48 protein-coding genes and 1 pseudogene (1 of these 49 only partly in view) are annotated in these 55853 nt (G+C 70.0%); 26 read left to right on the forward strand and 23 right to left on the reverse strand.

Features of this window, described 5'->3' with window-relative positions:
• From ACWCOV_RS15520 to ACWCOV_RS15530, 3 genes are all read left to right on the forward strand, one after another.
• Positions 1–383 carry the end of an extracellular solute-binding protein gene (locus tag ACWCOV_RS15520; RefSeq protein WP_449829906.1) on the forward strand. The gene continues 964 nt to the left of window position 1, outside the view, so 383 of the gene's 1347 nt are visible here — the last part of the coding sequence; its start codon lies beyond the left edge, outside the window; its stop codon occupies positions 381–383.
• 83 nt (positions 384–466) lie between these two features.
• Positions 467–1309, forward strand: coding sequence for a carbohydrate ABC transporter permease (locus tag ACWCOV_RS15525; RefSeq protein WP_449829907.1), 843 nt, complete (start codon positions 467–469; stop codon positions 1307–1309).
• 1 nt (position 1310) lies between these two features.
• A complete protein-coding gene (locus ACWCOV_RS15530) occupies positions 1311–2201 on the forward strand; it encodes a carbohydrate ABC transporter permease (protein ID WP_449829908.1) in 891 nt (296 codons plus the stop codon).
• Here the strand turns inward: ACWCOV_RS15530 and ACWCOV_RS15535 are convergent, their stop codons facing one another.
• Together ACWCOV_RS15535 and ACWCOV_RS15540 are read right to left on the reverse strand one after the other, a co-directional pair.
• Positions 2202–2333 (reverse strand): hypothetical protein, encoded by a 132-nt coding sequence (locus ACWCOV_RS15535; protein ID WP_449829909.1) that lies wholly within the window; start codon positions 2331–2333, stop codon positions 2202–2204.
• Complete coding sequence (locus tag ACWCOV_RS15540) at positions 2333–3592, reverse strand: hypothetical protein (RefSeq protein ID WP_449829910.1); 1260 nt, start codon at positions 3590–3592, stop codon at positions 2333–2335. Before ACWCOV_RS15540 ends, ACWCOV_RS15535 begins: the two co-directional genes overlap by 1 nt.
• A gap of 59 nt (positions 3593–3651) precedes the next feature.
• On the opposite strand from ACWCOV_RS15540, the gene ACWCOV_RS15545 reads away from it, so the two are divergent.
• A complete protein-coding gene (locus tag ACWCOV_RS15545; protein ID WP_449829911.1) occupies positions 3652–4620 on the forward strand; it encodes an ArsR/SmtB family transcription factor in 969 nt (322 codons plus the stop codon).
• An 80-nt stretch (positions 4621–4700) separates the two neighbouring features.
• On the opposite strand, the gene ACWCOV_RS15550 is transcribed toward ACWCOV_RS15545, so the two are convergent.
• Positions 4701–5723: a DUF4331 family protein gene (locus tag ACWCOV_RS15550; protein WP_449829912.1), complete on the reverse strand. Its 1023-nt coding sequence runs from the start codon at positions 5721–5723 to the stop codon at positions 4701–4703.
• Between the two features lie 112 nt (positions 5724–5835).
• On the opposite strand from ACWCOV_RS15550, the gene ACWCOV_RS15555 reads away from it, so the two are divergent.
• Positions 5836–6762: a LysR family transcriptional regulator gene (locus ACWCOV_RS15555; RefSeq protein WP_449829913.1), complete on the forward strand. Its 927-nt coding sequence runs from the start codon at positions 5836–5838 to the stop codon at positions 6760–6762.
• On the opposite strand, the gene ACWCOV_RS15560 is transcribed toward ACWCOV_RS15555, so the two are convergent.
• A complete protein-coding gene (locus ACWCOV_RS15560) occupies positions 6722–9130 on the reverse strand; it encodes a glycoside hydrolase family 3 protein (RefSeq protein ID WP_449829914.1) in 2409 nt (802 codons plus the stop codon). The genes ACWCOV_RS15555 and ACWCOV_RS15560 overlap by 41 nt on opposite strands.
• 47 nt (positions 9131–9177) lie before the next feature.
• Here ACWCOV_RS15560 and ACWCOV_RS15565 point away from each other — a divergent pair, with 47 nt between their 5' ends.
• A complete protein-coding gene (locus ACWCOV_RS15565; RefSeq protein ID WP_449829915.1) occupies positions 9178–9762 on the forward strand; it encodes a TetR/AcrR family transcriptional regulator in 585 nt (194 codons plus the stop codon).
• Here the strand turns inward: ACWCOV_RS15565 and ACWCOV_RS15570 are convergent.
• The 3 genes from ACWCOV_RS15570 to ACWCOV_RS15580 are packed head-to-tail and all read right to left on the reverse strand — an operon-like array spanning position 9746 to position 15880.
• Complete coding sequence (locus tag ACWCOV_RS15570; protein ID WP_449829916.1) at positions 9746–10939, reverse strand: alginate lyase family protein; 1194 nt, start codon at positions 10937–10939, stop codon at positions 9746–9748. The two genes, ACWCOV_RS15565 and ACWCOV_RS15570, sit on opposite strands and share 17 nt — an antisense overlap.
• Before the next feature lie 26 nt (positions 10940–10965).
• A complete protein-coding gene (locus ACWCOV_RS15575) occupies positions 10966–12729 on the reverse strand; it encodes a putative Ig domain-containing protein (RefSeq protein WP_449829917.1) in 1764 nt (587 codons plus the stop codon).
• 13 nt (positions 12730–12742) lie between these two features.
• The gene (locus ACWCOV_RS15580; RefSeq protein WP_449829918.1) at positions 12743–15880 is read right to left on the reverse strand and encodes an alginate lyase family protein; all 3138 of its coding nucleotides are present in this window, start codon (positions 15878–15880) and stop codon (positions 12743–12745) included.
• A gap of 118 nt (positions 15881–15998) precedes the next feature.
• Between ACWCOV_RS15580 and ACWCOV_RS15585 the strand changes: the two genes are divergently transcribed.
• Positions 15999–16793: a CPBP family intramembrane glutamic endopeptidase gene (locus ACWCOV_RS15585; protein WP_449829919.1), complete on the forward strand. Its 795-nt coding sequence runs from the start codon at positions 15999–16001 to the stop codon at positions 16791–16793.
• Positions 16794–16858: 65 nt separating this feature from the next.
• On the forward strand, positions 16859–17131 hold the full coding sequence (locus ACWCOV_RS15590; RefSeq protein WP_449829920.1) for a hypothetical protein: 273 nt from the start codon (positions 16859–16861) through the stop codon (positions 17129–17131).
• On the opposite strand, the gene ACWCOV_RS15595 is transcribed toward ACWCOV_RS15590, so the two are convergent.
• Positions 17128–17916, reverse strand: a complete 789-nt coding sequence (locus ACWCOV_RS15595) for a phytanoyl-CoA dioxygenase family protein (RefSeq protein ID WP_449829921.1) — start codon at positions 17914–17916, stop codon at positions 17128–17130. The genes ACWCOV_RS15590 and ACWCOV_RS15595 overlap by 4 nt on opposite strands.
• Positions 17917–17966: 50 nt before the next feature.
• On the opposite strand from ACWCOV_RS15595, the gene ACWCOV_RS15600 reads away from it, so the two are divergent.
• Entirely contained in the window at positions 17967–18794 is an 828-nt protein-coding gene (locus ACWCOV_RS15600; RefSeq protein ID WP_449829922.1) for a helix-turn-helix domain-containing protein, read from the forward strand.
• 3 nt (positions 18795–18797) lie between these two features.
• On the opposite strand, the gene ACWCOV_RS15605 is transcribed toward ACWCOV_RS15600, so the two are convergent.
• Positions 18798–19589, reverse strand: coding sequence for an SDR family NAD(P)-dependent oxidoreductase (locus ACWCOV_RS15605; protein WP_449829923.1), 792 nt, complete (start codon positions 19587–19589; stop codon positions 18798–18800).
• An 86-nt stretch (positions 19590–19675) separates the two neighbouring features.
• Between ACWCOV_RS15605 and ACWCOV_RS15610 the strand changes: the two genes are divergently transcribed.
• Complete coding sequence (locus ACWCOV_RS15610; protein WP_449829924.1) at positions 19676–20668, forward strand: BtrH N-terminal domain-containing protein; 993 nt, start codon at positions 19676–19678, stop codon at positions 20666–20668.
• Here ACWCOV_RS15610 and ACWCOV_RS15615 read toward each other — a convergent pair.
• The 3 genes from ACWCOV_RS15615 to ACWCOV_RS15625 form a co-directional block, all read right to left on the reverse strand.
• Complete coding sequence (locus tag ACWCOV_RS15615; RefSeq protein ID WP_449829925.1) at positions 20665–21432, reverse strand: helix-turn-helix transcriptional regulator; 768 nt, start codon at positions 21430–21432, stop codon at positions 20665–20667. The genes ACWCOV_RS15610 and ACWCOV_RS15615 overlap by 4 nt on opposite strands.
• Before the next feature lie 81 nt (positions 21433–21513).
• On the reverse strand, positions 21514–25158 hold the full coding sequence (locus ACWCOV_RS15620) for an outer membrane protein assembly factor BamB family protein (RefSeq protein ID WP_449829926.1): 3645 nt from the start codon (positions 25156–25158) through the stop codon (positions 21514–21516).
• A complete protein-coding gene (locus tag ACWCOV_RS15625) occupies positions 25155–26234 on the reverse strand; it encodes a HupE/UreJ family protein (protein ID WP_449829927.1) in 1080 nt (359 codons plus the stop codon). Before ACWCOV_RS15625 ends, ACWCOV_RS15620 begins: the two co-directional genes overlap by 4 nt.
• A 118-nt stretch (positions 26235–26352) precedes the next feature.
• Between ACWCOV_RS15625 and ACWCOV_RS15630 the strand changes: the two genes are divergently transcribed.
• Positions 26353–26877, forward strand: a complete 525-nt coding sequence (locus ACWCOV_RS15630; RefSeq protein ID WP_449829928.1) for a GNAT family N-acetyltransferase — start codon at positions 26353–26355, stop codon at positions 26875–26877.
• Here the strand turns inward: ACWCOV_RS15630 and ACWCOV_RS15635 are convergent.
• The 6 genes from ACWCOV_RS15635 to ACWCOV_RS15660 form a co-directional block, all read right to left on the reverse strand.
• A complete protein-coding gene (locus ACWCOV_RS15635) occupies positions 26874–27605 on the reverse strand; it encodes an amidohydrolase family protein (protein WP_449829929.1) in 732 nt (243 codons plus the stop codon). The two genes, ACWCOV_RS15630 and ACWCOV_RS15635, sit on opposite strands and share 4 nt — an antisense overlap.
• Positions 27606–27666: 61 nt before the next feature.
• A complete protein-coding gene (locus tag ACWCOV_RS15640) occupies positions 27667–28392 on the reverse strand; it encodes a hypothetical protein (protein WP_449829930.1) in 726 nt (241 codons plus the stop codon).
• Positions 28389–29657: a DegT/DnrJ/EryC1/StrS family aminotransferase gene (locus ACWCOV_RS15645; RefSeq protein ID WP_449829931.1), complete on the reverse strand. Its 1269-nt coding sequence runs from the start codon at positions 29655–29657 to the stop codon at positions 28389–28391. The genes ACWCOV_RS15640 and ACWCOV_RS15645 overlap by 4 nt, the downstream gene beginning before the upstream one ends.
• Entirely contained in the window at positions 29654–31609 is a 1956-nt protein-coding gene (locus tag ACWCOV_RS15650) for a hypothetical protein (RefSeq protein WP_449829932.1), read from the reverse strand. Before ACWCOV_RS15650 ends, ACWCOV_RS15645 begins: the two co-directional genes overlap by 4 nt.
• A 9-nt stretch (positions 31610–31618) precedes the next feature.
• The gene (locus ACWCOV_RS15655) at positions 31619–33562 is read right to left on the reverse strand and encodes an outer membrane protein assembly factor BamB family protein (RefSeq protein WP_449829933.1); all 1944 of its coding nucleotides are present in this window, start codon (positions 33560–33562) and stop codon (positions 31619–31621) included.
• Between the two features lie 123 nt (positions 33563–33685).
• A complete protein-coding gene (locus tag ACWCOV_RS15660; protein WP_449829934.1) occupies positions 33686–34897 on the reverse strand; it encodes a helix-turn-helix domain-containing protein in 1212 nt (403 codons plus the stop codon).
• Between the two features lie 83 nt (positions 34898–34980).
• Here ACWCOV_RS15660 and ACWCOV_RS15665 point away from each other — a divergent pair, with 83 nt between their 5' ends.
• The 6 genes from ACWCOV_RS15665 (at position 34981) to ACWCOV_RS15690 (ending at position 43396) form a co-directional block, all read left to right on the forward strand.
• Positions 34981–35844, forward strand: coding sequence for a hypothetical protein (locus ACWCOV_RS15665; RefSeq protein ID WP_449829935.1), 864 nt, complete (start codon positions 34981–34983; stop codon positions 35842–35844).
• Between the two features lie 50 nt (positions 35845–35894).
• Positions 35895–36305, forward strand: coding sequence for a PRC-barrel domain-containing protein (locus tag ACWCOV_RS15670; RefSeq protein ID WP_449829936.1), 411 nt, complete (start codon positions 35895–35897; stop codon positions 36303–36305).
• A 71-nt stretch (positions 36306–36376) separates the two neighbouring features.
• Positions 36377–39496: a BTAD domain-containing putative transcriptional regulator gene (locus tag ACWCOV_RS15675; protein ID WP_449829937.1), complete on the forward strand. Its 3120-nt coding sequence runs from the start codon at positions 36377–36379 to the stop codon at positions 39494–39496.
• Between the two features lie 40 nt (positions 39497–39536).
• Positions 39537–40694 (forward strand): MFS transporter, encoded by a 1158-nt coding sequence (locus tag ACWCOV_RS15680; RefSeq protein ID WP_449829938.1) that lies wholly within the window; start codon positions 39537–39539, stop codon positions 40692–40694.
• On the forward strand, positions 40691–42571 hold the full coding sequence (locus tag ACWCOV_RS15685) for an FAD-dependent monooxygenase (RefSeq protein ID WP_449829939.1): 1881 nt from the start codon (positions 40691–40693) through the stop codon (positions 42569–42571). Before ACWCOV_RS15680 ends, ACWCOV_RS15685 begins: the two co-directional genes overlap by 4 nt.
• 15 nt (positions 42572–42586) lie before the next feature.
• Positions 42587–43396, forward strand: coding sequence for a class I SAM-dependent methyltransferase (locus ACWCOV_RS15690; protein WP_449829940.1), 810 nt, complete (start codon positions 42587–42589; stop codon positions 43394–43396).
• A 20-nt stretch (positions 43397–43416) separates the two neighbouring features.
• Here ACWCOV_RS15690 and ACWCOV_RS15695 read toward each other — a convergent pair whose 3' ends face one another.
• Entirely contained in the window at positions 43417–44157 is a 741-nt protein-coding gene (locus tag ACWCOV_RS15695; protein WP_449829941.1) for an IclR family transcriptional regulator, read from the reverse strand.
• A 63-nt stretch (positions 44158–44220) separates the two neighbouring features.
• Between ACWCOV_RS15695 and ACWCOV_RS15700 the strand changes: the two genes are divergently transcribed.
• The 7 genes from ACWCOV_RS15700 to ACWCOV_RS15730 all read left to right on the forward strand — a co-directional run bounded on the left by ACWCOV_RS15700 (position 44221) and on the right by ACWCOV_RS15730 (position 50570).
• Complete coding sequence (locus ACWCOV_RS15700; RefSeq protein ID WP_449829942.1) at positions 44221–45351, forward strand: cupin domain-containing protein; 1131 nt, start codon at positions 44221–44223, stop codon at positions 45349–45351.
• The gene (locus ACWCOV_RS15705) at positions 45348–46157 is read left to right on the forward strand and encodes a fumarylacetoacetate hydrolase family protein (RefSeq protein ID WP_449829943.1); all 810 of its coding nucleotides are present in this window, start codon (positions 45348–45350) and stop codon (positions 46155–46157) included. Before ACWCOV_RS15700 ends, ACWCOV_RS15705 begins: the two co-directional genes overlap by 4 nt.
• Positions 46157–46759, forward strand: coding sequence for a maleylpyruvate isomerase family mycothiol-dependent enzyme (locus ACWCOV_RS15710; RefSeq protein ID WP_449829944.1), 603 nt, complete (start codon positions 46157–46159; stop codon positions 46757–46759). The genes ACWCOV_RS15705 and ACWCOV_RS15710 overlap by 1 nt, the downstream gene beginning before the upstream one ends.
• 51 nt (positions 46760–46810) lie before the next feature.
• Positions 46811–48079, forward strand: a complete 1269-nt coding sequence (locus ACWCOV_RS15715; protein ID WP_449829945.1) for an MFS transporter — start codon at positions 46811–46813, stop codon at positions 48077–48079.
• Positions 48028–48714 carry a GAF and ANTAR domain-containing protein gene (locus ACWCOV_RS15720; protein WP_449829946.1) on the forward strand — a complete coding sequence of 229 codons (687 nt, stop codon included), beginning with the start codon at positions 48028–48030 and terminating at the stop codon, positions 48712–48714. Before ACWCOV_RS15715 ends, ACWCOV_RS15720 begins: the two co-directional genes overlap by 52 nt.
• A gap of 45 nt (positions 48715–48759) precedes the next feature.
• On the forward strand, positions 48760–49290 hold the full coding sequence (gene cpt / locus ACWCOV_RS15725) for a chloramphenicol phosphotransferase CPT (RefSeq protein WP_449829947.1): 531 nt from the start codon (positions 48760–48762) through the stop codon (positions 49288–49290).
• Positions 49291–49415: 125 nt separating this feature from the next.
• Positions 49416–50570 (forward strand): alkaline phosphatase PhoX, encoded by a 1155-nt coding sequence (locus tag ACWCOV_RS15730; RefSeq protein ID WP_449829948.1) that lies wholly within the window; start codon positions 49416–49418, stop codon positions 50568–50570.
• Here ACWCOV_RS15730 and ACWCOV_RS15735 read toward each other — a convergent pair.
• Complete coding sequence (locus tag ACWCOV_RS15735) at positions 50567–51526, reverse strand: TIGR03885 family FMN-dependent LLM class oxidoreductase (protein ID WP_449829949.1); 960 nt, start codon at positions 51524–51526, stop codon at positions 50567–50569. The two genes, ACWCOV_RS15730 and ACWCOV_RS15735, sit on opposite strands and share 4 nt — an antisense overlap.
• 101 nt (positions 51527–51627) lie before the next feature.
• On the opposite strand from ACWCOV_RS15735, the gene ACWCOV_RS15740 reads away from it, so the two are divergent.
• On the forward strand, positions 51628–52218 hold the full coding sequence (locus tag ACWCOV_RS15740; RefSeq protein ID WP_449829950.1) for a TetR/AcrR family transcriptional regulator: 591 nt from the start codon (positions 51628–51630) through the stop codon (positions 52216–52218).
• Here ACWCOV_RS15740 and ACWCOV_RS15745 read toward each other — a convergent pair.
• The 3 genes and pseudogenes from ACWCOV_RS15745 to ACWCOV_RS15755 all read right to left on the reverse strand — a co-directional run.
• Positions 52205–53299 (reverse strand): aldo/keto reductase, encoded by a 1095-nt coding sequence (locus tag ACWCOV_RS15745; RefSeq protein ID WP_449829951.1) that lies wholly within the window; start codon positions 53297–53299, stop codon positions 52205–52207. The genes ACWCOV_RS15740 and ACWCOV_RS15745 overlap by 14 nt on opposite strands.
• A 45-nt stretch (positions 53300–53344) precedes the next feature.
• A complete protein-coding gene (locus ACWCOV_RS15750; RefSeq protein ID WP_449829952.1) occupies positions 53345–53605 on the reverse strand; it encodes an SDR family oxidoreductase in 261 nt (86 codons plus the stop codon).
• Positions 53533–53703, reverse strand: a pseudogene (locus tag ACWCOV_RS15755) (SDR family NAD(P)-dependent oxidoreductase); the annotation flags it as partial. The gene ACWCOV_RS15750 and the pseudogene ACWCOV_RS15755, both read right to left, overlap by 73 nt.
• 71 nt (positions 53704–53774) lie before the next feature.
• Here ACWCOV_RS15755 and ACWCOV_RS15760 point away from each other — a divergent pair.
• Entirely contained in the window at positions 53775–55787 is a 2013-nt protein-coding gene (locus ACWCOV_RS15760; protein WP_449829953.1) for a GMC oxidoreductase, read from the forward strand.
• Positions 55788–55853 lie beyond the last annotated feature (66 nt).

A 55853-nucleotide genomic window follows, 5' to 3' on the forward strand; every position in this document is an offset into this window, starting at 1 on the left:
CGAGCAACACGGTCGGCAACCCCGGTCAGTACCTGTCCATCTCCTCCAAGGCCAGCGCGGGCGAGAAGGAGACCGCGAAGAAGTTCCTGGCCAACAACACCCTCGACGACGCCTCGGTCGAGGCCTGGGTGAAGTCCGGCAACATCCCGGTGGTGACCAGCGCCAAGGACAAGCTGTCCTCGGTGACGGACCAGAACGACTCCGAGTGGCTGAACTTCGTCTACGACACCTCGGCCAACGCGAAGAGCTTCCAGCAGTCCTGGGACCAGGCGCTCAGCCCGACCCAGGCCGAGACGCTGCTCGACAACATCGCCAAGCTGTTCCAGCTGTCGATCTCCCCCCAGCAGTTCGCCGACAGCATGAACGCGGTGATCGGCCAGTGACCGTAACCGCTCCGCCCGTCCTGCCGGGCGCTGCTCGCAAAGCTCCGTCCGGTGGTGCCGGGCGGAGCGGTTCCGTCGCGTGGATGGCGCTGCCCGCGCTGATCATGTTCATCGCCTTCGGTGTCGTGCCGTTGTTCGGCGTGCTGTTCCTCAGCTTCACCCAGTGGGACGGTCTCGGCGCCATCCACCCGGCCGGGTTCGACAGCTGGCGCTCGGTGCTCGACGATCCCGCGCTGCCACACACCATCTGGGTGACGTTCGAGATCATGATCCTGTCCTGGGTGGTGCAGACGCCGATCAGCATGCTGATCGGCACCTTCCTGGCCGGCCGGCAGCGTTACCGCGGTTTCCTGGCAGTGCTGTTCTTCATCCCGCTGCTGCTCAGCTCGGCCGCGATCGCGATCACCTACAAGGCCCTGCTCGACCCGAACTTCGGGCTCGGCCCCGGGCTGAAGATCGGCTTCCTCACCCAGGACTGGCTCGGCAACGGGACCCTCGCCCTCGGCGTGGTCGTCTTCGTGGTGTCCTGGCAGTTCATCCCGTTCCACTCCCTCATCTACCAAGGCGGGGTGCGGCAGATCCCGACCTCGATGTACGAGGCCGCGGCGATCGACGGCGCCGGCCGGGTCCGGCAGTTCTTCAGCATCACCGTGCCGCAGCTGAAGTACACGATCATCACGTCGTCGACGCTGATCCTGGTGGGTTCGCTGACCTTCTTCGACCTGATCTTCGTGCTCACCGCGGGCGGTCCCGGTGACGCCACCCGGGTGCTCGCGCTCGACATGTACAAGCGTGGTTTCCAGGCGAACCTGATGGGGCCGGCGAGTGCGATCGCCGTCCTGCTGGTGCTGTTCGGCCTGGCACTCGCGCTGGTGCTGCGAAGGATCGGCGGGAGCTTGACGGCCAGCCAGCAGGAAGGTGCGTGACATGGCTGTGGTGACCACCGAGGCGCAGACTGCCGGCCGCCGTACCTCCCGTGCACGCCTGAACGTCCGCAAGCTCCTGCACCTCAACTGGTTCGGCGGCGCCGCGGCCTGGTTGTGGCTGGTGATCGTGATGGTCCCGCTGTACTGGATCGTGGTGACCAGCTTCAAGGACCAGACGGCGTACTTCAGCCAGAACCCGTTCGCGCTGCCGGCCGACCCGACGCTGGCGAACTACAGACTGGTGATCGAGAACGACTTCGGCCAGTACTTCCTGAACAGCGTCATCGTCACGGTCGGCACCGTGGTCCCGGCCGTCGCGATCGCGTTCATGGCCGGGTACGCGATCGTCCGTGGCGCCGGCAGCAGGTTCCTGGCCGGGATCAACGGCATGTTCCTGATGGGTCTGGCGATCCCGCTGCAGGCCACGGTCATCCCGGTCTACCTGCTGATCATCCGGATGCGCCTGTACGACAGCCTGCTGGCGATCATCCTGCCGTCGGTCGCGTTCGCGATCCCGCTGTCGGTGCTGGTGCTGACGAACTTCATCCGGGACGTGCCGAAGGAACTGTTCGAGTCGATGCGGGTCGACGGCGCGAGCGAGTGGGACATGCTCCGCAAGCTCGCCCTGCCGCTGACCCGGCCGGCGCTCGTGACGGTCGCCATCTACAACGGTCTGGGCGTCTGGAACGGTTTCCTGCTGCCGCTGATCCTGACCCAGAGCCCGGACAAGCGCACGCTTCCGCTCGGCCTTTGGACGTTCCAGGGACAGTTCAGCGTCAACATCCCGGCTGTGCTGGCGTCGGTCATGCTGAGCACGTTGCCGATCATCCTCCTCTACGCCATCGGTCGCCGCCAGCTCCTCAGCGGCCTGACCGCCGGCTTCAGCCGCTGATCACTCCTTGCGATCCGCCAGCACGCGGGTCGCAAGGATCGCGGCGCCCAGGATGACCGCCGACAACGCCGTCAGCAGAGTGAGCGGTACGGCGTTGTCGGCCGGCGAGTGCTCGTTGGACAGCAGCGTCATCAGCGGCCGGATCGGCGAGAGCCACCGAAGAAGGAGTACGGCTCGAGACCCTCCGCAGCCGCACTACCTCCATGTGGCGAGCCTATCCGGGCGGCGGGGTTCATCACCCGCGACAGCGGCCGGGTGAGGACGAGGGAGACCAGCAGCGACGCGGCGGCGAAGGCGGTGATCGCCGGGGCGGGGGAGGTGAGGTCGGCGAACGCGCCGGCCAGGATCGCGACGACGCCGAACGTCGTCATCCGTAGCGCCGACTCCAGTCCGAGCACCTGCCCGCGGAGGTCCGTCGGCGTCAGGTCGACGAGAACCTCCTGCTGGGACAGCGATGCCGCATAACCGCTGCTGCCGAGCGCGACGAGCCCGGCCAGTACGGCGATGTGCAGGTCGAACGCGAAGCCTAGGAACGGCACGGCGAGCAGGATGCGCAGCCAGCGGCCGGCCGTGCGACGGCCGGAGCGGCTGAGGAAGCGGCCGACGACCAGGTCGCCGGTCATCATGCCGGCGGCTCCCGCGGCCAGCAGCCAGCCGGCGTCCGAACCGGCGTACGGGACGAAGAGCGCCTCGCACCCGACGACGAGGCCGTTGGGAAGAGTCAGTGCCAGCAGCAACGGGCGGGTCCGGGCCTGGCCGAGCAACCGCCGATTGCCACGCCAGGTCTCCATCAGGCTGGTGCGGGCCAGGCGCCGCGGCTTGCGATCGAGCAGGCCGAACCGGATCACCGGGATGGCCAGCGCCGAGCAGGTCGCCGCCAGCCAGAGGACCTCGGCCGGACTGAGGGCCTGGAGCAACAATCCCGCCGTGCCGAAGCCGGCGATCTGCATCGCGCCGACCGACAGGTTCATCGCCGAGCGGCCGAGGACGAACTGGTCCTGGCCGACCACCTCGTTCAGCAGTCCGGAGCGGACACCGGAACCGATCGACAGGCCGTAGGCCACCAGCAGCGTGAGGAGCAGCCGGATCCCGGCGCCGAGGTCGAAGGCGGCCTGGATGGCCGCGGCGATTGTCGACAATCCGGCGAGCAGCGTCAGCACCCGGCGCGGCCGCGCGGTGTCCGCGGCCGACATCAGCGTCGACGCACCCAGCACCTGGGCCAGCGACGGCCCGAACATCACCATCGCCGCGAGCAACGCGGACCCGGTCGCGGCGTCGACCATCAGCGCCAGCGTGAGGCTCGTCATGGTCGCCGAAGCGTTGCCGAGCGCACTCCCGATCCACAGGCTGCGGAACTCCCGATTGCTGAAGAGCTGCCGGTACGTCGTCATGGCAGTGAGCATCGACGGAGGCCGCCCGACCGCCTACAGTTTCGGGTGGAGGCGAAACGTTGTCCGAGTTCCTGGTCGATGCCGACACCCTGGCGAACGCCCGGTTCGGCACGTCGCAGCTCACCGAGACGGTGTCCGCGCTGAAGATGCTGCGGGCGCCGACCGAGCCTTGGTACCGCGCGTGGAAGGACGCTCACGTCACCGCGTTCCAGGCCCAGTTGCAGCAGCACCCGGTCTGGGCGGCGATCGTCGACAACGCGTTCGGCCGCAGCTGGGTGGCCGACTTCCTCACCGTGCCGCCGCTCGAGCCGGACCAGGAGCTGGCCGACGAGCTCGGGCTGCTGACCAGCCTGGACGACGACCACATCCGCGCCGACCTGAGCGTCGTACGAACGCCGTTGCCGGACATCCTGCGCGAGTCGACCGGCCTGGCCGGGCAGGCGGCCGAGCTGCTGACGTGGATCTGGACGGAGACGATCGAGCCCGAGTGGCCGCGGCGGTTGCGGCTGCTCCAGGCCGACATCGTGTCCCGGACGTCCCGGCTGAGTGAGCACGGTTGGTCAGGCGTGCTGCGTGGGCTCGGCCCGGACGTTCGCTGGCTCGGCGACGGCCGGATCCAGGTCAACCGCTGGGACTACCCGACCACAGATGTCCGCGGGCAGGACCTGATGTTCATCGCTGCCCACACCAGAGGCGTCAACGTCTCGTGGCGCAAGCCGGACCGGTTCGCGCTGACCTATCCGGTCACCGGGATCTTCGCCGGCGCCGAAACCCCGGCCGAGCCCTTGGTGCAGCTGCTCGGCCGCAACCGCGCGCGGATCCTGGTCGAGGCGGCCGACCCGGTCAGCACGACGGTCCTGGTCGCCACGACCGGTCTGTCGCTGGCCACGGTGTCGGACCATCTCCGCGTGCTGACCGACGCGGGCCTGCTCGACCGCCGCCGCTCCGGCCGCTCGGTCCTCTACTGGCAGTCCGACACCGGCCGCCGAGTCGCCCGACAACCAGCGCCGACCCGCCGCCGCCCCTAGGCTGAAACGCCAAGCTGATGACTTCGTCACCTCTGACGATTCCGGGAGGGTCATCGCCACCACGCTAGCCACCTGCAGCGTCAGGCGGGGACGACGTACGGGAAGTTCGGCTGGCGGAGGCGGGCCGAGACGGCGGGCTTCAGGCCGGAGGGGATTGCGGTGCCGGCGACCAGCGAGAGCATGACCTCGGGGGCGTTGTCGGCGAGGGTGCGGCCGTTGCGGGTGGCGAAGCCGAAGGTCGCCGGGGTGCCGACGACGTAGGGGAGGACGTCGGGGAACAGTTGGCGGGTGACGGTTTCGCCGTACCCGTGGGGATCGTCCGACGTGCCGCCGGCTGCGACGACCGCGGCGACCCGGGAGGCCAGGTTCTTGCCGTCGGCCTCGAAGTCCTGGGAGGGGTGCCGGGTGTTGGCCGGGTAGGTGAACCGGGTGTCGTCGGGCCAGAAGATCGGCCACATCATCGGGTGACCGGCGCGGTTGACCTGCCGCCACCCGCCGGCGTCGGTGGCCAGCTTCGTGGTGCACCAGACGCCGATCCGGGCGCCCGGCCGCAGCACCGGATGCTGGTGCGAGACCTCCAGCACGATCGACTCGACCGTGGTGCCGGTGAAGCTGTTCTGCGCCTGCTCGGGCTGCCAGCCGGACAGGTCGACAGCGGTCCCATCGTGTACGGCGGCGTTCACCCGAGCCAGCAGCGCCAGGTCGATGTAGAAGGAGTCGGCGATCCTCCCGGCCCACAGCCGGATGCCCGGCCCTTCGACCGGCTGACCGGCGTCGCCCTGCAGGACGAGCTCGCCCTCGGCGTCGTCCTTACCGGCGTCGTCACCGGTCAGCACGTGCACTGCCAGGGGCTGACCGCCGTACACCTCGCGCTCGTCGAAGGACACCCGGTAGGTGAGGGTCTCGGTCTGCGCGCCGTCGACGTGCACCTTGAACTCGTAGCGGGCCTCGGGATGGAAGCCGGGCTGGACGTCCGGCTCGGTGATCGTCGAGTTGACGTCCATGACGAACACCGTGCTCTCGTGCCCCGGAAACACGTACAGGTCGTCGATGAAGAGCTGGCCGTTCTGCCGGGCGAGCGGTGTGTCGAGGTGGTGCGACATGCTGGTTGGCTCCCTGTGGTCGGTGCCCTTATGCGGGCTCTGCCGTCGAGCATCACCGGGCTTGCTGGATCGGGGTACCAGGCAATCCGGCAACTGCTCATAATCAGTGGTTATGAGCGAACCCCTGCCGGATCTCGACAGCCTGATGCTGCTCACGCTCGTCGCCGAGCTCGGCAGCCTCGGCCAGGCCGCGGACCGGATGCAGATCAGCCAGCCGGCCGCCAGCAAGCGGCTCAGCATGCTGGAGCGCAGGCTCGGGCTGCCGCTGGCCGAACGCGGAACCCGTGGCTCCGTGCTCACCACCGAGGGCAAGGCCGTCTGCCAATGGTCCGAGCGGGTGCTCGGAGAAGTCCAGACGCTGCTGGCCGGCGTGACCGCTCTCCGGACCGCCCGGGACCAGGACCTGCGGGTGGCTGCCAGCATGACGCTCGCCGAGAACTTCCTGCCGGCCTGGCTCGCCGAGCTGCAGCGGCAGTCGCCCGGCCTTCAGCTCAGCCTGAAGGTGACCAACTCCGAGCAGGTCACCGAGCTCGCTGCCCGTCGCGAGATCAGCATCGGCTTCACCGAGGCACCAACAGTGCCCCGCGGACTCAGCTCTCGGACCGTTGCCACCGACCGGCTCGCGGTCGTCGTCGCCCGGTCGCACCCGTGGGCGCGCCGTCGCCAGCCGGTGCCACTCGCCGAACTCGCCGAGACGCCGTTGATCGTGCGCGAACGAGGTTCGGGCACCCGCGAGACCCTGGACCGCATCTTCGCCACCGCGAAGCTCCAGCCGGTGCCACCGCTGGTCGTGCTCGAGGTCAACGCCGCCGTCCGCAGCGCAGTTGCCGCCGGCATCGGTCCCGCCGTTCTCAGCGCTGCGACCGTGCAGAACGATCTCGCCCTCGGACACCTCATCGAGGTGCAGCTCGCCGACGCCGACCTGCACCGACGACTGCGCGCCGTCTGGCCCAAGACCCACGCGCTGCCGGTCGCGGCCGAAGACCTGCTCCGGATCGCTACGGCAGCTGGATCTCGGTTGCCAAAGGCAGGTCGGTGACCGAGCAGCCGGCACGCAAGGTGAACCCGCCGGGCTCGCTGGTCCAGCCGTTGTCCCAGTGGTCGAAGGTGCGCTCGTGGAGCTGGACCGTGATCTCACGGGCCTGCCCCGCGTCGAGGCGTACGACGGTGAACCCGGCCAGCCAGCGGGTCGGGCGATCCACGGTGGACTCGGGGCGCTCGGCGTACACCTGGACGACGTGCTTGCCGGAGCGGTCCCCGGTGTTGCGCACGGTCAGGGCGACCGACGACGGGTCGATCGCGCGGAGGTCGGACAGCTGCCAACTGGTGTAGCCGAGGCCGTGGCCAAACTCGTACGCAGGCTCGGTCCCCGCCCGCAGCCAGGCCCGGTAGCCGATGTGGATGCCTTCGTCGTAGCGAACCACTCCGTCCCGTGGCGTCACGTCGATGACCGGTACGTCGGACTCCGTGACCGGCCACGTGGTCGGGAGCCGGCCGCCGGGCTCCACCCCGCCGAGGAGCACGTCGGCCAAGGCGTTGCCGTACTCCTGGCCACCGAAGTAGGTGACCAGGAGCGCGGCAACCTCGCCACGCCAGGGCAGCAGCACGGGCGAGCCTGCGTTGACGACCACGACCGTGCGCGGGTTGGCCGCGGCGACGGCCCGAACCAGGTCGTCCTGGCGACCGGGAAGTGCGAGGGTGCTGCGGTCGTAGCCCTCGGACTCGACCTTCGAGTTGGTGCCGACCACCACGACCGCGACGTCGGCCGCCCGGGCCGCCGCGACGGCCTCGTCGATCAGCGCCTGCGGGTCCGACGGGTCCGGCTCCGCGCCGACCGTGATGCTCAGCGCGTTGCTGAGACCGCCCTCGCGGGTCGGCAGGTCGAGCTCGACGCGTACGTCGACCGGTTGGCCCGCGGTCACGTCGAGCGGCGTGGAGATCGACGGCGGTGACAGGATCGCGGCGCCGAGGTCGGTGCCGACCGGGACCGCGGTGGCCTCGTGCAGAAGCTTGCCGTCGGCAAAGATCCGGCCATGGCCGACCGACGCGAAGCCGAGCAGCACCGAACCGGACTGGGCCGGCGTGTACGTCGTCCGGAACTCGAAGACCGCGGTCTCGGTGATCGGCGCGTTTCCGCCGAGGTAGACCAGCGCGCTGGAGAACCGGTCCTCGGCGAACAGTTCGGCGCCGTCCGCGTCGAGGAAACGCACCCGGGCACCGGGCTCGCCGGTCACCGGGTTCGTCATCGTGGTCAGTGGCAGCTCCGCGACGCCTTCCTGCACGACCGCGCCGAGCGAGTACGTCACCTCGGCGCCGGGCAGGGCAGCGCGAAGTCCGTCCAGCGGCGAGACCACGGACGCCGGGATGACAGTCGCGCTACCGCCGCCCTGGGTCCGCGCGTCCCGGGCGTTGTGCCCGATCACCGCGACCCGCTGGAGGCCGCTGGCGCTCCACGGCAGCTCGTCGTTGTTCTGCAACAGCACCGAGCCTTCGGCTGCCGCCGTACGCGCGAACGCGACACCGTCCACCTGCGGGACCTCGGCCGGCTTCTCAAAGCCTTCGAGCGCGCCGACCCGGGCGGCCAGCGCGAGCAGCCGCAGCACCTTGCGGTCGATCACGTCTTCCTTGATCTCCCCGGACCGGACTGCCTCGACCAGGGCGTCCCCCCACGCCCCGGTCGGTCCCGGCATCGCCAGGTCCTGCGAGTGCTTGGCACTCTCCAGGCTGCGTACGGCGGTCCAGTCGCTCACCACGACACCGTCGAAGCCCCACTCGCTGTTCAGCGGGGTCTCGAGCAGCTCGTTCTCCGAGGCGGTCGCGCCGTTGATCGAGTTGTAGGCGCTCATCACCAGCCACGCCTTCGACTCGGTGACGGCCTTCTCGAAGGCCAGCAGGTACACCTCGCGCAACGCCCGGTCGCTCACGACCACGTCGGCGGTGAAGCGCTCGGTCTCGAAGTCGTTCGCGACGTAGTGCTTCGGGGTCGCGCCGACACCGAGCTCCTGCACGCCGGCCACGTAGGCGGCGGCGAGCTCGGCAGTCAGCACGGGATCCTCGCTGAACGCCTCGAAGTGCCGCCCGCCGAGCGGGGACCGGTGCAGGTTGATGGTCGGCCCGAGGACGACGTCCACACCTTTGCGACGCGCTTCGAGCGCGGACACCACGCCGTACCGGTGCGCGATCTCGAGGTCCCAGGACGAGGAGAGCGCGGTCGCCGACGGGAGGTTGAGGGACGGGTCGCGCTCGTCCCACACCGCGCCGCGGACACCGCTCGGGCCGTCCGACAGCACCATCGACCGCAGCCCGGCACCGGGCAGCGGGTGGGTGGACCAGAAGTCCTGGCCGGTCAGGACCCGGACCTTCTCCTCGAGTGTCAGCCGGTCGAGGAGCTCGGTGAAGGCGCGCATGCGTGTCACTGTACGCGCCAAAACCAAGTGATGCTAGGTTTTGAAACATGGCAACCACCAGAGGCCCGTACGCGAAAGGGGTCGCCAAGCGCGAGCAGATCCTGTCCGCCGCGCTCGAGGTGATCGCCCGGAACGGGTACCGCAAGACGTCCACCCGCGAGCTGGCAAGCGCGGTCGGCCTGAGCGAGGCCGGCCTGCTGCACTACTTCGGCTCGAAGGAGCAGCTCTTCGAGGCGGTGCTGCGGGCTCGCGACGAGGCCGACACCGCGCGACTCGGCGACGAGTACGACGTGGTCGGCAAGCTGGCCGCGATCGTCCGGCACAACGCCGGCGTACCAGGCCTGGTCCAGCTGTACTCGACCTTCTCGGCGGAGGCGGGGGATCCGCAGCACAGCGCGCACGAGTTCTTCGTGGAGCGCTACCAGCGGCTGCGGGAAGCACTTGCCGAGAGCGTCCGGGCCAGGCAGGCGGACGGGACGATCAGCGCGGCGGCCGATCCGGTGAAGATCGCCACCCTGCTGATCGCCCTGTCCGACGGGTTGCAGGTCCAGTCGCAGTTCCGGCTGCCGGACCAGCCGGGGGAGCTGCTCGACCACCTGATCGAGCTGCTGCGACCTACTTCGCGTACATGACCGTGCCGAACCCGGTCTGGTCGAAGCCGCCGCTGGTCGAGCCGTAGTCGCCGCCACCGCCCTCCGGGCGGACCAGCGCGGCCATCTGGGAGATGTACGGGACCGACAGGAACTTCCGCCGGGTGTAGTGGAAGTGCAGCATCTCCCAGACCGGCCGGAGCTGCCCGCGGCTCGCGCTGGAGATCACGGTGTGCTCCTGGTAGGCGCAGTTCTGGCCGGTGCCCCAGCTGTACCTGGTGAATGGCACGTCCTGGCCGAGGTTGTACTTCGCGACGTACTGCGCGGCCTTCAGGAACCGGTTGTTGTCGTAGCCGTACAGGTCCTCACCCTGGTTCCACGCCATCTCGCAGAAGGCGCCCATCTGCCCGATGCCCATCACCGTGTGCCCCTGGTCGCGACCTGCTTCCTGCCACTGGGCCAGGCCCTCGGAGTCGTAGACGAACGGGATCGCGTTCCGGATCGCGCCGTTCCCGGCGCCGTTCTTGAAGTAATCGACCGCCTGGTCGTACTTCGCTCCGTCGTCGCACAGGATCGCGATGGCCAGGATCGAGTTCATGGTGCAGAGGTCCCAGTTGGCCCAGTAGTTGGTGATGCAGGCGTCGTTGTGGTTGATCAGGAACGAGTTGTTCAGCGGGTAGAAGACGTTCAGCAGCATCGTCTTGAACCTGGCCAGGTCGAAGCCGGAGTACCCGCGCATCAACTCGGCCACGTTCGCGAACTGGTAGCCGTAGAGGCCGGCCGCCAGGAACCGGTCTGCGTTGCCGGTGACGCTGGTGAGTGTGGCCGACCAGGCGTTCAGGATGTTCCGCGCGCAGTCGCCGTGCGCGGTCGAGCCGGTGATCCACCAGCGCAGCGCGTTCTGGTAGGCGGCGTGGATGTCGTTGTAGAGGATGCCGTAGTTCTGCCCGGTGCCGCCGCGGATGATGGTCGCCTGCGGGTTCGGCTGCCAGGTGGACTGGGCGTGCGTGTTGGCGATCAGCTTGTTGTAGCCGGACAGCCACGGGTCATCGCCTGCGGCGACCCGGACCTTCGCGCGGTTCAGGTCACCCCAGTTGTGCAGCGCGCCGGGGTGGGTGAACGTGGCCGGTGCGGCCGCAGCTGCGGTGCCGCCGGCGGTGGCGGCGACCGCGGCCCCCGCGGCGCCTTTCAGCAAGGTACGTCGATTGATCTCCTTCAACTGTCCTTCTCCTTCGGGGCGGTGGATCAGAGGACGGTGACGATGAGGCTCTTCGTGGTGGTGCCGGCGACGTTCGTGACGCTCAGCGTCGCGTTGTACGTGCCGGGGCTGGTCGGGGCGCCGGTGATGACGCCGGTGGTTTGGTCGACGGTCAGCCCGGCGGGCAGTCCTTGCGCACCGAAGCCGGTCGGGAAGCCGGTCGCGCTGATCGTGAGCACGACCGGCGCACCGGCGGTGAGTTGCGCGGTGGCCGGCGTCGTGACGCTGGGCGGGGTGGTCGTGGGGGCGGTGGCCGCGTCCAGCCAGCGCAGGTTGGTGACGTGTTCGTTGACGTGCATCGGCACCATGTCGGCGACCGAGTACCAGCCGGGTTTGCGCATCGTCGAGGCGATCACGGTGCCGTTGACGACGAGGTTCTGAAAGGTGACGTCCTTGATTCCGCGTGTCTCGTCGTACCCGAGCATCATCGCGGTCTCGGCGTGCTGCCCGGTGTAGGTGAGGTTCTTGACGTAGACGCCTTCGATACCGCGGCCGGGGGAGGTGTTGTAGGTCTTGTTGTAGGCGATCCGGAAGTGGATGAACTGGCCCCAGCGGAAGTCCTCGACCCGGACGTTCTCGATCCGCACGTTCCGGACCAGGTTGCTGTCGCCGGGGTTGAGCGCGATACAGCCCTGGTACAGCTTCTGCGGCTCGCGGTGGTCGAGGATGTCGACGTTGCTGACAGTCAGGTTCTCCAGCACCTCCGGCGCCGCAGTGTTGCCATGAGTGCCGACGTTGATCGGGTGCGCGACGTCGGCCCAGAGGCTGGAGTCCTGCACGGTGACGTTGCGGGTGTCGCCGTAGTAGTCCCAGCGATGGGTGTAGAGCGCGACGCAGTCGTCCGAGCAGCGCAGGAACGACCTGTCGATCAGTACGTCGCTGCTGGAGAAGACGTCGATGCCGTCACCCCACTGGCCGGCGCTGAAGTAGCCGAAGTCGGTGATCGAGACCTGCTCGGACATGCCCGCGGTGATCGCGTACCCGGTGGCCAGGTTGAGCATCGAGATCCCGTCGACGTGGATGTTCTTCGAGTTCACGATGGTGCAGCCGCCGCCATTGGTGCCGTAGATGACGCCACGTCCGGTCAGGCGCGCATTCGTAACGTCCCGGAAGATCACCGAGGCCTTCAGGACGGCGCCACCCGCCAGGTAGACCGTCTTCCCACTGGGCACCTGGAGTTGCCCGGTGGCCGTCGTGTGCACGCCAGGCCCGTAGTAGATGACGTCCGGATCGTCAGCCGCGGGCACGTCGGTCTCGATCGCGCGGGTGAGCAGGTGCAGGCAGTCGAAGATCTCGCCGTTCACCTCGACCACGACCTTGCGCGGCTCGGTCAGGGTGAACCGGACCGTGTTCGTCTCGACCGCCGGCGTGACGCCGTACGACAGCGGCCGGATCCGCGCGGTGTTCACGGGGCCCTTGGTGTAGGTGACCATCACCTCGACCGGGCCGGCGAAGTCGAAGTAGGTCAGCGACGACTTCTGGATCTGGCCGGAGCCGGTCTGCGCGTTGATGAGCTTGAGGTTGACCGAGTACGTCGGCACCTGCTGCCACGGACCGGGGCCGGTCCGGACCTTGACGTCGAAGGTGGTCGCCTGCGCGATGCCGTCCGGGATCGGGTACGTCTTCAACCGCGGCACCTTGGTCTGCGGAGTTGCCGCGGCGGTTGTGGTCGGTTGGGTCGTGACGTAGCCGGCGGCAACGGTGGCACCGGTCGCCTGCAGCAGATGGCGTCGGGTGAGTTCTGCGGTCATGGGCAGGAGCTCCTTAGCTGATCGTCACGTGGTCGAAGACGGTCGTGTTGAGCACGAAGGGTTTGCGGGACACCACGGCCAGCCCGGCGTGGTACGGCGCGTCGCCGAACCCCGGGATCGCGGCCGGCTCACCGAGCGGCGACCAGGTCTCGCCGTCCGCGGAGGTCTCGGCCTGGAACGTCTCGCCGGTACGGCGGAGCCGCAGCCAGACCGCGGTGCCGGTGACCTCGGTGGTGACCAGGCCGGTCGCCACGCGCAGCCGCCGTACGAACTGGAGCTTGTCGCCGGTCTGGATCGCGCCGGCGGACTGGTCGAACGGCGACAGCGACTTGGTCATGAGGAGGCCGATCCGGCCGCCGGTGTCGCTGCTCAGGACGCGCGCGGTGAGGGTGCGGTCGCCGGTGACCGGCTGGGAGACGTACTGCGCGGTCATGCCCTGGTTGATGACGTTGAGGTCGACGCCGGCGCCGCGGACGGTGAAGCGGCCGGCGTCGCAGCTGGTGATGCCGGGGGTGCGGATCGCGACCGCGCTGAAGGTGGCGAGCCGGCGTTCGTCGAGCACGTAGTCGCCGATGTCGCGGTAGTCCCACGGCTCGGGTGGTGGTGCGGTGACGGTCAGGTCGAGGTTCGCCGTCGCCGTGGCGGCTGTGAGCTGGACGGCGAACTGCCCTTGTTCTGTGGGCCTTCCGGAGATGACGCCGGTGCTCGGGTCGACGCTGAGCCCGCGGGGGAGGCCGGTCGCCTGGAAGGTCGCCGGGTCGTTGGTGGCGGCGATTCGGAATTCGAAGCGGGTGCCGACGTTGGCGTAGGCGGTGGTCGCGCTGGTGATCGTCGGCTGCGGTGGGGCGGGCATCCCTGCCGCTGCCGGCGACGAGCAGGGACCGTTTACCTTCGCTACCACGTAGCTGTACTTCGTGCCTGGTACTCCGGACGCATCGCGATACCGCGTCTCCACGCCGAAGCCGGACACCCCGGTCGCGATCACCTTGTAGGGACCGCCTGAACTGCGACGGATCGTGTAGGTGGCGTTGACGTCGAGGTCGGTCCAGGCGAGTTCGACCGCACTCGCCGAGGGCGTTGCCGTGAGCGGTCCGACGGGTGCGCTGGGTCTGGATGCGCTGAGGTTGTCGAAGGCGGCCGTGGTCGTCTCGGCGTCACCGAGGCCGCCGCAGACGGCGATGCCGACGTACAACTGGCGGCCGAGGTGCAGCGTGGACGAGCCGACCTCGGTCCACGTCGTGCCGTCGGGCGAGATGGACCCGGTGAATCGGTTGGCCTTGCGGACGATGCGGACCCAGTACGGGCGGCGCAGGCGATAACCGTCGCTCGCCGCTTCGACGTACGGCGCTTGGAGTGGGGTCGCGGAGGTGGGAAGCGTGCCCAGGTTGGAGATCGGGAAGCCGGCGTTGACGGTGATGGCTGCTTGCTGGGTTGGTGGCACGAGGGTGCTGCCGGTGCCTGTGGTCGGTGCGCCGCTGGTCGGTCGGACGGTCCAGACTCCGCTCCAGGTGTGGAGGGGGAGCCCCTGGATGAGCATCGAGGCGTGGGCGGAGTCAGGGCTGAGCGTCTGCCGCATCATCACGCCGAGGGTCGCGTACTGCGAGCTGACCGGGTGGACGACGCGAGCGGTGACCGTTCCGTCGCCGTCCAGCGGGTAGTAGACGAAGCGGAAGCCCGTGCTGAGGTCGGCGCCGGCCGCCTCGATCGTCAGGGTCTGACCGTCGAAGTCGGTGCGGCCGGAGCGGATCGAGCCGACGTCTTTGCTTGCCCAAGGCAATCGCCCGTGGCCGATCGGCAGCGACTCCGCACTGGTACCGAGCGCGTTGGTGGCCTCGACCGTGTAGCGCCCAGGCAGCTGCACCGGGAAGCTCGGTGAGGTCACGGTGGCGATCGGTTTGGCGTCGCGCTTCACGGTGTAGCTGGTCGCGTCGAGCGACCGGGCCCAGGTCAGGGTGTCGTCACGGATGGTCAGGCCGGACGGGACACCGGGAAGCGTAGGTTGGGTCGGTGCCGCGCCGGCGTGGGTCAGGGTGCCGAAACCCGGGTGGTCGTCGTTCGTCCCTTCGATGCGACCGCGGACGACCTGTTCCAGGTACGGCGCCGGCAGGCCGCGCCGGCCGACGTAGTGGCCGTAGGCAAGCTCGTAGATCGGCTGGAACTGACCCCGGTTGCCGGTGGCGATGGCCGTCTTGAGGTACTTGCCGGTGCGGTCGAGATCCTGGACGAACGGGACCGTGTCGTCGCCCAGGTTGTAGCGGGCGGTGTACTCGAAGCCTTTCAGGATGCGGTTGTCGCTGTGGCCGAACAGGTCGACGCCCTGGTTCCACGCGACTGCGGCGACGTTGGCGAGCAGGCCGAGGGCGAGCTGGGCGTAGGCCTGGCTGCGGCCGCTCTCCTGGCCCTGGCCGCTCGCGTCGACCACGATGTGCTCGATCCGGCCGTTGCCTGCACCGGCCACGGCGTACCGGACCGCGTCCTCGAACATCACCCGGTCGTCGCAGAACACCGCGATGCCGATGATAGCCTGGAGTGCGGCGACGTCCCAGTTGCCGTTCGCGAACAGCGCCGTACCGGCGAAGGATCGGTACCAGACCTTGCGGAACGACTCCCGGCAGCGCTCCACGTCGGCCGCGGCCCAGCCGTCGTACTCACGGAGCAGCTCGGCCGCGTTGACGAACTTGAAGCCCTGCAGACCGGACCCGAGCTGCCCGTCCGCGCCGGTGATCGCCTCCAGGCTGGCCGACCAGACGTTCAGGATGTCGCGGGCCTTGGCGGCGTGCCGGGCGTCACCGGTCACGGCCCACATCAGCGCGTTCTGGTACGCCGCGCAGGAGTCGCTGACCGCCTCGGCCATGAAGTTCGCCGGACCGCGACCCCAGGAGGTGATGTGGCCGGCGTTGCGGATCACATAGTCGTACGACGACCTGGCGTGGGCCGCGAGTGCGAGGAAGCCGTCGTACACCGGGGACTGTTTCGCGGCGACGGCAGTGCGCATTCGCTCCAGGTCGGCCGCGGAGTGGAGGAGGCCGGGGTGAGCGAAGGCTGCCCCGGCCTCGCCGGTCGGGGTCGGGGTGGCAGCCGCGGGGAGGGCATGGGCGGCGGCGATCGACCCACCGGCGGCGATCAGCAGCGTGCGACGGTTCAGCAGCATGGCGTCACCCTGCCGGGCCGCGGTGTATCGATCAACGGACCGTCATCATCCGAAAATTTCGAACAGATCCGAACATGTCCAGGCGGGCGCGGGTTGCCGGGCGCGGGATAGTTGGGGCATGACGAGTTCCGCGGACGAGGCCGCCGAACGGGTGGCACCGGTCACCGACCGGCGGGTGCTGACGAAGGAGATCTGGCTGGTCCTGGCGTTGTCGCTCGGGGCGTCCGCGGTGTCGGCGATCATCTCGTTCGCCGGGGTGCTGACGTCGGCGCGGCCGATCAGCGGCCAGACCGCGGTGATCGTCGGGTCGCGTGCGCCGGGGCGGCCGTGGTTGGACCTGACCTGGCAGCTGTTCGCGGTGGTGACCGCGCTGATCCCGGTCGCGTTGGTCGCGCACTTCCTGGCCCGCGGCGGCGAGTCGATGCGCACGATCGGGTTCGACCTGCGGGACCGGCTTCGCGACCTCGGGCGCGGGACAGCGGTCGCCGCGGCCATCGGTGGCGCCGGACTGGCCTTCTACCTGGCCGCCTACGCGACCGGGGCGAACCTGACCGTCGACCCGGCGCGGCTGCCGGACACCTGGTGGCGGATCCCGATCCTGGTCGCGGTGGCGGCGCAGAACGCCATCCTCGAGGAAGTCATCGTGCTGGCCTACCTGAACCGGCGGCTGGACCAGCTCGGATGGTCGGTCGGCCGCGCCACGGCGGCCAGCTCGCTGCTGCGTGGGTCGTACCACCTCTACCAGGGGCTCGGCGGGTTCTTCGGCAACGTGATCATGGGCGTGGTCTTCTGCTACCTGTACCGCCGCTGGGGCCGGGTGATGCCGCTGGTGGTGGCCCACACCCTGATCGACATCGGCGCGCTGGTCGGGGCGACGTACCTGATCGGGAAGGTCGGCTGGCTGCCGGGCTGACCGTGGGCTGAACCGACCTGAAGGCTGGTCCGTAACCGATCGGTGTTTTGTCAGGTTGTGATGTCGTGACTGTTCACGGGGAAATCACGAGTCCGCCGGAGATCGATCCGGGGTTGGCGGCCGCGGCGCTGGCGGTGTTCGCGCACCGGCACGAGGTGGTCCATCTGCTGTACGCCGCGGTCGACGAGCCGGACGCCTTGGCCCGGATCGCCGACCTGCTGCACGTCGACGAGGCCACCATCGGCCGCGTCCTGGACCAGCCGCTGCGCTGGATGCTGCCGCAGTTCCGCACCGAGCTCGAAACCATCGCCGCCGAGCCCGCCACGGTCTCGACCTAGGGTTCGCCGTCCGCGTAGTCGCCGCAGGGACCGCCGCCGATCGCGAGCGGGATCGAGACCGTGCGGCGGTCCGGGCGGACCAGCGGGTCGTAGAAGGCGGCGATCTCGACGCTCGCCTCCGGGACGTAGTGGAAGATCAGCGACCGGCGGAACCGGTCCGCGGTCGAGTTCGGCCGCGAGCCGTGCACCACGCTGCCGTGGAAGAACAGCGCGTCGCCGGCCTTCATCTTCGTCTGCACCTTGGTCAGCCCGGCCGGCACCGGGACCTCGGCGGCGGTGAAGGACTCGGTCAGGTCGGCGTCCTGCTCCGGGCAGACGAGCTCGGTCCGGTGCGAGCCGGGGACGACGGCGAGGCCGCCGTTGTCCGCGTCCACGTCGTCGATCGCGATCCAGGCCGCCAAGCAGGTCTCGGGCTCGGCGCGCAGGAACGTGTTGTCCTGGTGCAGGGCCTGGCCCCGGGCGCCCGGCGGCTTGAAGTAGAACATCGACTGGGCGCCCAGCGCCGGCCCGATCAAGGCGGTCACGACATTGAGGATCCGGTCGTCGAGCAGGTACTCGAGCGCGAGCCGGCCGGCCTCGACGTCGGCCCGCCGGTGCGGGTGGACGAACCGCGGGTACCGCGCCAGCGGGTCGCTGTCCGGTACGCCGTCGTCGATCGCCAGCGAGTGGTCGATCGCGACCTGCTCCATGAACGCAGCGCGGATTCGGTCGGTTTCGGCGGGCGTCAGCAACTGCGGGACCTGGACGATCCCGTCCCGCTGGTAGACATCGGTCACGGTGGTCATGCTTCGAGTCTGCGCTACCAGGCCGGGTCCGGGGGATAGCATTATTCGCTGTGAGCCTTCGAGATCCTGCTGTCGAGGAGTCGCCGCACCCGGTCGTGCGGCGGCTGAACGCGGGGGAGTTCGACGAAGGGCCCGGCTATGCGACCTTCCGCCGCGGCGGGACGACGGACTGGCTGCTCATCCACACTCTCGGCGGACGCGGCCGGTTCGGGACCGAGGGAGACGACGTACTCGCGGAGCCCGGGACCACGACGTTGGTCCGGCCGGGCACGCTGCACGACTACGGCGTCGAGCCCGAGCTCCAGCGCTGGCACTTCCGGTTCGCCCACTTCCACCCGAAGCCGGAGTGGCTGCCGCTGCTGGACTGGCCGGAGGTCGCCCCGGGCATTCTTCAGCTGCGGCCTGCCGAGCCGACCGGCACCCGGATCGCGCATTGCCTGCGCGACGTCGTCCGGCACCAGTTCAGCGTGCTCCCGCAGGGTTCGCTGCTCAGCGTGAACAGCCTCGAGGCGGCGCTGCTGTGGTGCGACACCCAGAACCCGAAGGCGGTCCGCGTCGACGACCGCCTGCTCCGGGTGATCGAGCTGATCGACCAGGACCTGCGCGCGACCTTGGATGTCCCCAGGCTCGCGCGTGCAGCCAGCCTCTCGGTGTCCCGGTTCGCCCACCTGTTCCGCGAACAGCTCGGCGTCAGCCCCCAGCAGTTCATCGAACGCCGTCGCCTCGACGCCGCCAGCCGCCTGCTGGAACTCACCACCCGGCCGATCGCATCTGTCGCCGCCGAGGTCGGCTACCCGGATCCGCTCTACTTCTCCACCCGCTTCCGGCACCACACCGGCCTGAGCCCCACGGCGTACCGGCAGCGGGCGGAGAGTTGAGCGTCAGACGGCTGGGCCGGCGGTGACCAGGCCGCCGTCGATGACGAGGTCCTGGGCGTTGATGTAGGAGGCTTCGGGGGAGGCGAGGAAGGCTACGGCGGCGGCCACGTCGTCGGGGGTGCCGAGACGGGCGGCGGGCACGGCGGCCAGGACGGCTGCGTGGGCCTCGGGGGTGACGTTGTCGTGGAACATCGGGGTCTCGATGTAGCCGGGGCTGACCGAGTTGACCCGGATGCGGCGGGGCGCGAGCTCGGCGGCGAGGGTGTGGGTGAGGTTGTGGACGGCTGCCTTCGTGGCGGCGTAGACGGACGCGCCGGGGAGGCCGCGCTGGATGGTCCAGGAGGCGTTGATCACGATGGCGGCCTCGTCGGACAGGAGCGGGTCGAGCTTCTGGATCGTGAAGAAGACGCCCTTGAAGTTGATGGCCACGACTCGGTCGAACTCGGCCTCGGTGGTGTCCGCGGCGGGCTCGAAGGCGGCGACGCCGGCGTTGGCGAACAGTACGTCGAGCCGCCCGAAGTGATCGCGGACAGTCGTGACGAGGTCGTCGAGGTCCGCGAGACTCGCGGTGTCACCCTGGACCGCGACCACCCGGTCGGCCGGCGGAGTGGCGCCTGGCGCCGCCGCGGCGGCGGTGCCGAGGAGGGCCTCGGCGGCGACGTCGAGCCTGGTCTTGTCTCGGCCGGTGATCACGACGTGGGCGCCTTCGGTGAGGAGGCGGTGGGCGGTGGCCAGGCCCATGCCGCTGGAGCCGCCGGTGACGAGGGCAATCTTGCCGGTGAATCGGTGCGTCATACGGCCCAGCGTGCCGCTGGTTGCGTGGGGCAACCAGAGTCCAGTGGACCTGGGTCTGCCACCACCACCCTGATGAGGGAGGAAGAATGAGCGGCATGACCATGGTGAGGGAGATCGATCTCCGGGGTATGCAGCACTGTGAGACGACGGCGCTGGGTGTGCTGCTGCGGCATGAGGGACTCGACTTGTCCGAGCCCATGCTGTTCGGGCTTGGCTCCGGACTGTCGTTCATCTACTGGGACAGCAAAGCCATGGGCTTCCCCTTCCTGGGAGGCCGGGTCAAGCCGTTCGAGCTCACCAGGAACCTGGCCGCTGTGCTCGGGCTTGAACTGCTGGTCGGGGAGACCACCTCTCCGCGCAAGGCATGGCAGAACGTGGCGGCACCCGTCGATGCCGGCCGGCCGGTCGGCCTTCAGCTCGACAGCTACCACCTGGATTACTTCAGCACCAAGGTGCACTTCGGCGGGCACGTCGTGGCCATGTACGGCTACGACGAACAGAACGCCTACCTGGTGGACACCGACCAGCAGGGCGGGGCCGTCTCGACCAGCCTCGCCAGCCTGGCCAGGGCCAGGGCCGAGCGCGGCTCCATGACCGCCAAGCACCGCTCCTTCACCATCACGGCACCCAGCAGCCTGACATCACCGCAGGACCGGATCGTCCCCGCGATCAAGACCTGCGCCGACGCCTTCCTCAACCCACCGGTCGCGAACCTGGGTCACCGGGGCATCGAGAAGACCGCCAGGCAAGTGCCGAAGTGGCTGCAGCGCAGCAACAATCCGCGGGAGGACCTGCCACAGGCCGCCGTCCTCATGGAGAGGGCCGGCACCGGCGGCGCCCTGTTCCGCAACCTCTACCGGGACTTCCTCGCCGAGTGTGCCCAGCTGATCGACAGCAGGCATCTGCGCACTGGCCACAGCCTGTACACCGAAGCCGCCAGCCTCTGGACGCAGGTGGCCACACTCATCGCGACTGCAGGCGAAACCGGCGACGCGAAGAGCCTCCTGCAGGCCAGCTCCATCCTCCATGAGCTCTCGCGTATCGAACGCGACGCGATGCAGGCACTCAGCATGCTCTAAGCGGGTCGCGGGACGTACAGCTCCAGGAGCCAGTCCGGGTGGTCTGTCACCGCCAGCGTGGTCAGGTCGAAGAACAGTTCACCCGCTTCCGGGTGGTTCACCGCCTTGACGGCCTGTCCGGGTACGCCGACCTCCTGGCGTGACCACAGTGCGGCGAACTCCGGACTCGCCGTACTCAGCTCGTCCACCACCCGGGCGAACTCGGGATCGCCGGGCGCACGGGCCGCGTCGGCTCGGAACGCCGCGACCACGGCCGGTGCGACGGCGGCCCAGTGGACGTGCATGCCGCGGTAGCGCTCGTTGGTGAAGAACGAGATCAGGCAGTTGTGGTCGGTGTCGTCGTACCCGAAGACTGTTCGGGTCGCGTCGTTGATCGCCAGCAGGTTCCAGTACCGGTCCCGCAGGATCGCCGGTCGCGGCGACCACGCGTCGACCAGGCGGCGCAGCTCGGGGGAGACCTCGGTGCCGGTCGCTGGGGTGAGCGGCGGGTTGAGACCGGCGAGCAGGTGCAGGTGCGCCCGCTCCGGCTCCGTCAGCAGCAGCGCCTTGCAGATCGCGTCGAGGACCTCGCCCGACACGTTGATGTCGCGGCCCTGCTCGAGCCAGGTGTACCAGGACACCCCGACCCCGGCGAGCGACGCGACCTCCTCGCGCCGCAACCCCGGCGTCCGGCGCCTGCCGGCATCCGGGAGCCCCACGTCGGCGGGCGTCACCGCCGCCCGCCGAGCGCGCAGGAAGTCCCGCAACTGCTCCCTCGTGGCCACACGCCACGATAACAAACGCGCGCCCGCGGGCCTGAAGGATCTCAGGCCCGCGGACGCTCGGGTCCAGCAGGTTTCAGCAGGTCAGAACGCGAACTGGTTCAGTACGGCGAACTTGTCCGCCGCGCCACCGTTGCCGGCTGCAACGATGCGGCGGGTGATGGTGTGGCCGCCACCCGCGGGCAGCTCGAGCTTGAACTTGCTCATCGTGAAGTTGCTCTGCGAGTAGCCGGTGAAGGCGCCGCTGTCGGTGGAGTAGACCAGGCCGTAGGTCTGGTTGTCCGGACCGGTGCCCGCCTGGCCGATCCACCGCTTGGCGTCCGGCACCTGGCTGAACGGTCCACCGCTGGTGATCACCGGGTAGCCCGAGACGGCCGATCGCGAGCCGGTTCCGTCGTGGTCCATCGCGTCACCGGCCCAGACGGACAGCGCCGCGCCGGACTCGTTCGTGAACGTCGTCGCCGCGGTGACGAACTGCTCGTCCGGCGTCGCCGTGTACGTCGTGACGATCTTCAGCCCAGGGTGCTCGGCCGAGGTGCCGGTGACCCGGACGACCGCCTTCGCACCGGTGTTCTCGACGATCTGTACGTCGTTCGACCGGGTCTGCAACTGCTGCCACGAGTTGCCGCCGAGCGGTTCGGCGGTGCTCACGTACGGCAGGTTGATCCAGTCGAGCTGGTCCGGCTGGCCGGTGATCGCCAGGTCGAGCACCTTGCCGGTGGTCGACTGGGTGAGCTGCGGGTCGTTGAAGACCTTGGCGACCGAGAGCGCGAGCTTCCTGTTCTCGATCACCACGTCGTCCGGCCCGCCCTCGACCAGGCCGCTGGGCAGCCGCTTGCCGATACTCGCGTCGACCGCGACCGGCGAGATCTCGAGATCGATCCCCGAAGCGCCGGTCTCGCCGACCGTGAGCTCGCGCGCGGCGGTGGCGAAGCCGAGCTGGGCGGACTGGATCGTGTAGGTTCCAGTGCCCTTCTCGACGGCGATCCGGTAGTTGCCGGCCGAGTCCGTCGACGTCGCGGCGATCGCCGTACCGTTCTGGACCAGGCTGACCGCGGTCGAGGCGAGCGGCTCGCCGGTGCCCTTCTTGGTCACCTTGCCGGACACGACCGGCCACGGCTTGGCCGCGACACCGCCGGGAGTGAAGGCGTACAGGTTGCCGTCGAAGGCGCCGACCACGACCGTGTTGCCACTGACCGCCGGACCGGCCGTCACCCAGGTGCCGAGGTCGTGCTGCCACAGCGGCTGACCGGTCCGCGCGTCGAGCGCGGAGAAGCTGCCGCCGTTGGAGCCGACGAACAGCGTGTTCCCACTCAGGGCCGGCGACGTGAACGAACCGCCGCGGTACTGCTGGCCCGGCAGCAGGCGCTTCCAGATGACAGCACCGGTCGCTGCGTTGAGTGCGGCCACCTCACCGCTCGGGAAACCCATGTAGACGACGTCACCCTTGATCGCGGCCGCGGCCGGGGTGGCGTTGCCGTTGACCAGCGACGGCCAGGAGCTGCGGTAGCTCCACAGCGTGGCGCCGGTGGTGCCGTCGCGCGCGATGATGCCGTTGCCCGAGCCGATGAAGACCCGGCCGTCGGCCGCGGACGGGATGCCGTCCTGCCAGCCGCCGAGCGCCGCCGCGCCGATCCACTCCTGCGCACCGGTCTGGAGGTTGTAGGAGATGACCCGGTCGGCCGTCTCGTTGCCGACGTACACGTGACCGTCCGAGACGACCGGCGTGCCGTCGCTCATCGTCGCGCCGCTCATCGGCGCCGCCCAGATCCGCGTGCCCGTCTTGGCGTCCAGCGCGACGAGCAGACCGCGGCTCGCCTCACCGTGGCGGGTCTGGTACGGGTACAGCACCTTGCCGTCGGCAACCGTCACGCCGTAGTACCCGTAGGTGCGCTGGTTGTTGCCCTCCGGCGCCGGACCCGGGTCGTTGCGCCACTTCAGCTCGCCCGTCTTGGCGTCCACCGCGAACAGCGTGCCGCGCAGCGTCGGCACGTAGACCAGCCCGTCGGCCACGGCGACACTGCCGTGCACCGACGACGGTACGGCGTAGCTCCACAGCTTCTTGCCCGTCGCCAGCGACACCGCGTGGACGGCGCTGTTGCCGTCACCGTTCTCGTCCCGGGTCCCGGCGTACACGACGCCGCCGACGATCACGGGGGAGCCGGTGAGGAAGGTGCCCTTGGTGCGGTACGACCAAGCCAGCCGTTGGCCGGCAGCGATGACGTCCGGCGAGACACCGCTGTGGGTGGCGTCGCCGTGGTGCTGGGACCAGTCGGCGCCGGCTACCGGCTTGATCGCCTTCTCGTTCGTCAGCGTGAAGGTCGACGTCCGCTTCCAGGTCGCGCCGGTCTGGTCGGCGGCCTCCACGGTGATGGTGTGCTTGCCGATCCGGGTGCGGCCGGGCAGGACGCCGTACCAGGTGAACTCGCCGGTGGAGTGCAGCGGCAGCCAGTTGCCGTTGTCCAGGCGGTAGCGCACCTTCTTGGGGGCGTCGCTGGTGTCGTAGGCGTTCACCTGGATCCCCGGGAAGCGGTCCAGCGGGACCGAGGTGCCGGGCGCCGGGCTGACGATGGTGAGGTCCTTCTCCGCGCCGTACAGCCGGAACGGGTTGTCGAAGGCCTTGTTGTCCATGTTCACGAACCGGAACCCGCGCGGCGAGTTGTCGATCGTGTACGAGCTCGACACCGTCTGCACGTGCTTCGCGGTACCGGCGAAGTCGCTGCGCGGCTCCACGTCGTTGGAGTGCTCGTGGCCGACCAGCATCAGCTCGGCGCCGTACTGCTCGAGCAGCTTGCCGTACTCGTCGTACACCGAGGGCGAGCCGAACGGCACGTTCATCGGCTGGTGGGCGAGCACGACCAGGTGCTTGCCCGTCTTCACGTTCTGGGCCAGGTCGGCCTTCGCCCACTCCAGCTGCTCGGCGAACGGCGCGGCGCCGTTGTTCTCCAGCACCAGGAAGTGCCGGTCGCTGTAGTCGAAGGAGTACCACTCCGGGCCGACGTGCTTGCGGTAGTTGTTGATCCGGTCCTTGTACGTCGACCCCGCCGAGTACTCGTGGTTGCCGACGGCCGGCCAGACCGGCACCTTCGAGTGCGCCGTACCGGCCTTGTAGAACTCGAACTCGGCGTCGGTCGCGTTGTTCGTCAGGTCGCCGCTGACCTGGATGAACGCGAGGTGCTGCCGGGTGGTGTTGATCTCGGTGATCTGCTCGGCGAGCTGGGCGTTGACGTGCGGGTCGGCGACGTTGCCGAAGGTGAAGCCGCCGTCCTCGGACTTCTTGTCCTTGCGGAGACCGAAGTTCACCTCCCGGGTGTCACCGGTCGCGAGCTGACCGAGGTCGCGGTAGAACTTCGCGGTCATGTTGGCGTCGGTACCCACCGAGTACCCCGCCGGCTGCGTGACGAAGACCAGGTCGACGGTACGGCGCTCGACGTCGGTGTTCAGCGTGTAGCGCCCCTGGGCGTCGGTGACGACGATCTGCTGCCCGTCGGACACGCTGACACCGGGCAGCACCGGCTCACCGGGGTCGATCCGGTCGTCGTTGTCCCGGTCCTCGAAGACCGTGCCGGAGATGGTCGCGCTCGGGCCGTCGACGGCGTCGGCGATGACGCCGCTGAGCGGAAAGCCGATCACCAGCGCGGTCAGGCCACCGGTGACGCCGTACAGGATCCGGTGCCACCTGGTGGCGACCGGTTGTTGATCGCGAGACGAGCGGGTCAGGCGAATCATCTGAGGAAGAACCTTTCTACGAACCAGAAGAGGCCGAAGGCGGCGACGACCCCGGTCGCCGTGCGGACTGCCGGAACCGCGATGCGGGTCCGGCGGATGAACATGGTCAGCGGGAACACGGCGACCAGCAGCATCGCCTGGCCCGCCTCGATGCCGATGTTGAAGCTCAGCAGCGAGACGAGCAGTTCCGGACTGACCGCATCGGTGATCCGCAGCGACCCGGCGAAGCCGAGGCCGTGCAGAAGACCGAAACCGAAGACCACCGGCAGCCGGTGCCGGGTGGAGCCGAGCAGGTTCTCGACCGCGACGAAAGCGATCGACAGCGCGATCAGCGGCTCGACGATCACCGCCGGCACCGAGATCCCGCCCAGCAGGGTGGAGACGAGCGTGACGCTGTGCGCCACGGTGAACATCGACACGACCTGCAGCAGGCTGCGGAACGTGGTCGCGCCGAGGATGAGCGCGACCACGAACAGCACGTGGTCCAGGCCGAGCAGGATGTGCTCGATGCCCATCTTGGTGAACTGCAGGCTGGATGACGCGAGCGTGTTGTCGCCGACGGTGAAGTCGTGCTTCGAGCGGTCGAACACGGTCCGCCCGGACTGGTCGCCGAAGGCGTACTCGACCACGTTGGTGTGGTCGTCGGCGACCGCTTCGGACTCGGCGAAGACGTCGTACCGGAGCTTGAACTGGCCCGCGTCGCCGGGACAGGAGTAGACCAGGCCGAGGTCGGCGTACGGCTTCTCCGCGCGCTGTCCGACCGAGGTGGTCTCGAGCGCGGGCTCGCAGGCGGCGCTGTCGAGCGAGACGACGACGCGATCATGCAGGTACTCCTCGAGTTCGGGCTTGGCCGTGTCGAGGGCCTGCGCCCGCTGGCCGTCGTCGGTCGCCGGGGCGCCGAGGTCGACGGCGCGCGCGAGTACGGCGTACTCCAGGCTGAGCTGGTAGGTCACCTGGCTGCCGGTCTGGCGGACCGTGGAGTAGCCGGTGGACGCGATCACGTGGGCGGAGGCGGTGCTCGCTCCAACGGTGAACAGCAGGAGAACAAGTCCGGTCAGGGTCAGCAGGCGCCGCATGAGAGTCCATCCCACGCGCCCCCGGCAGCCATTGGGTGACCAGTCAGGAAACGATTTCCCTCCGCCGTACGGCGAAAAATTACAGCTGCGACCGGGTCGCATCGACTAGCTTGGGTCCGTGCAGAGCTACGGGGTGGACGTGCTGGAGATCGCCGACGAGCTGACCGAGGCGTACGTCGAGGTGTTCACGGCGCCGCCGTGGACGTTTCGGGTCCCGGCCGAGACCCGGGTCGCGTTCCGGTCCCGGCTGGAGGGGGACGCGCGGCGGGACGGGTTTCGGGCGCTGGTGGAGCGGTCGCCGGGTGGGTCGATCGCGGGGTTCGTCACCGGGTGGACGACGCCGTCGCCGTTCCGGACGGACCGGGCCTACGGGAAGGTGCTCGAGCGGCTTGGCGCGGAGCAGGTCGAGGACTTGCTGGTCGGCGGCTTCGAGATCGACGAGTTGGGCGTGTTGAAGTCAGCCCGGGGGACAGGCCTGGGCCGCCGGCTGCTGGAGGCGGCTGTCGTTGAGCAGCCGCGGGCTTGGCTGCTGACCTGGGATCAGGCGCACGACACGATTGCGTTCTACCGCCGCGTCGGGTGGGTGGAGCCGCCGGTTCGCGGGCCGGAGACCGACATCGTGGTGTTCGTGGCGCCTAGCTAGAGGTTGAAGAGAGCAGTGGCGTTCTGGTGCATGACCGCTTCGCGTTCGGTGGGGGTGAGGTTGGCGGCTTCGAAGGCGCCGACGGCGACCGAGGGGTCGATCAGGGTGGCGTCGGTGCCGAACATCAGGCGGGACGGGCCGAGCCGGTCGAGGATCCAGCGGATGCGGTTCGCCTCGGGGGCCGACCAGCAGGGTTCGAACCAGATCCGGTCGCTGCGGCTCGCCGCCTCCGGGACCAGCGGCCAGCCGTTGGCGCCCATGTGGCCGGCGATCACCCGGGCGTCCGGCACCCGGTCGGCCACGTCGGCGAGGTCGAGGACGTTCTCGCCCCAGGTGTGCACCAAGGTCGGCAGGCCGTACTCGGTGGTGAGCTCGATCGCCGCCTGCATGCCGGGGGAGTCGATCGGGGTCCGGCTGTACTCGGTGTGGATCTTCGCGCCGACCCATCTTGTCCGGCCGTCCCCGGACAGGAGCTCGTCGAGGTCTGCGCGAGCCTCGTCCAGCCGGCGCGGGTCGACCACGAGCATCCCGCGCAACCGCGGATCCTCCGGGAGTTGCGCGGCCAAGGACCGGTTGCCGGCCGGGGCGTCGTACACGATCGCCTCGATCGCCGACACCAGCTGGATGTCGATCCCGAACCGATCCATCAGCTCGCTGTTGACACTGACACTGCCAACGTCCATCGAGAAGAACCAGGGCCCCCAATGGGCGTGCACGTCGATCACCATGACAACTCCGAAAGGCGGGGGTGGTGGGTGGCGGGCCCCCAGTGGGCGTGCACGTCGATGATCATGCCTGCTCCAGGAGTCGGGTGAGGTTGTGGCTGCCGGTTCGGGCGATCTCCGGCGGGGTGAGCTTGGAGGTGAGGAGGCGGCGGACGACTGCCTGGGACTCGTGGAACGGCGTCCGGCAGCCCAGGACCAGTCGCTCCGCGCCGACCTCGGCGGCGACGATCTCCAAGGAGTCCGGGCCGGTCAGCATCCGCGTCGAGGTGTGGAACCCGGCCTCGCCGCGCGCCAGCACGACGAAGTCGCCCAGGTAGTAGAAGTGCGTGTCGAGGAACACGACCCGCGCCCCCAGCCCGCGCAGCGCCGGACCGACCTTCCGTACGTCGCCCTCGGTGAAGATCGTCACGCCCGCGTCCACCAGCAACCGCACGACATGCTCGAAGGCCGCGAACGTCGGCTCGACCCCCTGCGACGTCGGCGCCAGCCGGAACGCCCGCGGCGGCTCCGCGGCGCCCAGCAGCCGCTCCAGCTCCCGCTCGGCCCCGAGCGGATCGCGCAGGTCCAGCACCGGGCACGCCGTCCATCCGTTGCCCTCGGCAACCTCAGCGGCCTCGTCGTTCCCGCTCGGCACGTCGAAGTACGTCGCCCGCAGCGACGACACCACGCCACCGGAGATCCCGGTCGCCTTCATCACGTCACGCACCGACTCGGCCCGGCTCCACCGGCCGGTCGTCACGTCATGCCCGACCAGCACGTCGCAGTCCAGCAGCACGGGTACGTCGTTCATCCGGCCACCTTAGCCAGCGCGGTATGGACCTTCCGGATCGCGGTCACGATGTCGTCCACATCTCCTGACGTGTAGTTCTCGTTCCAGGGCAGCACCAGCAGGCGGTGGTTGATGAGTTCCTCGGCGTTCGGGCAGAGGCCCACCGGGTACTCGACGTCCTGCAGCGGGAAGTGCGAGTCGCCGTACGTGATCCGGTCCCGCAAGGCAGGGGCGCCGTACAGCGGGCTCGTCAGGTAGCCGCCGTTCGCGGGGATGCCCTCGGCGGTCAGCGCGGTCGCCCACTCGTGCAGGTCGCCCGCGACCTCGGGGTCGAGGATCAACGGGTACTGCCAGTAGACGTGGTCGCCGGTGTCCGGTGGGGCCGTGATCCCAGGGAGGTCGCCGATCCCGGCGGTCGCCCGCGCGGCCGCGGTACGGCGATCTGCCACGACGCCGGCCAGTCGCGACAATTGCGCACGGGTGACCGCGCCGACGAGTTCGGTCATCCGGTAGTTGAGGGCGAGGAAGAGATAGTTGCGTTCGTTGGTAGCCCGCGGCCAGCCCTTGTCCGCGAACAGCCGCATCCGCCGGGCCAGCGCCGCGTCGTCGGTGACGACCAGCCCACCGTCGCCCGCGCTGATGTGCTTGGTCTGCTGCAGGCTGAAGCAGCCGATGTGCCCGATCCGGCCGGTCAGGGTGTCGCCGACCGGTGCGAGGTAAGCCTGCGCACAGTCCTCGATCAGCATGATCCCGTGCTGGTCGCACAACTCCCGCAGCTCGACGATCGGCGCCGGCTTGCCGAACAAGTGCACCGCCATCACGGCCTTCGTCCGGGGCGTGATCGCGCCGGCGACCGCGGCCGGGTCGAGGTTGCCGGTCACCGGGTCGACGTCGGCGAACACCGGCACCGCGTTCTGCATCAGGATCGGGAACACGGTGCCCATGTCGCTGATCGGCGTGGTGATGATCTCGTCACCCGGCTCCGGGTCGACCGCGGCCACCGCCAGGTGCAGCGCCGCCGTCCCGGAGCTGCACGCGACTGCGTGCCCGGCCCCCAGCAGCGCCGCGAACTCTTGCTCCAGCGCGGGAACCTCGGTGCCCCAGGTGGCCGACAGCATGCCGCTGCGGAGCACTCGCTCGGCGGCCTTCACCTCCTCGTCGCCGAAGCGCCGGCCGGAGGCGTCCATCACCGTCGGCAGCGGGCCGGAGCGCACCGGGGCGCCGCCGTCGCGGGCGAGTTCGGGCTGGTCCATCGCAAGGTTCCCCACGTGGTCTGAGTTGCTCATGGCAACGGCATCTGGACGAGATCGCGGTCGGCGAGGCCCCAGACGCTGTGCGGCGCCCCGCCGCGGACCGGCGACAGCTGTGGCACCGTGTACCACCCGTCGCCGAGCTTGTTCACCAGGAGTTTCGCCTCGGTGAGCCCCGGACCGAGCCGGTACAGGTTTCCGCCGAAGTTCGTCTCACAATAGACGCCGGTCCGGTCCGCGTAGATCTCTCCGTACCCGGACAGCTTGTTCGTGCCGCGGACGACGGCCCGCGTCCGCAGGTCGTACGTGAACCAACCCCCGCTGGTCCGCTTCAGCACGCCGTACAGGATGCCGTCCTTGACCGCGACGCTCTGGATCGAGCGCTCACCGGCGAGCGGCTCGACCGTCCACAGCAGCTCGCGCCTGCACAGGTCGAACGCGCCGATCGCGGCCGCCGACCGGGTCGGGGTGATCCCGCCACCGCCGACGACGTCACCGCCGAGGTAGGCGATCCCGTCCACGATCGAGACCGACATGACGCTCTGGTCGGGCAGGACGCCGTAGTACACGTCGAGCTCGCCGGTCCGGGTGTCCACGAGAGTCAAGGCGCCGGTGAGTTTGCCCGTCCCGGGCGCCGAGGCGATCGCGAGCAGCTTCGTCTTCTCGTCGTACGCCGCCTGCCACGGCCGGATCTGGTCGTGGCCGATGATCCCCAGGGAGTGCACCTCCTTGCTCCGCGGGTTGATCCGGACCACCTCCGTGCTCGGATAGATCGCCGAGTACAGCTCGCCGTGCACCCAGGTGAGGGTCTTGGCCTCGCCGGGAACCCGGATCCGGCGGGTCGCGCCGGTGCCGATCGCGTGCTCGGTGACCACCCAGTGGCCGCCGACGTACAGATGGGGGTCGCCGAGCTCGATCGACTGTGGCTTGTCCGGCGCGGGCGTGAATCCGGCGTCCACCAGATCCAGCAGCTCGAACTCACCCGAGGTCAGGTCCAGCCACCAGAGCACCCCGGAACCGGTCGAGCCGAGCAGCGTGGTCGCGTCGAGCAGGACAAGACGCCGGTGCTCGTCGGCCGGTGCGGGCGTGGCAACCGCGGTCAGTGCCGTGTCGGCCGGGCCACAGGACCACACCGTGCCGGACCGGCGAGTCGTCAGGTACGCCGTGCCGCCCGGGCTGACCGCGATCGCATCGACGCCGGTCTCGCCCGCCGGCAGCGGGACGATCCGCGCGTCGCTGCCGTCCGGTGCCATGCTCACGAGCGCCCCGGAAGCACCCGCGTAGATCCGGTCCGCGGTGGCCGCGAACGGGCCGAAGTTCTGACCACGCAAGGCCGCCGGCGTGAGGTCGCGGAAGGTCCCGGCCGCCCGGTCGTAGCCGACCAGCTGGGAGGGCGTGTAGATCCCGCCGTAGACGAAGTTGCCGGCGGCGCCGACGTACCGCCCGTACTGCGCGCCTGCCACCGGTGCGCCGAGTCGGGTCAAGGCATTCGTCGCGGGGTCGATCTGCCACAGCGTGCCGTTGGGATAGCTCGCCGCGAACACCTGACCGTCCGGGGCGGTCGTCATGTCCCAGACGAACCCGCCGGCGCCGGCCAGGCTGCCGACTCGCGTCAACGCCGCGGTCGCCGGGTCGAAGCAGTAGACGTCGGCGACCGGGTACAGCCCGACGTACACCTTGCCTGCGGCAACCGTGATGCCCCAGCCGCCTTCACCGACCGGAAGGTCGATGGTCCGGGTCACCTGCCGGGTGGTCAGCGAGATCTCGACCAGCTTGGGCGGCACGATGCCCCGGGTGATCACGTACGCATGTCCGCCGTGGACGGCCATCGCCACCACCGCGGCCGTCAGGCACGCCGGTCCGAAGGTGGGCAGCGTGGAGCCGTCGATCGGATCGGCCTGGCCAACAGCTCGGGCGCCGGAGATCGGCAAGGTGGTCGCGGCGCCGGTCAGCAGGGCGCCGGTCAGGACGGTGCGGCGAGAGATCATCGGAAAGCCTCACTTCTCGCTGGGGAGATTGCCGATCCGGACCAGGTCGCGGTCCTTGATCGTGTAGAGGGCGTCGCCGGTGTGCGACGTCGTGATCAACGGGAAGCCGTAGATCTGAGCGCCCAACCCGTCCACGACCGTGGTCACGGACGGCGGACCGGACCGCTGCGGGACGACCTGGAACACCCGCTTGCTGTCCGTCCCGAAGAGCCCCGACCGCGCGATCGTCAGCTGGCTCTGACTCGTGCCGATGCTGACGGTCGAGAGCACCTTGCCGGTGCGCGGATCGAGTACGGCGAGCCGCCCGTCGTCCGTGGTCGCGTACAGCCGGCCGCGGTAGACCACCAGATCGCTGTAGGACTGCGCGTCCGGAAGCGGCGTGACCTCCCAGAGCGTGCGGTTGCGGAGCAGGTCGAACGCGACGACCGTTGCCTCCGGCAAAATCGGTTCGGTGCCGAGGCTGTTCCGGGTGGCGCCGCCCAGGTAGGCGATGCCGTCGGCCGTGGCGACCGAGCGGACGGACTGCTGCGGAACCACCCCGCGGTGCACCTCGAGCTTGCCAGTGTCCAGGTGTCGCTCGGTGAGCGTGCCGTCGTACTTGCCGTAGTCGGGTTCGGTGGAGAGCAGCCAGGTCTTCGAGCGGGCGTCGTACGCCTGGTCGGTCGGGCGGGTCTGCTCGTTGCCGATCCGGTCGAGCTCCTTCAGGCCGGAGCCGTCCGGCTTCATCGACCACAGCCGGGCGAGGGTGTAGACGCCGAGGTACACGTCCTGGCCGACCGGCGTGAGCGTCTTGGCCTCGCCGGGCAGGAAGGTGCGCGTGCTGGTCCCGGCCGCGAGATCGTGGACCTGGATCCCGGCCTTCCCGCTGACCAGCACCGAGGTCGCGGTGGCGGCGATCCCCATCGCCTGCTCCGGCGCCGGTGGCAGGCCCGCCGTGCCGAGGTCGGTCCCGGTGAACGTGCCAGTGGCCGAGTCGAACTCGACGACCTGTGACGTCAGCTCGGCCCGGATGGTCGAGCCCTCGACGAAGATCCGGTTGAAGTAGGCCCCGTCGTACGGCGAGCCCAGTCGGGTCAGCGTGCCGCCGGCGTACCGGTAGAGGGTGCCGGACGGGCGGGTGCCGAGGTACACGTCACCGGTCGGCGCGTCGATCGTGATGGCGGTGACGTACTGATCGCCGCCCGGAGTCTGCACCTCGACCGGGTTGCTCAGGTCGGTGGTGTCGAACACCAGCATCGTGCCGGTGGGGGAGAGGCCGGCCGCGAGCTTCGTCCCGGACAGGCTGAGGGTGGCGACGAAGGTGCGGTCGGCGTACTGCGCGGGCAGCACGTTCCGGCGCTCGCCTGTGGCCCGGTCGATGGCGATCAGGTACGCCTTGGTGCCGACGCCGGCGTAGATGGTGGTCGCGTCGGCGGCGATGCTCCGGACGTACTGCTGGCCGGGGACCGCGGCGCCGTACGTCCTGGTCGCTCCGGTGGCCGGGTCGTACTCGTGGACGCCGCCGTCCGGGTAGGTGCCGACGACGATCTTGCCGTCCGGAGTGGCGGCGATCGACCAGATGAACGAGCCGAACCGGGCGACCTTGGTGGCCGTGCCCGACACCGTGTCGACCCGGTACAGGTCGCCTGGGGTGTAGAGGCCGACATACAGGTCGGTACCGAGGTGGGTCATCGCCCAGGCGCCGGCGCCGGTCGGCAGCGTGAGCTTGCGGTCGACCGTGCGGGTCACCGGGTCGAACGCGCCGACCTGGATCGGGGAGACACCGGAGGTCACCGTCCAGATCCGGTCGCCGACCTGCTCGGCGACGCTGGTCGAGGTGACGGCCGACGCCGGGCCGAGATTGTCCACGGTCACCGCGCTCGGGCCAGCCGTTGCCGGGCTGACCGAAACGCTCACGAGCGCTGCGCATATGACGAACACCGCGAGCAGCTTCCGTGCAAATCGCTTGTCCACAAGGCCTCCCGGGACACCGCGACCGGTTTTACGGTCATGGCTGAAATTACCCGGCAGCGTACGCGCGGCCGAATCGGGACGTCAACAGGCCACGAAGCGACCTGTGGAAAAGCCGCGTGCGGCTCAGAGGTGCACGCGGTAGACGACCAGCGGCCGGCCGCTGCCGGTGCCGATCTGGGTGCCGGTGGCGTCGGCCAGCCCGGCCCGCTCCAGCCGGTTCAGCACCCGGCGCGCGGTCCGCGGCTGGATACCGAGGTGATCGGCGACGGTACGCGTGGTCAGCCCCTCCGGCGTGGCGTGCACGAGCTCCTGCAGCCGCTCGAGCGTTGCCTTCGACAACCCGGCGCGCTGCGCGAGCAACTGCAGTTTCGTGCGCTGCTGCGCGCGCGGCGCGGCGCCGCCGACCAGGACGAGGTCGATGTCATTGCGCAGCGAGACCACGGCCGCCGTCCGCCCGGCCGTCTTCGCGCGGCCGAGCGCCCGCCGGGCCAGCGCCTCGGTCTCGGTCCCCGAGCCGCCGATGCCGAAGCCGATCCGCACCGGCCCGAACTCCTCCTTGAGCCTGGTCAGCATGCCGAGCTCGGTGAACGACGCGGTCGCCTGCTCGAGCGGTCCGCGCGTCGCCACGACCAGGTACCGCTTGTCGTCGTACCTGATCACGCTGCCGCCGAGCGAGCCGGCCTCGCGTCGCAGCGCCTGCTCACCTTCCGGAGCGATCTCGACCAGACCGAGGGCGATCCGCGCATCGTCACTGCGCAAAGCGTCATGAACGAGCAGCAGGCTGTTCACCGCGGCCCGCACCGAGTGCACCGAGGGAGCCAGCCGGACGGTGACCTGCTCGGTCCGGAGTCTCTCGTACGCCGACCGCAGGCAGGTGATCGCGATCGTCGCACCGGCCTCCCGGTGGAACGCGATCACCTCGTCCGCGCTCAGCCCGCGCCGGTACGGCAGCACCTTGACCCCGGCGGTCGGCAGCCCGACCTCGTCCAGCGTCTCGTGGACCTGCGCCTCGGCCAGCACGTCGATGCTCATCGAGGTGACGTCACGGCCTTCGCGCAGCAGCTGGACCAGCGCCCGCATCAGCGTCGCCCCGGTGTACTCCACGTGCGCGGCCGGACGGTCGAGCAGCTCGTGCGCCGCGGCGATCTGGTACGGCACGACGCCGGTGAACAGCCAGGCGTCGACACTCGCCGGTGCCTCGGCCATCACTCGTGGGGTGTCGGTCTCGCGCCGGTAGCGCAGCGGGACGACCTCGACACCGCGAAGCGCCGCGACGATCCGGCTGGTGGAGGTGACCAGGTCCGACGGCCCGACGACACCGACCGTCGTCACCATCCCGGGATCCCCTCCTTCATCGGGCCAGTCTCACCACAAGACCAGGCTGCTGCAAGAACCCTCGCCGTAGAAGACTGGCTGCCATGGCCCGACGCGTAGCACTCGTGGAGCTCGACACCTCGCACCCGGCGGCGTTCGTGCCGTTGCTGCGCGAACTCGGTCTGGAGATCAGCGCGGTCCTCGACACCGGGGCCGTGCGACCGCCGTCGTACGCCGACGAGTTCGCCGGGCGGCATGGGATCCCGGCCGTGGCGACCACGCTGGACGGACTACCCGCGGACGTTGCCATGTTGCTGGGCTGCGACTGGGACCAGCGCTACCAGCAGGCGTGCACACTGCTGGACGCTGGTACGGCGGTGGTGCTCGACAAACCGCTGGCCGGCCGGGTAGGCGACCTGCGCGACCTGGCGGCTCGAGCTGCCGCCGGTCAACCGGTCAGTGGCGGGTCGTCGTTCCGCTGCCTGCCCGAAGCGCTCGCCTGGCGGGAGCGGGGTGAGACGGCCTCGCTCGTGCTTGTTGGTTGCGCGGGGCATCCGTTCTACTACGGCGTGCATGCGGTGTCCTTTGCGGAGGCGCTGCTCGGTCCGGGGTTCACGGCTGCCCGGGCCTTGGACGAGTCCAGCCGGTGTGGGTGGCTCCGGCATGCGAGCGGAGCCGAAGTGCTGGTTGACGTCCAGGACGGCTACCCGTACTTCGCCACCGTGGCCACCGCGTCGTCGGTGGAGCACCTGCGGCCGGACCCGGCCGGCGTCTACCGGCCGTTCCTGGCTGCGCACCTCCAGCAGGACAAGTCGCCGTACCTCAGCGTCGAGCCCGAGCTGATGCTGCTGGCGCTGGCCCACTCCGCGGCGACCGGTGGTGGCTGGGTCGAGCCGGAGGCCCTGCCCGACGACTACTCGCCTTGGGACGCTGCCGCCTACACCGCTGCGTACACGCCACCGGCATAACCGCGGTCACGGTGGGTACCGGACCACCCTGCTAGCACTAGGGAGGACCGATGAACGAGTTCACGCACACTCTGGTCCGACTCCAGGACGCCGGGCTGACACTGTCCGATCCGGCCGATGACCTGCGCGGCCGCAAGGTCGTGGACCGCAACGACGACGAGGTCGGCAAGGTCGACGGCCTGCTGATCGACGAGGACGAGCGCCGGGTGCGCTTCCTGGAGGTCGGCGAGGGCGGTTTCCTCGGCCTCGGCGAGAAGAAGCGGCTGGTCCCGGTCGACGCGATCGCTCGCGTCGACGACGACAGCGTGCACATCTCCACCGACCGCGACCGGGTCGTCGGCGGACCGGTGTACGACCCGGACGTGGTACCGGAACGCCACTACCTCGAGGACGTCTACGGCTACTACGACGTCCCGCCGTTCTGGGGTCCCGGGTACTTCTACCCGGGCTGGCCGCGTTAGTCGATCACCAGGCCGGAAAAGCCGAATCCTGACATCTCGCCTGCGGCCGGTGGCCGACGTACCTTACGTCTGTGACATCAGGGGGAGCTGAGCCGCGCTTCGGGATCCTCGGTGATCTCGTGGTGACGGTGGATCACCGGCGGCTCGAGGTGGGCGGGCCGAAGCAGCGCGGGCTGCTCGCGATGCTCCTGATCCACCTGAACCAGCCGGTGTCCGCCGCTCGGCTGACCGAAGCGCTCTGGGGGAGTGCGCCGCCGGCCGGCGCCGAGGTCACCCTGCGCACGCACGTATCGCACGTACGTCGCCGCCTCGCGTCAGTCGGCGTGGACGGCGTACTCGTCACCCGGCCGGCCGGGTACAGCCTGGTGGTCGATCCGGAGCGGGTCGACGCCTATCAGTTCGAGCAGCTGGCCGGACTGGGGCAGGAGGCCTTCGGGCTGGGCGATCCGGAGCGTGCCGCCGAGTTGTTGCGCGAGGCACTCGACTGGTGGCGTGGACCGGTTCTCCGCGACCTCGGTCATCCGCTGTTCGCGGAGGCCGAGACCGCCCGGCTGGAAGGCCTTCGCCTGGACGCGCTGGAGGCCCGGATCAGCGCGGATCTCGCGCTCGGCCGGTACGACGTCATTCCCGAGCTCGAGCGGCTGGTGGTGGACCACCCGTTTCGGGAGCGTTTCCACGGCCAGTTGATGCTCGCGCTCTACCGGGCCGGGCGGCAGGCCGACGCGCTGGCGGCGTACGCCTCGGCACGGGAGCGCCTGGCCGAGGAGCTCGGGCTCGATCCCGGGCCGGCGCTCGCGGCGCTCGAAACGTCCATCCTGCAAGGGGATCCGGCGCTGCTGCTGGAGCAGCCGGTGAGTCAGGTCAAAGCTCCGCCGGATGCGCTGTTCAGCAGTGTGCGCAGGGGCCGGATGGTCGGGCGGGCAGGAGAGCTGGATCGCCTGCGCGGATTCTGGGACGAGGCTGCGGACGGCGCCGGGCGAGTGGTCCTGGTGTCGGGGGAGGCGGGCGTCGGCAAGACGCGGCTGGTCGCGGAGTTCGCCGATGGGGTGTCCGCGCAGGTACTGGTGGGACGCTGCGACCAGACCGAGATCCCTTATCAGCCGATCATCTCGGCCTTCGACGACAGCGCCGAGATCGCGTCCCCTGAGGCAATGCGGACCCGGGTCGCGAGCTCGCTGGCGCGGCTGGCGCCCGCCGTACTCGTGGTGGAGGACGCGGAGCGCATCGACCACGCCAGCGCGGCATTGCTGCGGCACGTCCTGCGCCAGCTGCCTGCACGCGTGCTGGCGATCATCTGCTTCCGCGATCCGCCGGGGACGAGGCATCCGGCTTTGCTCGAGCTGGTGGGTGACCTGTCCGGAGCGGACCGACTGTCACTGCAGCCGTTGAGCGAAAGCGATCTGGGACTGCTGGCCGGTGACCAGCCGGCGGAGTTCGTGCACGAGTTGTGGCGCAGCACGGGTGGGAACCCGTTCTACGCGACCGAGGTGCTGCGCGACGGGCAGTCCGTGGTCCCCTCCGGCGTACGCGACGTGCTGCGGCATCGCCTCCAAGCGTTGCCGGCCGAGGCTCAGCAGGTGGTGCGGTGTGCCGCGGTCCTCGGCCGGGAGGCCGAGTACGGCGTACTCGCGCAGCTGGTCGACCTGGCCGAGGATCCGCTGATCGATGCGTTGGACGAGGCGGTCAGCGGCGGGTTCCTGGTGGAGGCGGGCAGTTCGTGGAAGGCGACGTACAGCTTCCCGCACGACCTGATGCGAGAGGCCGTGTACGCCGACCTCCCGCAGACCCGGCGGCAGCGGCTGCACGTCCGCGCCGCCGAGGCGTTGCTATTGCCAGGAGCAACGGTCGGGGCGGCCGCCGTACACCTCCGGGCCGCCGGATCGGCCGCAGATCCGGAGCGGGCCGCGGACCTGAGCATGCGGGCGGCGGACGAGGCGGCCGGGCTCTACGCGTGGCACGAGGCCGTCGACCATGCCGAGGCTGCGATCGAAGTCCTCGACCAAGCGGGCGCGCCGCCGGCCCGGCGCGCCGAGGCCGCTGTGCAGACGGCGGTTCTGCGGCTCAAGTCGAGCATCGGCGACCGCCGGGCCGTCGAGCTCCTGGAGTCCGCGCTGGAGCTGTACCGCGGCGACGACGATGCCGTGGCGACCGTCCACAGCCGGCTCGGTGGCGCGTTGTGCACGAACCACTCGGTGATGGACATCCCGCGCGCGATCGAGCACCTCGCGGCCGCGGAGCGACTGACCGGCGACCGGTTCCACCTGCACCGCGGGATGGCTCAGGCGGCGATGTACGGCGTACGCACCGACGTGCTCGGTGATGCCGTGCACCGGGCGGAAGCGTTGGCGAGTGAACTGGGCCGCCGCGACCTCACCGTCGTGGCGTCCTGGGGCCGGGCCTGGTACGAGTTCAACCGGGGCCGGCTGAGCGCCATGGCGCAGACCCGCGAAGCGATGTGGGAGACCGCGCACGAGCTGGCGGATCCGTATCTCGGCTGGACCTCGGTGAGCGGCGCCGCGCTGTCCTCGACGGAGTACTTGCTGGACCCGGTCGCGGGCCGGGCCTGGTGCCGGCGCGGCCTGGCGCAGGCGCGGTTCGAGACCTTCGAGCACCCGCACGGCACCATCGTCGACCAGCTGGCGCTGGCGCTGGCGGCGATGGGCGACCTGGAGGACGCGCGCCGAGTGGCCGAACCACTGCCCGCTGATGCGGTCAGCCGTCGCGTCCTGACGTTTCTCGGCGGTGACTGGGTGGGCGCCGAGCGCGACTGGGCTGCGGCCTTCCACCGGGACGAGGAGGCGGGCGACTTCCACGACGCCGCCTTGAACGCGCGCTGGCTGGCCGGCGTGCGCAGGCTGCTCGGCGACCAGGACGGCGCGGTCGCCGTCTTGCGGCGTGCAGTGGCGATCGGCGCCGAAGGTCCGCAGCTGCCGACCGAGCTCGCGGCCCGGGCCGAGCTTGCCCAACTGCTGGCGGAGATCGGTTCGGTCGACGAGGCAACGGCGCAGGTGGCGCGTTGCGACGAGATCATCGGGCAGGGCGAGGACTGGCGTGGGCTGGCCGGGGTGGTCGAGCTCGCGCGCGGTGCGGTGACCGGCGCGGACGACGCGTACCAGCGGGCGGTCGAGATCTTCACGACGTACCGGCTGCCCTGGCGGCGGGCGGCGGCGTTGAAGGCCTGGGGCCGCTGACTCAACACGACTTCAACATCGTCCGGTCATCGTTACCGGCATGAACCAATCTCCAGCGGCGGACAGTGCGAGGCTGTTCGGATCGCTTTTCGCGGCGCAGTCCAGCCTGCTGGTGCTGACGCCGATTCTGTCCGGGGTCGCGGCCGACCTCGGGGTCTCACCCGCGACAGCGGGCCAGCTCCGGTCGCTGTCCGGGGTCGCCGCGGCACTCGTCGCGATCGGCCTGGTGCTCAGCCGGCGCCGTTGGGAACTTCGCGGCCTGCTCGAGGTCGGCCTCGGCCTGCTGAGCATCGCCGCCTCGGCCAGTGTGCTGGCACCGTCCTTCGCCTGGCTCGCCACGGCCCAGGTCGTCCTCGGCGGCGGCGTGTCGCTGGTCCTGGCCGGCGGACTCGCGGCAGCCGGGAGCTGGGCACCGGCCGGGCAGCGCTCCACGCTGTTGTCCTGGGCGATGGTCGGCGCACCGAGCGCCTGGATCGCCGGGATGCCCGTGATCGGGTTCCTCGGCGAGCACAGCTGGCGACTCGCCTGGCTGGTGCCACTCGTCGCGAGTGTCGTCACACTCTCCGCAGTCTCCCGGCGTCAGAGGGGTACGCCGGAACCTGCGCCGACCTCCGTGCGCTCGCTGTTCCGCGGTGCAGGCGCCACTCGATGGGCAGCCGGTGAGCTGCTGGCGTACGGCGGTTGGTCCGGCGTGCTCGTCTACGTCGGCACCCTGCTCACGGACGCCCACGGTGCATCGACCTCGTCGACCGGTCTCGCGCTGGGCGGCGGTGCGATCGCCTATGTGGTCGCGACGTTCCTGGCCCGGCGCTGGGTGGACCGCGCGGCCCGGCCCATGGTGCTTGCCGCCGGTTCGGCGCTCGTAGCAGCCGCGCTCGTGCTCGGCGCGGTCCGGCCGTCATTCGGCTTCTCCGTGATGATGTGGGCGGTCACCGCCTTCCTCGCCGGCGTCCGCATGATGGCGGGCAGCACGGCCGGGCTCGATCTGGCCGGTGTCGGTCCACTGCAGGCGATGAGTGTCCGGGCCGCGTCCATGCAGGCGGGCTACCTGGCCGGCGCCGTACTCGGTGGAGTGGGGCTCGCGCTTGGCGGATGGACGGTTGTCGGCGTCGCGCTCGCCGTACCGCTGCTGCTTGCCGTGGTTGTGACCGCGACCGATGATCGGAGTGCCGCCCGACCGAAGGTGGGTGTGCGATGACCGAGCGGTACGACGCTGTCGTGGTGGGCGCGCGGTGCGCGGGTTCGACACTCGCGATCGTGCTCGCCCGGGCCGGCTGGCGAGTCCTGTTGCTGGACCGCGACCGGTTCCCGAGCGACACCGTGTCCACGCACGTGATGTTCCCGGACACGCTGCAGCGCCTGGACGAGCTGGGGGTGCTGGCTGAGCTCCGGGCCGCGCACGAGTTGCGGATGGTGAAGTTCAGTTGGCGGGTGCTCGGTCACGACGTGGCCGGCGGGTTCACGCCGGTCGGGGGGTACGACCGGGCGACCTGCGTACGGCGGATCACGCTCGACGCGGCGTTGGTCAACGTCGCGAAGTCGGCCGGCGTCGAGTTCCGGGCCGGCGTCGAGGTGTCGGCGTTGATCGGTACCGATCCGGTCCAGGGCGTCGTACTCGACACCGGGGAGCGGATCGAATCCACCTGGGTGTTCGGCGCCGACGGCCGGGTCTCGACCGTGGCACGGCGGCTCGGGGTGCCGGCGACAGACGAGAAGCGCGGTGAGATGGCGTTCCTGCTGGCGTACTGGCGGGGACTGCCGCCGTCGGACTGGTGCCACATCGACGTCCACGAGCAAGCGGCGTTGATGTCGGTGCCGTGCGAGGACGGGATCCACCTGCTGTCCGTGACCGGCACGCCGGACATCACCCGGGGCTCGGCCGCGCAACGCGAGGAGCGCTACCTGGCCGCGCTGCACCAGTTCCCGGCCGTGCTCAACGCCCGGCTGCTCGAGGGCGCCGAGCGGATCTCGCCGATCGTCGTGGTCCCGGAGACGATGCTCCGCGGCTACTACCGGAAGGCGACCGGTCCGGGCTGGGCCTTGCTCGGCGACGCCGGGCACTTCAAGCACCCGGTGACCGCACAGGGCATCGGCGACGCGATCGAGCAGGCCTGGTACATCGGTACGACGCTGGCCGCCGGCGGCGACCTGGACGGCTACCAGGAATGGCGTGACCGGCGGGCCGCCGAGTTCTACGAATGGTCCTACGGATTGGCGGTGTTCGCGCGCGGCCGGGCCGCCGGGCACTTCTCCGGTCTGGCCTCGGATCCCGTGGCCGGTCAGGAGTTCCTGGACACGTTCACCAAACGAGTCCGCCCGTCGCGGGTGAACACCCGTGAGCGGTCACGCCGCTGGAACGCGGCCTGGTCGTACGACGACGGCCGCCGGCAGATCCTGGCCCTCGATCTCGACGCGGAACGGCTCGCCCAGCAAGTCCCGGCCTGCCCGGAGTGGACGGTGCGGGACCTGATCGCCCACCTGGCCGGGATCGCCGAGGACTCGCTCCGCGGGACGTACTTCGCGGACGCCATCGACGCCTGGCGCGATCCCGAGCTCGCGGAGCAGCGCGAAGCCTGGACCGCCGGTCAGGTGTCGACCCGATCGGGCCGAGCTTTCGAGTCCGTGTTGCGCGAGTTCGACGAGTACAGCGGCCGGCTGGTCACGCTGATGCGCCGGGGCGAGGGCCTGGTCGTCGACGGACCGCCATGGTTGCTCTCGGCACCGGTCGGCGACCTGGCCGTCCATCTCGCGGACCTGCACGAGGCGCTCGGTCTCGAGTCCGATCCGTCCGCGCCCATCACGCAGTACGGCTTCGCGGCGTACCGGGACTGGCTGCGGGCCCGGATCGAGGAACGCGGCCTGCCGGCGCTGCGGCTGTCCGACGGCGACAAGGACTGGGTGCTCGGGTCAGGCGACCCCGCGGCCACCGTGGTTGCCGACCGCAACGAGCTGTTCCGCGCGATCACCGGCCGCCGCAGCGAGCCGGACATCCGCGCCTACGAGTGGTACGGCGATCCTGCGCCGTACCTGCCGATCATCGCGCCGTACCCACTTCCGGCCGGCGCGTTCAACTAGGGAGGGAACACCACCATGAGCACCACCACTTTCGAGGACATCAAGGCGAAGCAGCGGGCGACCTGGGGGAGCGGTGACTACGCGAAGATCGCGTGGGTGACCGTGCCGGTCGCCGAGGCGCTCGTCACCGCGGTCGATCCGCGGCCCGGCGCGACCGTGCTGGACGTGGCGACCGGGACCGGACACGCCGCGCTCGCCGCGGCCAGACGGTTCGCGGTGGTCTCCGGCATCGACTACGTGCCGGAGCTGATCGCGCACGCCGAGCGCCGGGCCGAGTCCGAAGGGCTCACGATCGACTTCCGTACGGCGGACGCGGAGAACCTGCCGTTCGCGGACGGCTCGTTCGACTACGTGCTGTCGGCGATCGGCGTGATGTTCACGGCCGACCACCAGAAGGCGGCGGACGAGCTCGTCCGCGTCACCAAGCCGGGCGGGCGGATCGGCCTGGCCAGCTGGACGCCGACCGGGTTCATCGGGCAGCTGCTGAAGACGGTCAGCCGGCACGCGGCACCGCCGCCCGGCGCCATGCCGCCCACCCGCTGGGGGAGCGAGGAGGTGCTGCGGGAGCTGTACGGCGACCGGGTCAGCTCGGTCGAGACCACAGTGGCGACGGTGACCCAGCGGTTCGCGTCGGCGGAGCACTTCGCGGACTTCTTCATCACCTACTACGGCCCGACGTACAAGGCGGCGGAGCGAGTCGGCGAGGACGGCCGGCAGGCCTTCCGCGCCGACCTGATCGAGCTGGCGAACTCGGCGAACCACGCCACCGACGGGACGCTGGCCTGCGACTGGGAGTACCTGATCGCAGTCGCCACCAAGGCCTGAGCAGGGCCTGAGTACCGGCGCTACAGCGCCGCGGAGATGGTCTGGGCCGCGGCGCTGAGCGCCGGCGCGATCTGCTCGACGCGAGCGGGGGAGTAGCGGGCGCTGGGCAGCGACACCGAGACCGCGGCCACCGTGTCGCCTTGTGAGTTGGTGATCGCGTGGCCGAACGCGATCAGCCCGCGTTCGGTGCGTTCCCGGTTGATCGCGATTCCGCTGCGCCGTACCGCGCGCAGCTCGCGCCGGAGCTTGACCAGGTCCACTTCCTCGTCGGCGTAGAGGGTCGTGAGCTGCTCGTCGGTCAGGGCGGCCAGCATGACGAGGCCGCCGGTCGAGTGGTGCGCCGGGAGCACCATGCCCTCGCGGCTGCCGACGCGCAGGGTCTGGGTGGACTCGACCGACGCGATGAAGCGGATCGTCCGGCCGGTGCGGATGCTCAGGTTGACGGTCTCGTCGAGGGTGTCGACCAGAGTCCGCATCGGCCCGAGGGCGGCCGCCCGGATGGCGCCGATCCCCGAATGTGCGGTCGCCGCGACCTCCAGGACCGGCCCGGCGCGGTAGCTGCGGTCGTCGTCCTGTACGGCGAAGTCGCGGTAGACCAGCGTGGACAGCAGCCGGTGCGCGGTCGACCGGGCCACGCCCAGCCGCTCGGCCGCGGCAGCCACGGTGAGCGGTCCCTCGACCTGCAGGATCACCGCCAGCCGGAGCGCGTGGTCGACGCTCGTCACGCCGTACGCCGGTGGGTTCTTCATCTCCCGGGCCATACGGCCATTCTGCAGGACAGAATCTTCTGTTCTGCGATCGCGGCAGCGGCGCAGGGTGATGCCATGACCGACTCACCTGTGAAGCTGACCGCCGAGGACCGGCCCGACCAGCCGCCGGCGACCCCTGAGCTGGAGGAGCTGTACCGCGGCTTCGAGAAGGAGCTGCTGGTGCCGCTGTGGACGCGGATCGGCGACTTGATGCCGCATCAGCCCACGTCGAAGGCCCAGCCGCACCGGTGGGAATGGAAGCACTTGGTCGAGCTGGCCGCCCGGTCCGGCGACCTGGTGCCAGTCGGTCGCGGTGGCGAGCGCCGGGCGATCGCGCTGGCGAACCCGAGCCTGGGCGGACGCCCGTACGCGACCCCGACGCTGTGGGCCGCGATCCAGTACCTGATGCCGGGGGAGGACGCCCCCGAGCACCGGCACACCCAGAACGCGTTCCGGTTCGTGGTCGAGGGCGAGGGCGTGTGGACGGTCGTCGAGCGCGACCCGGTCCCGATGCGCCGCGGCGACTTCCTCCCGCAGGCCGGGATGAACTGGCACGCGCACCACAACTCGGCCGCCGAGCCGATGGCCTGGATCGACGGGCTGGACATCCCGTTCCAGTACGACGTCGAGTCGCAGTTCTTCGACTTCGGCCGCGAGCACCTGTCGGACGAGGAGCACGCGACGCCCGATCGATCGCGTTCCGAGCGGCTGTGGGGTCACCCGGGGCTGGTCCCCGTGTCGCAGTTCAAGCCCGTCGAGGGCAGCCCGCTGCTGTGCTACCGCTGGGCTGACACCGACGCGGCGTTGACCGATCAGCTGGAGCTGGAACGCGAGGGTTACCCGAGCACGGTCGAGCCTGGGCATGCGCTCGTGCGGTACACGAACCCGACCACAGCCGGCGATGTGCTGCCGACGATCCGGGTGCAGTTCCACCGCATCGCCACGGGTGTCGAGACCGCGCCGCGCCGGGAGACCGGGTCGTCGGTGTACCAGGTGTTCGACGGGTCCGGGCGGGTGACGGTCGGCGACTTCTCCTGGTCGGTGACGCGCGGCGACCTGTTCGTCGTACCGTCCTGGCTGCCGTTGTCGGTGTCGTCGCAGGCATCCGCTTCGGACTCGGACTCGGGTGCGCTCGACCTGTTCCAGTTCAGCGACGCGCCGATCTTCAGCAAGCTCAACCTGTTCCGTGAGGAGGTCGGCCGGTGAAGCTGGCAACGATTCGGGTCGACGGCCGGACCACCGCCGTACGTGTCGAGGGCGAGGTGCTGGTCGACCTCGGGGCGCCGGATGTCGGCGCCGTGCTCGCGGGTGCTGAAGTTGCTGACGGCAAGGAGTATGCCGCGGCCGGCGCGGACTTCGCGCCGCTGGTGCCGCGGCCCAGCAAGGTGGTGTGCGTCGGGCTGAACTACCGCAACCACATCCAGGAGATGGGTCGCGACCTGCCGGAGTACCCGACGCTGTTCTGCAAGTTCGCCGACACGTTGATCGGCGCGTACGACGACATCCAGCGGCCGGCCGAAACCGCCATGTTCGACTGGGAAGCCGAGCTGGCCGTGGTGATCGGCCGTGAGGTACGGCGGGCCGACGAGGCGGCGGCCGTGGACGCGATCGCCGGGTTCACGGTGCTGAACGACATCACCTGCCGGGACTGGCAGTTCCGCACCCGCGAGTGGTTGCAGGGCAAGAACTGGGACTCCACCACCCCGGTCGGTCCGTACCTGGTGACGCCCGACGAGGTCGGCGGACCGCGGCCCGCCCTCGACATCCGCTGTCAGGTGAACGACCAGGTGGTGCAGAAGGACACCACCGGCGACCTGCTCTTCGACCCGGTCGACCTGGTCAGGTACGTTTCGACCATGATCCGGCTGAACCCGGGCGATCTGATCGCCACCGGCACCCCCGGCGGCGTCGGCCACGCCCGCAAACCCCCGGTGTTCCTGCAGGGCGGCGAGACCGTCGTCACCGAGATCGAGGGCCTCGGGCGCCTGGAGAACCGCGTGGTGGCGGGCTGATGCGCTGGGTTGCGGAAGGTACGGCGCTCAGCCGCAAAGCCCTCGTGGATCTCGACGGCCCGTCGCTGCTGCCCGGCTGGACCAGGAAGCACGTCGCCGCGCACCTCGCGCTGAACGCCGAGGCGCTCGGCAACCTCGTGCATTGGGCGCGGACCGGCGAGGAGCGGCCGATGTACTCGTCGCCCGAGCAGCGGAACGCGGACATCGAAGCCAACGCATCCCGGTCGGCCGACGAGTTGCTCAACTGGTTCGACACCTCCGCACGCGAGTTGGCGGAGGCGATGGCCACGTTGACCGATGAGCAGTGGCAGACGCAGGTGCTGACCGCGCAGGGTCGTGAGGTCCCGGCGACCGCGATCCCGTGGATGCGCAGCCGCGAGGTGATGATCCACGCGGTCGACCTCGGCACCGGCGTGACGTTCGCGGACCTGCCGGCGGACTTCCTCGAGGAGCTGTGTGCCGACATCCGCACGAAGCGTGGCGACGTACCCGAAGTGCGCGGTCCGCTGCCGCAGGTGGCGGCGTACCTGGCCGGTCGCCCGTATGAAAACGTGACCACCGCCGACGGGACTCCCGCGGAGCCCTTGCCACCCTGGCTGTAGAGATCGTCGAGGCGGCTCCGACGTAGCAGATGACTACGGAGGAGGTGCCCGATGACCAGGCCGGAACAGGTACTGCGGACCTACATCACGCTGATGGTGGTGTCGACGGGCGCGTCGTCGATGATCTGGGGTGTCAACACGCTGTTCCTGCTCGACGCGGGGTTGAGCATCGGCGAGGCCTTCGCGGCCAACGCGTTCTTCACCGTCGGGATGGTGCTGTTCGAGGTCCCGACCGGAGTGGTCGCGGACACGGTCGGACGGCGTACGTCGTACCTCCTCGGGACGATCACGTTGCTCGGGTCCACGCTGCTGTACCTGCTGATGTGGCAGACCGGCGCGCCGTTCGCGGCCTGGGCGGTCGCGTCGATGCTGCTCGGACTCGGTTTCACCTTCTTCAGCGGCGCCACCGAGGCGTGGCTGGTCGATGGCCTGCACGCGACCGGGTACCAGGGCTCGCTCGACGCCGCGTTCGCCAAGGGGCAGATCGCGAACGGGATCGCGATGCTCGGCGGGTCGATCGGCGGCGGTGTGCTCGCGCAGGTGACCAACCTGGGTGTCCCGTACGCCGTTCGCGCGGCACTGCTCGGGGTGACCTTCGTGGTGGCGTGGCGGGCGATGCATGACGTCGGCTTCACGCCGAAGCCGCGGGTGTCGGTCGTCGCGGAGATGCGCGCCATCCTGCGCGCGTCGCTGGACCACGGCTTGCTGAATCCGCCCGTGCGTTGGGTGATGCTCGCCGCGCCGTTCACCGCCGGGGTCAGCATGTACGGGTTCTATGCCGCTCAGCCTTACCTGCTCGAGCTGTACGGCAGCAGTGACTCCTACGCGATCGCCGGGTTGAGTGCCGGCTTGGTTGCCGGTGCGCAGATCGTGGGTGGCGCTTCTGCGTCGTACCTGGCTCGTGCGTTCCGGCGCCGTACGTCGGTCATGCTGGCCGCGACCGGGACAGTCGTGGTCGTGCTGGTGCTGATCGGCCTGGCGTCCAGCTTCTGGGGTGCGTTGGGGCTGCTGGCCGTGTGGGCTGTGCTGTTCGCGGCGGTCACGCCGGTGCGGCAGGCGTACCTCAACGAGCTGATTCCGTCGGCGCAGCGCGCGACCGTGCTGTCCTCGGACAGTCTGCTCGCCTCCGGCGGTGGCGTGGTGATCCAGCCGGCCCTCGGCCGGGCCGCGGATGTCTGGGGCTACGGCACGTCGTACGTGCTCGGCGCGGGTATCCAGTTCCTGGCGCTTCCGTTCATCCTTCGGGCTCGTGGGGTACAGGAGCCCGTATGCGCGACGAAGACCTTGTCGAAACGATGCGACAGCTCTCCAGGACGCTGACGCCGCGTGCGCTTGACGAAACGTTGAGCAACATCACGCGGGCGGCGGTCGAGCTGTTGCCGGTCGTCGAGTACGCCAGCATCACCGTGCTGCACGACGACCAGCGGCTGGAAACCGTCGCGCCCACGGCCGATCTGCTGCTTCCGCTCGACGCGGCCCAGTACGAGCTGCACGAGGGGCCGTGCTACCAGGCCGCTCAGGACTCGGTGCACATCATCTCCCCGGACCTGGCGGCCGACCAGCGGTTCCCGAAGTACGCCTCGATCGCGGTGGCGTCCGGTATCCGGGCGCAGGCCGGGCTGCGGCTGTTCGACGCGCCGAAGGCGAACGGCGCGCTCAACCTGTACGCGCGCCAGCCCGGCGCCTTCGAGGACTTCGAGTCGCTGGCCGCGTTGTTCGCGCACCACTCCGCGACCGCGATCGAGTACGCCCGCGAGATCGACAACCTCGAAGAGGCGGTGCGTACCCGGACGACGATCGGCCAGGCGATCGGCATCGTGATGGAGCGGTACAAGATGCCCGAGCAGCGGGCGTTCGCGTTCCTGGCCCGGCTCTCGCAGAGCAGCAACACCAAACTCCGCCGGATCGCGCAGGACATCGTCGACCAGGTGCAGCGGCAGAGCGGCCAACTCTGACGAAAACCAGCGGCTGATGGGCGGTGGTCCGTCTAGCCTTGGGCCGTGACTGCGCAGCTGGTGGTGCTGAACGGCGGGTCGAGCTCGGGCAAGACGGGGATCGTGCGGTGCCTGCAGGCGGTGCTGCCGGAGCCGTGGCTGGCCTTCGGCGTGGACGACTTCGTCGACGCCCTGCCGGCCGCGATGCGGGACTCGGACGCGGGGATCGAGTTCAAGCCGGACGGTGACATCTCCGTCGGGCCGGCGTTCCGGCGGCTCGACGCGGCCTGGGTGGCCGGGATCGTCGCGATGTGCCGGGCCGACGCCCGGGTGATCGTCGACGACGTGTTCCTCGGCGGCGGCGGATCACAGCAGCGCTGGAAGGAAGCCGTCGGCGACCTCGACGTGCTCTGGGTCGGCGTCCGCTGCGCTGCCGAAGTCGCCACCGGCCGCGAACTGGCCCGCGGCGACCGCGTCGTCGGCATGGCCGCTCTCCAGGCCGACATCGTCCACGACGGCGTCAAGTACGACGTAGAGGTCGACACCACCCACACCGAGTCCATCGACTGCGCCCACACCATCGCCGCCCATCTCTGAACGCTGCTCGTCAATCGGTCGCCGTCCCGTGCCTTCGGGTTCACTGGGTAGCCGGGGCGGAGTTCATGTGGGGTCCGGTTGACTGTCCGTCACAACAGAACCGCCCAACGTTGTGAGGAGCAGTCGTGGACCGTCGTACCTTTCTTCGCGCGGCAGTGATCGGCACGTCGACATCGGTGGCCTTCGGATTCAGCGTGGCGCCGGAGGCGCTCGCGTTCCCGGCCCAGACCGGCCCGAGCCCGTACGGCGGCCTGCGGGCAGCCGACGCGAACGGCATCATGCTTCCGCAGGGCTTCACCAGCCGGGTGCTCGCGCGGTCGACGCAGACCGTGCCCGGCACCGGTTACACCTGGCACGGCGCTCCCGACGGTGGAGCGTGCTTCCCGAACGGCAGCGGGTGGATCTACGTGTCCAACTCGGAGCTGGGCAGCGGCAGCGGCGGGGCCAGCGCGCTGCGGTTCAACAGCAGCGGCTCGATCACCGGCGCCTACCGCATCCTGTCCGGCACGACGCGCAACTGCTCCGGCGGCGCGACCCCGTGGGGCACCTGGCTGTCCGGCGAGGAGAACGACCTCGGCTACATCTGGGAGACCGACCCGACCGGCGCGACGGCCGCCGTACGACGTCCTGCTCTCGGCCGGTTCTCGCACGAGGCGGCCGCGGTGGACCCGGACCGGCGAGTGATCTACCTGACCGAGGACGTCCCGGACGGCGGCTTCTACCGCTTCGTCCCGGCGACGTGGGGCAACCTGTCGTCGGGAACCCTGCAGGTACTGCGGGAGTCCGGCGGCGCGTTGTCCTGGGTGAACGTCCCCGACCCGGACGGCAGCCCGACCCGGACCCGCAAGCAGGTCTCCGGGATGAAGGTCTTCAACGGCGGTGAGGGCTGCTACTACCGCAACGGCACCTGCTTCTTCACCACCAAGGGCGACAACCGCGTGTGGGCCTACAACGCGGTCAGCAACACGATCGCGATCGCGTACGACGACAACCTGACCGGCAACCCGCCGCTGACCGGCGTCGACAACATCACCGGCGCGACCGTCGGCGACCTGTACGTCGCCGAGGACGGCGGCAACATGGAGATCTGCATCATCACCCCGAACGACGTCGTGGCGCCGTTCCTGCGGGTGACCGGCCAGTCCGGCTCCGAGCTGTGCGGGGTGGCGTTCAACCCGGCCGGCAACCGACTCTACTTCTCGTCCCAGCGCGGGACCAGCGGCTCGAGCAGCGGCGGCATCACCTACGAGGTCACCGGGCCGTTCCGCACCAGTCTCTAGACCAGCTCGGGCAGCACCCGCCGGCCGAAGGTGTCGAGGAAGGGTTGCTGCTGCTGGCCGACGTGATGGAGGTAGACCTCGTCGAAACCGAGGTCTACCGCCTCACGGACGCACGTGATGAACCGCTCCGCCTCCGAGGAGATCACCACGCTGCGGTACATGTCCTCCGGGCGGACGTACTCGGCCGCCAGGTCGAACTCCTCCGCGGTCGCGAGATTCCAGCACAGCGGCGCCGGGAACATGTTGGACCGCCACTGGTCGAAGGCGATGTCCAGCGCCTGCTCCTCGTCGGGTGCCCAGCTGATATGGATCTGCACGGCGAGTGGCTTGTCCTCGCCGCCGTTCTCCCGGAACGCGGCCACGAGCCGCTTCAGGAGGCCCGGCGGCTGCCAGATCGTCACCAGGCCGTCGGCCCATTCGCCGGCCCACCGCGCGGTCGCCTCGCTGACGGCGAGGGCGAGCATCCGGGGCTGCTGCTCGGGCAGCGTCCACAACCTCGCGCGGTCGACCTCGACCAGCCCGTGATGGGTGACTTCCTCGCCGGTGAGCAGCGCGCGGATCACGTCGACGGACTCTTTGAGGCGCGCGTTGCGAACATCCTTGTGGGGCCAGGGTTGTCCGGTGACGTGCTCGTTCATGAACTCGCCACTGCCGAACCCGGCCGACAGCCGGCCCGGGAACATCTCGGCCAGCGTCGCCAACGCCTGCGCGACGATCGCGGGGTGGTAGCGCTGGCCCGGCGTACTGACGACTCCGACCGGGAACGACGTGGTCGCCATCGCCGCGCCGAGCCACGAGAGCGCGAACCCGGACTCACCCTGGCGCCGGCTCCACGGGGTGAAGTGGTCCGAGGACCACGCGGCCTGGAACCCGGCCTGCTCGGCGGCCTGGATGTCTCGCAGCAATTGGCTGGGCGCGATCTGCTCGTGTGACGCGTGCCATCCGACGATGGGCATGCAGAACCTCCGGATCCTCGATCCGCCTGCCGGTGCCCTCACCTGCTCCACCGAAACGCACTGGAGCGTCGGGTGAGTGGACCGAGCGGTACAGTCGGGGTGTGCTGACGGCGAAGGGAATGGCTACGCGGGGCCGGATCGTGGAGGCGGCGGCTGCGGAGATTCGGGAGCGGGGGATCGCGTCCGTGACGCTCGATGACGTCGGGCGGCGGAGTGGGACGGGGAAGAGTCAGCTGTTCCACTACTTCCCGGACGGCAAGGAGCAGTTGCTGCTGGCAGTGGCCGAGCGCGAGGCCGAGCGGGTGATCGAGGATCAGGAGCCGCAGCTCGGGCAGCTGACCTCGTGGGCGGCGTGGCACGACTGGCGGGACGTCGTCGTCGAGAAGTACCGGCGGCAAGGGGTGAACTGCCCGCTCGGGGTGCTGATCACCGAGATCGGCCGGCACACGCCAGCCGCGCAGGCGGTCACCGGCAAGCTGCTCGCCCAGTGGCAGCGCCGGGTCCGGGCGGGTATCGAGGACATGCAGTCCGCGGGCGACATCCGCGCGGACGTCGACCCCGACCGGGCCGCGGGCGCGTTGATCGCCGCGATCCAGGGCGGGGTCGTCATCCTGATGTCGTCCGGCTCGTCCAAGCACCTCGAGTACGCCTTGGACCTCTGCCTCGACTACCTGCGCGTCAGCTCCAGTTGACGACCGGCGGGTGGTAGCCGGCCGGCTTGTCGGCGACCTTCGCGCCCGGACTGACCAGCCAGCCTTGGTACTCCGGCGTGAACATCCGGTACAGCGACTCCGGAGTTACGGCGCTTGCCTCGTCGAGCATCGCCCGCAGCTCCACCGGAAGCTCGAAGTCGAGAGCGGCCAGGCTGCTGTCCAGCTGTTCCGGACTGCTCGCGCCCACGATCGCCGACGCGATCCCGGGCTGGGTGGCGACCCAGTTGAGCGCGACCTGCGCCATCGTCACTCCGAGCTTGTCCGCAACCGTCTCGACGGTCTTCAGCAACTCCCAATGCCGATCGGTCCACGTCCGGCCCGTTGCGCCGTCACCGGTCAGCCGTCCGTCGCCCGCGAGGCCCTGGTCGTCGCGCCGGTACTTCCCGGTGAGGAACCCGCTGCCGAGTGGACTCCACGCGGTGATGCCGAGCCCCAGCGTCTGACCGACCGCGACATGCTCGGTCTCGATCGTCCGCTCGACCAGCGAGTACGGCAGTTGCAGGCTGACCATCGGGGTCAGTCCGTGCGCATCCGCGAGAGTCTGTGCGCGAGCGGCGTACCAGGCCGGTACGTCGGACAGACCGGCGTACCGGATCTTGCCGGCGGTGGTGAGGTCGTCGAACGTGCGCAGGACCTCCTCGACCGGGGTGATCCGGTCCCAGGTGTGCAGCAGGAACAGGTCGAGGTAGTCGGTGCGCAGCCGCCGCAGGGACGCCTCGACCGCGCGGATCATGTGCTTGCGGCCGTTGCCGCCCGCGTTCGGGTCGCCGGGGTCGACGCTGTTGGTGAACTTGCTGGTGAGCACCATCCGGTCGCGGAGCCCGGTCTCATCGATGAGCGTGCCGAGGATCGACTCGCTCTCACCTGCGGTGTAGAAGTCGGCCGTGTCGACGAAGTTGCCGCCGGCCTCGACGTACCGGCGGAAGATGGCGCGCGCCTCGGCCTCGGTCTTGCCGTACGGCGCGTGGAACCCGCCGGTGCCGAAGTTCATCGTGCCGAGAGCCAGCCGGCTGACGCGCAGCCCGGACCGGCCGAGTAGGTAGTAGTGATCAAGTGCCATGCCTTGCATGGTGGCTCGGCAAAAATGGACCCACAAGTACAAAAGTCAGGTCGCGGTGTAGCCGCCGTCGACGGGCAGCACGGCGCCGGTGACGTAGGTGGCCGCGGGAGACGCGAGGAAGGCGTACGGCGCGGCGATCTCGTCGACCGTGGCGCGGCGGCCGAGCGGCGTGAAGGTGTTGATCCGCTGGCCCGAGGCCGGGCCGTCGTGACCGAGCCGCCCTGGCCCTGGGCGATCCAGTGCCGGGCGGCGGCCTGGGCGGGGAGGAAGGCGCCGCGGAGGTTGACCGCGAGAATGCGGTCCCACTCGTCCGGGGTGTAGTCGACCGCCGGCTTGATGATGTCGATGCCGGCGTTGCACACCACGTGATCCAGGCGGCCGAACGCCCGGACCGCTTCGTCCACGAGGGCTTGCGCGAGGTCCGCATCGCTGACGTCCCCGTCCAGCGCTGCGTGGCCAGCTTATTGTGGGGCAGGTGACTGAGTTCTCGGACTGGCAGCGCACCGTGCTCGGGCGGCTGGCGGAGGTGGCTGTTCCGGCGGACGAGTTCCCCTCCGCGGCCGACGCCGGCGCGGTCGCGTTCGTCGAGCGCGTGCTGGTCGAAGACCGGCCGGACTGGCGGCCGCGGGTCGAGCGTGCGCTGGAGGTCGCGGGGGAGGATCCGGACCTCGACGCGCTGCTGGCCGACGAGGACGCGGCCTGGCTGGTCCGCCTGGTGGCACAGGGGTACTACGCGAACGATGATGCCTCCGGCAACCAATCGCCTGTCTGGACGATGGTCGGCTGGGAGTCCGCTGCCGTCCCGGTCGTCCAGACCGAGCTGACGATCACACCCTGGCCCCAGCTGCAGGACCGGTACGACGCGATTGTCATCGGCTCGGGCGCGGGTGGTGGGGCCGCCGCGCAGGTGCTCGCGGAGTCCGGCCGGTCGGTGCTCGTGGTCGAGGCCGGCCGCTACCCGTCGACCGAGTCGCTGATCCACGACCACCTCCGCAATCCACGTTCATGGTCCGCCCTCCCCGCCCCGACCGATCCCGATCCGCACGGGCGGCCGCGGATCTCGGTCGTCGACGGCGTACGACGTACTGTCCTGCCGCCCGATCCCGGTTGGGGCAACAACGCGTTCACCGTCGGCGGTGGGACCAGGGTGTACGGCGCGCAGGCATGGCGGTTCGTCCCGCGCGACTTCACTATGGCCAGCAGCTACGGGGTTCCGGACGGGAGCGGCCTGGCGGACTGGCCGATCACGTACGACGACCTGGAGCCGTACTACAGCCTCGCCGAGCAGCGATTCGGTGTGAGCGGCGGGGGAGTGGACCCATGGCATGACGCGCGGTCGATCCCGTTGCCGATGCCGGCGATGCCGCGGACCGCTCCGGCGCGGCGGTTGGCGGCTGCGGCTGATCGGCTCGGTTGGGGGACGCTCGACGTACCGCTGCTGATCAACTCCGTCGACTACCAGGGTCGGGCGGGCTGTGTGCGGTGCGTGCAGTGTGTCGGCTTCGCTTGCCCGGTCGAGGCGAAGAGCGGGACGCACAACACTGCACTGCCTGCCGCGTTGGCGACTGGCCGGTGCACGTTGGTGACCGAGGCGACGGCCGAGCGGTTGGTGACCTCTCCAGGTGGTCGCGTCGTCGGGGTGGCCCTGGCTGGGTACGCCGACGGTCGGGTGTGGCGCCGTACGGTCGAATGCGCCGAGGTGGTCGTCGCGGCGAGTGCGACCGAGACGCCGCGGTTGCTGCTGAGCAGCGCGCATGATCGGGAGCCGGACGGGCTTGGCAACAACCAGGATCAGGTGGGCCGGTATCTGCAGGCGCACGTGTACGCCGGGGCGGTCGGGCTGTTCGACGACGAGGTGGTCGATCTGGTCGGGCCTGGGGTGTCGATCGCGACCTGCGACTTCCGGCACGGCAACGACGGGATCGTGGGCGGCGGGATGCTGGCCAACGAGTTCGTGCCGACGCCGGCGGCGACGTACGACTATCTGAGCGCGGTCGGCCTGATCCCGCGGGCCGGTGCGGCCGGCAAGCAGGCGATGCGGCGTGAGGTGCGCCGGATGATGCGCGTGGTGGGGCCGATCCAGGAGGTCACGTCAGCGGAGTCCCGGGTGCGGGTGGATCGCGGGGTCGTCGATCGGTTCGGGAATCCGGTCGCCGTGCTCAGCGGGTCGATTCATCCGGAGGACGTGCGGGCGCAGGCGTTCATGAGCGAGAAGGCTCGGCAGTGGCTGGTCGAGGCGGGGGCGGTGCGTACGGCGGTCGGCGGGATCGGGAGCACGCAGCAGGCGAGTGCCGGTCAGCATCAGGCCGGTAGCTGCCGGATGGGTGACGACCCGGCGCGATCCGTGACCGACCCGCACGGACGGGTGTGGGGGCACGGCAACGTGTGGATCGCCGACGCCTCGACGCATGTGACCAACGGCGGGGTGAACCCGGTGCTGACCGTGCTCGCCAACTCGCTCCGGATCGCCGAGGCGATCGTGCGCTGAGCCGGCCGCGCACGGATCGTCGGCCGGCTCGGCCGAGGACGGGCGTCGGTCTGCTCAGCCGACGAC

This window comes from Kribbella sp. NPDC002412, from assembly GCF_053592935.1.

Excerpts from the sequence above, each read along its gene's own strand:
- ACWCOV_RS15525 (WP_449829907.1), top strand. The coding sequence starts at position 467 with ATGGCGCTGCCCGCGCTGATCATGTTCATCGCCTTCGGTGTCGTGCCG.
- ACWCOV_RS15530 (WP_449829908.1), top strand. The coding sequence starts at position 1,311 with ATGGCTGTGGTGACCACCGAGGCGCAGACTGCCGGCCGCCGTACCTCC.
- ACWCOV_RS15535 (WP_449829909.1), bottom strand. The coding sequence starts at position 2,333 with ATGACGCTGCTGTCCAACGAGCACTCGCCGGCCGACAACGCCGTACCG.
- ACWCOV_RS15540 (WP_449829910.1), bottom strand. The coding sequence starts at position 3,592 with ATGACGACGTACCGGCAGCTCTTCAGCAATCGGGAGTTCCGCAGCCTG.
- ACWCOV_RS15550 (WP_449829912.1), bottom strand. The coding sequence starts at position 5,723 with ATGTCGCACCACCTCGACACACCGCTCGCCCGGCAGAACGGCCAGCTC.
- ACWCOV_RS15555 (WP_449829913.1), top strand. The coding sequence starts at position 5,836 with ATGAGCGAACCCCTGCCGGATCTCGACAGCCTGATGCTGCTCACGCTC.
- ACWCOV_RS15560 (WP_449829914.1), bottom strand. The coding sequence starts at position 9,130 with ATGCGCGCCTTCACCGAGCTCCTCGACCGGCTGACACTCGAGGAGAAG.
- ACWCOV_RS15565 (WP_449829915.1), top strand. The coding sequence starts at position 9,178 with ATGGCAACCACCAGAGGCCCGTACGCGAAAGGGGTCGCCAAGCGCGAG.
- ACWCOV_RS15575 (WP_449829917.1), bottom strand. The coding sequence starts at position 12,729 with ATGACCGCAGAACTCACCCGACGCCATCTGCTGCAGGCGACCGGTGCC.
- ACWCOV_RS15580 (WP_449829918.1), bottom strand. The coding sequence starts at position 15,880 with ATGCTGCTGAACCGTCGCACGCTGCTGATCGCCGCCGGTGGGTCGATC.
- ACWCOV_RS15585 (WP_449829919.1), top strand. The coding sequence starts at position 15,999 with ATGACGAGTTCCGCGGACGAGGCCGCCGAACGGGTGGCACCGGTCACC.
- ACWCOV_RS15595 (WP_449829921.1), bottom strand. The coding sequence starts at position 17,916 with ATGACCACCGTGACCGATGTCTACCAGCGGGACGGGATCGTCCAGGTC.
- ACWCOV_RS15605 (WP_449829923.1), bottom strand. The coding sequence starts at position 19,589 with ATGACGCACCGATTCACCGGCAAGATTGCCCTCGTCACCGGCGGCTCC.
- ACWCOV_RS15610 (WP_449829924.1), top strand. The coding sequence starts at position 19,676 with ATGAGCGGCATGACCATGGTGAGGGAGATCGATCTCCGGGGTATGCAG.
- ACWCOV_RS15620 (WP_449829926.1), bottom strand. The coding sequence starts at position 25,158 with ATGATTCGCCTGACCCGCTCGTCTCGCGATCAACAACCGGTCGCCACC.
- ACWCOV_RS15625 (WP_449829927.1), bottom strand. The coding sequence starts at position 26,234 with ATGCGGCGCCTGCTGACCCTGACCGGACTTGTTCTCCTGCTGTTCACC.
- ACWCOV_RS15635 (WP_449829929.1), bottom strand. The coding sequence starts at position 27,605 with ATGGTGATCGACGTGCACGCCCATTGGGGGCCCTGGTTCTTCTCGATG.
- ACWCOV_RS15640 (WP_449829930.1), bottom strand. The coding sequence starts at position 28,392 with ATGAACGACGTACCCGTGCTGCTGGACTGCGACGTGCTGGTCGGGCAT.
- ACWCOV_RS15645 (WP_449829931.1), bottom strand. The coding sequence starts at position 29,657 with ATGAGCAACTCAGACCACGTGGGGAACCTTGCGATGGACCAGCCCGAA.
- ACWCOV_RS15650 (WP_449829932.1), bottom strand. The coding sequence starts at position 31,609 with ATGATCTCTCGCCGCACCGTCCTGACCGGCGCCCTGCTGACCGGCGCC.
- ACWCOV_RS15660 (WP_449829934.1), bottom strand. The coding sequence starts at position 34,897 with ATGGTGACGACGGTCGGTGTCGTCGGGCCGTCGGACCTGGTCACCTCC.
- ACWCOV_RS15665 (WP_449829935.1), top strand. The coding sequence starts at position 34,981 with ATGGCCCGACGCGTAGCACTCGTGGAGCTCGACACCTCGCACCCGGCG.
- ACWCOV_RS15670 (WP_449829936.1), top strand. The coding sequence starts at position 35,895 with ATGAACGAGTTCACGCACACTCTGGTCCGACTCCAGGACGCCGGGCTG.
- ACWCOV_RS15680 (WP_449829938.1), top strand. The coding sequence starts at position 39,537 with ATGAACCAATCTCCAGCGGCGGACAGTGCGAGGCTGTTCGGATCGCTT.
- ACWCOV_RS15685 (WP_449829939.1), top strand. The coding sequence starts at position 40,691 with ATGACCGAGCGGTACGACGCTGTCGTGGTGGGCGCGCGGTGCGCGGGT.
- ACWCOV_RS15690 (WP_449829940.1), top strand. The coding sequence starts at position 42,587 with ATGAGCACCACCACTTTCGAGGACATCAAGGCGAAGCAGCGGGCGACC.
- ACWCOV_RS15695 (WP_449829941.1), bottom strand. The coding sequence starts at position 44,157 with ATGGCCCGGGAGATGAAGAACCCACCGGCGTACGGCGTGACGAGCGTC.
- ACWCOV_RS15700 (WP_449829942.1), top strand. The coding sequence starts at position 44,221 with ATGACCGACTCACCTGTGAAGCTGACCGCCGAGGACCGGCCCGACCAG.
- ACWCOV_RS15710 (WP_449829944.1), top strand. The coding sequence starts at position 46,157 with ATGCGCTGGGTTGCGGAAGGTACGGCGCTCAGCCGCAAAGCCCTCGTG.
- ACWCOV_RS15715 (WP_449829945.1), top strand. The coding sequence starts at position 46,811 with ATGACCAGGCCGGAACAGGTACTGCGGACCTACATCACGCTGATGGTG.
- ACWCOV_RS15720 (WP_449829946.1), top strand. The coding sequence starts at position 48,028 with ATGCGCGACGAAGACCTTGTCGAAACGATGCGACAGCTCTCCAGGACG.
- ACWCOV_RS15735 (WP_449829949.1), bottom strand. The coding sequence starts at position 51,526 with ATGCCCATCGTCGGATGGCACGCGTCACACGAGCAGATCGCGCCCAGC.
- ACWCOV_RS15745 (WP_449829951.1), bottom strand. The coding sequence starts at position 53,299 with ATGGCACTTGATCACTACTACCTACTCGGCCGGTCCGGGCTGCGCGTC.